This is a genomic window from Cellulomonas sp. JZ18 (genome assembly GCF_009720485.1).
In the GTDB taxonomy this organism is placed as follows: domain Bacteria; phylum Actinomycetota; class Actinomycetes; order Actinomycetales; family Cellulomonadaceae; genus Cellulomonas.
In genome coordinates this window covers 973,996-1,029,994 of record NZ_CP045245.1, presented here as the reverse complement: position 1 = coordinate 1,029,994, position 55,999 = coordinate 973,996, and the positions used below count along the sequence as shown (strand labels likewise).

The window sequence follows — 55,999 nt, the reverse complement described above, 5'->3', positions numbered from 1 at the left end:
ATCACGTACTTCGCCGAGGCGGCGTACGACCGCTCGGGCATCGAGCTGTTCGCGAGCGAGGTCGTCCCGCACCTGCGCTGAGCGCGCCCGCGACGCCCCGGCCCCGTCACGGCGACGGGCCGGGGCGTCCGTGCGCGACTACGCGTCGCGCTCGGCCACGACGACGGCGGACGCGATGCCCGCGTCGTGCGAGATCGACAGGTGGAACCGGTCGACGCCCAGCTCGTCGGCGCGGGCCCGCACCGTCCCCGTGATCTCCACGACGGGCTGCGCACCGGCGACGCGGCGCACGGTCGCGTCCTGCCAGCTCATCCCCGGCGGCGCACCGAGCGCCTTGGCGATCGCCTCCTTGGCGGCGAACCGCGCGGCGAGCGACGCGGGCGGCAGGTCGCGCTCGTCCGGCGTGAACAGCCGCGTGCGCAGCCCCGGCACGCGCTCGATCGTGGCGAGGAAGCGCGCGACGTCGACGACGTCGATGCCGACGCCGACGATCACGCGCGGCCGCCCGCGGGCCCGCCCCGGCTCACTCGACCGTGACGGACTTCGCCAGGTTGCGCGGCTGGTCGACGTCCAGGCCCTTGGCCGACGCGAGCTCGCACGCGAAGATCTGCAGCGGCACGACCGCGAGCAGCGGCGCGAGCAGCGTCGACGTCTGCGGGACCGAGAACACCTCGTCGGCGAACGGCCGCACCGCCTCGTCGCCCTCCTCGGCGATCACGAGCGTGCGCGCGCCCCGGGCGCGGATCTCCTGGATGTTCGAGACGACCTTCGAGTGCAGGGAGTCCCGGCCGCGCGGCGACGGCACGACGACGAACACCGGCTGCCCCGGCTCGATGAGCGCGATGGGCCCGTGCTTGAGCTCGCCCGCCGCGAACCCCTCCGCGTGGATGTACGCGAGCTCCTTGAGCTTGAGCGCGCCCTCCATCGCGACCGGGTAGCCGACGTGACGACCGAGGAACAGCACGGACTGCGTGTCCGCCATCCACCGGGCGATCTCCCGCACGCGTCCCGCACGGTCCAGCACCTGCTGGATCTTCTCCGGGATGGCGCGCAGCTCGTCGAGCACCTGCGCGATCTCGTCCGCGAACTTGTTGCCCCGCAGCTGGGCCAGGTACAGCCCGAGCAGGTACGCCGCGGTGATCTGCGACAGGAACGCCTTGGTCGACGCCACGGCGATCTCCGGGCCCGCGTGGGTGTACAGCGCGGCGTCGGCCTCGCGCGGGATCGTCGACCCGTGGGTGTTGACGATGGCGAGCGTCGTCGCTCCCTGCTCCTTGGCGTGGCGCACCGCCATGAGCGTGTCCATCGTCTCGCCGGACTGCGAGACCGCGACGACGAGGGTCCGCTCGTCGACGACCGGGTCCCGGTAGCGGAACTCGTGCGCCAGCTCGACCTCGACGGGGATGCGGCACCAGTGCTCGATCGCGTACTTCGCCACCTGGCCCGCGTACGCCGCCGTGCCGCAGGCGACGACGACGATCTTGTCGACCGCGCGCAGCACCGCCTCGTCGATGCGCAGCTCGTCGAGCACGAGCCGGCCGGAGGCGTCCGTGCGCCCGAGCAGCGTGTCCGCGACCGCGTGCGGCTGGTCGTGGATCTCCTTGTCCATGAAGGAGCGGAAACCGCCCTTCTCGGCGGCCTTCGCGTCCCAGGTGACGGTGAAGCGGCGGGCCTCGGCCGGCTTCCCGTCGAAGTCGGTGACGTCGACGCTCGTCGGCGTGATCGTCACGACCTGGTCCTGGCCGAGCTCGAGCGCCTCACGGGTGGAGGCGATGAAGGCGCTCACGTCGGAGCCGAGGAAGTTCTCCCCCTCCCCCAAACCGACGACGAGGGGCGAGTCGTGCCGCGCGCCGACGACCGTGGTCGGGTCGTCCGCGTGCACGGCCAGCAGCGTGAACGTGCCGTGCAGGCGCCGCGCGACCGCCGTCAGCGCGGCCGTGAGGTCCTGCGCGCCCTCGTACTCGCGGGCGACGAGGTGCGCCACGACCTCGGTGTCCGTCTCGGACTCGAAGGCGACGCCCGCCGCCTGCAGCTCCGCCTTCAGCGGCGCGAAGTTCTCGACGATGCCGTTGTGGATGACGGCGACCCGCCCCGACACGTGCGGGTGCGCGTTGACGTCGGTGGGCCCGCCGTGGGTCGCCCAGCGCGTGTGGCCGATCGCGGCGGTCGCGTCCGGCAGCGGGTGGGCGTCGATCTCCTCGACGAGGTTGGCGAGCTTGCCCGCCTTCTTCGCGGTCGCCAGCGGCGCCCCCGGCGACACCAGCGCGACACCGGCGGAGTCGTACCCCCGGTACTCCAGCCGGCGCAGCCCTTCGAGGACGACCTCCAGAGGTCGACCGTTCGGCTGCTGGCTCCCGACGTACCCGACGATCCCGCACATGGGCACGATCCTAACGACAGCCGCCGACGCCCCGGGGCCGCTGCCCGGGCGCCGGGGCGGCGGGCGGCGCGGCGTGCGCCACAATCGTCGGGTGCCGACGTCCTCCGCCGTGGTGCCCGCCACCCCGTACGTCGACCTGGACCGCGAGGCGTGGACCCGCCTGTCCGCGTCGACCCCCATGCCGCTCACCGACGCCGACGTCGCGCGCCTGCGCGGGCTGGGCGACCCGATCGACCTCGCCGAGGTGGACGCGATCTACCGGCCGCTGTCCCGGCTGCTCGACCTGTACATCCAGGCGACGCGCGGACTGCACCGGGCGACCAGCACCTTCCTGCGCGAGGACGTCGGCCGCACGCCGTTCGTCATCGGGGTGGCCGGGTCGGTCGCCGTGGGCAAGTCGACGACCGCGCGCCTGCTGCGCGAGCTGATCGCACGGTGGCCCGCGACGCCGCGCGTCGAGCTCGTCACGACCGACGGGTTCCTGCACCCGAACGCCGAGCTCGAGCGGCGCGGGCTGCTGCAGCGCAAGGGGTTCCCGGAGTCCTACGACCGGCGCGCGCTGCTGCGGTTCGTCTCCAAGGTCAAGGCGGGGCGGCCCGAGGTCCCGGTGCCGGTGTACGACCACCTGACGTACGACATCGTCCCCGGCGCCGAGGTCGTGGTCCGCCGCCCGGACGTGCTCATCGTCGAGGGCCTGAACGTCCTGCAGCCGGCGCGCCCGACGCTGGAGGGCACGTCGAACCTCGCGCTCAGCGACTTCTTCGACTTCTCCATCTACGTCGACGCGCGCACGGCCGACGTGAAGCAGTGGTACGTGGACCGGTTCCTGTCGCTGCGGGCCACCGCGTTCGCGCGGCCCGAGTCGTACTTCCACCGGTACGCCTCGCTCACCGACGAGGAGGCGGTCGCGCGGGCGGAGAGCATCTGGGACACGATCAACGCGCCCAACCTCGAGCAGAACATCGTGCCGACCCGCTCGCGCGCGACGCTGGTGCTCACGAAGGGCTCGGACCACGCCGTGCAGCGGGTGCGCCTGCGCAAGCTCTGACGCGCGGTCAGGGCCCCGCGGTGCGCGCCCCGGGCGCGCCCGGCCCCGGCGAGCCGTCGGTCGCGGGCACGACGAGGTCGACCGGCTCCTCGGTGGCGCGCACGACGTCGAGCTCGGCGAGCGCGGCGGTCAGACCGTCTCCCGCGCCGCCGCACGCGACGTCCGCGGGCAGCAGGACGCCGCCGTCCAGCGCGTCGAGCAGCCACACCTGGGGCGCCGGGCCGTCCTCGCACGCCGCAGCGGTGCGCACCGGCCCGACGGCCGCGAGCACGTCGGTGAGGTCGCCCTCCAGGCGCGTGGACGTGACGGAGTGCCACGTGCCGGCGCTGTCGCGCAGCGGCTGGCCGCGCCCGCACACCAGGACCGTGTCCGCCACGAAGCCGTCGGGCGGGGTGCCGCGCTCGACGGCGGCGGCGGAGGCGGGGACGGAGGCGGCCACGGCGGACGCCGGGTCCAGCGCGAGCGCGCGCAGCACGTCCGGCAGGAGGCAGCTGGCCTCCGCGTGCACGGCGGCCACCGCGGGGGCCGCCGACACGTCACCCCGGGACTGCGGGGCGGCGGTGCACGCGGCCACGGGCAGCACGACGGCGACGACGAGCGCCGCCGTCCCTGCCCCACGCCCCCTGCGCATCCGCCCACCTCTGCCGACCCGTCCCCGCGGACGACGACGGGCCCCCGGTCACCCGGGTGCCTCGCGCGGGCGGGGAAGGACGACTCCGCCGTCGTCCCGCGGACGAGCGTACGGCCGCCCCGCGCGTCACCCGGTCGGCCGATACCGGATCGTTGTCACGGGCGCCGGATCGTCATGTCATCGTGACCTCGACCGGCCCGGACCGGCCACGACGCGCTGCGCGGGAACCGCCGCGGCGCGCTCAGGCCGCCGTGTCCGCGACGCCGGGCGCCACCGGGACACCCTCCTCGTCGTCGCCCGCGGCGCTCGCCGGCGACTCCTCGGCGCGGGCGCCACCACGGGCGGCGTGGTGGGCGGACAGCCCCGTCACGCGGCGCAGCACCCAGTCCACGGCGAGGCCGATGACCAGGCCCCCGACGACCCCGACGACGACCCCGAGGACCGGGTTGTCGTGCCCCAGCACATGTCCGGCCCCGACGCCGATCGCCGTCGAGTACAGCGCCCAGGTGACGGCGGCGATGCCCGTGAGCAGGACGAACCGGCGCCGCCGGAAGCCCACCGCACCCGCGGTCATGTTCACCGCCACCCGGCCGACGGGGATGTACCGGGCCGCGATGATGAAGGCCGCGCCGCGCGTCGCCAGCGCCCGCTCCGCCCAGTCGAGCACCGCCTGCCCGCGACGGCCGCGGAACCAGCGCAGCTCCCGGACCCGCACGGACCGGCCGATCTGGTAGGCGATCTGGTCGCCGGTGAAGGCGCCCAGGGCCGCGACGAGCACGACGGGCCACAGCGCCGGGCTGCCCGTCGACGCCGACAGCGACGTCAGGGCGATGACGACGGACTCGCTCGGGACCGGCGGGAAGAAGCCGTCGATCGTCGCGAACGCGTACAGGACGGGGAATATCCACGACGAGCCGGCCAGCTCCAGCGTCCACTGCTCCACGTCGGTGCTCCCCTCGTCCCCCGCCCCCCGGCGAGGTCGGCACATCCCACGCTAGGGCCCGCGTCCCGCCGAGCACATGGGGTTTCCCCCCGATTCAGCCCTGAGCCGACCCGATCTCCGACCACGGGTGCGCGTCCCGCTCCGGCGCATCGGCCCCCGGGTGGAGGCCGGGCCCGGCGTACCGCCGGACGAACGCCGCGAGCACCCCGGACACGCGCACCGCGCTCGCCCGGGCCGCCGCCAGCACCGCGTCCGCCTCCTCCGGCGGGAAGTAGCCGTCGAACCGGTAGGCCTCGACCCGCGTCGTCAGGCCGGCGACGTCGAGCTCGGGGTGGAACTGCGTCGCGTAGACGTTGCGGCCCACGCGGAACGCCTGCACCGGCGCACCGTCCGAGGACGCCAGCACCTCGGCGTGGGGCGGCGGCACCGTGAGCCCCTCCTTGTGCCCGACGAACGCCTCGAACGCCGGCGGCGCGGCGCCGAGGACGGGGTCGGCGCGCCCCGCCTCCGTCAGCCGTACCGTCACCGCGCCGACCGGCTCCGGGTACGTCCGGTCCACGAGCCCGCCCTGGTGCCGGCCCAGCGTGCCGATGCCATAGCAGGCACCGAAGAACGGCGTGTCCGCCGGGACGACCGCGTCGAGGAGGCGTGCCAGGTCGGCCTCGACGCGGCGCTGCACGGCGGACTTGCCGTGCTCGGGGTCGCTCACGCAGAAGGGACCGCCACCCAGGACGATGCCCGACCACGCGGTGAGGTCGACCGGGGGCAGGGGCGCCGCCTCGAGCCGGACCCGCCGCAGCGTCGACTCGGTCAGGCCGGTGCTCCGCAGCATCGCGGCGTACTCGTCGTCGGCGGGGGCGTCCTCCGGGCGCACCCCCAGGAACAGGAACGGTCGCACACGCCTCACCTCCGGCGCCCGGGCGGGCGCCCGGACGTCAGCCGGCGGACGCGGGCAGGTCGAACCCGAGCGTGCGGGCCGCCTCGCGGGGCGCCGGCTCCGACGCCCAGTGTGCGCCCAGCGCGTCGGTCGCCGCCAACGAGCGGGTCTCCGCGCGGTCCAGGTACAGGGTGCCGCGCAGGTGGTCCGTCTCGTGCTGGACGATCCGTGCCGGCCAGCCGGACAGGACCTCGTCGACCGCGCGGCCGTGCTCGTCCTCGCACGTCAGGCGCACGCGCCGGGGACGGGCGACGACGGCGACGTACCCGACGACGGACAGGCAGCCCTCGTAGAACGCGACCCGCTCGTCGTCGACGGCGGTGTACGACGGGTTGACCAGCACCCGGAACGGCACCGGCTCGCGCTCGCGCACGCGCGCGACCTCCGCGTCCTCGACCCCGGGGTCCTCGACCACCGCGAGCGCGACGGGCAGCCCGATCTGCGGGGCCGCGAGCCCCACGCCGGGGGCGGCGCGCATCGTGCGGTGCATGAGGGCGAGCAGCTCGCCGAGGTCGTCCGCGGCCAGCTGGCCCTCGTAGGGCACCGCCGCCGTGCGCAGCGCGGGGTGCCCCGCCTGCACGATGGGGGCCACCGCGTCCGGACCGGCGGCGCGGGCGCGCTCGAGCACCTGCGCGACCAGCGCGCGCAGGGCGTCGTCACGTGCCGCCCGGGCCGCCGCGGCGTCCTGCGTCGTCACCGTGCCCTCACAGGGCCAGCCGCTCGCGCACGACGTCGGCGAGCTCGTGCGCCACCCGGTCGGCCTCGTCCTGCGTGCCGGCCTCGACCATGACACGGACGAGCGGCTCCGTCCCGGACGGGCGCAGCAGCACGCGCCCCGTCTCGCCGAGCGACTTCTCCGCCGCGGCGACGGCCTCCTGCAGCACACCGTCGTCGGTGCGCGCACGGTCGACGCCGGCCACGTTGACGAGCGTCTGCGGCAGGCGACGGACCACCGAGGCGAGCTCGTGCAGCGACCGGCCCGTGGCCGCGACCTGCGCGGCCAGGTGCAGCGCCGTGAGCACGCCGTCACCCGTCGTCGCGTGGTCCGCGAGGATGATGTGGCCGGACTGCTCGCCGCCGAGCCCGTACCCGCCGGCGCGCATCGCCTCGAGCACGTACCGGTCGCCCACCGCCGTCTCGACGGTCGCGATGCCGGCCGCCTGCATCGCGAGCCGCAGCCCGAGGTTGCTCATCACCGTGGTCACGAGGGTGTCGTGGGGCAGTGCACCGCGGTCGCGCAGCGCGATCGCGAGGACGCCCATGATCTGGTCGCCGTCGACGAGCCGGCCCTCGGCGTCCACGGCGAGGCAGCGGTCCGCGTCGCCGTCGAACGCGACACCGAGGTCGGCGTGCGCGGCGACGACCGCGGCCTGCAGCGGCTCGGGGTGCGTCGAGCCGGCGTCCTCGTTGATGTTGCGCCCGTCGGGCGAGGCGTTGATGACGACGACGTCGGCGCCGGCCTCGCGCAGCGCGGCCGGCCCCACCTCGCTCGCGGCGCCGTTGGCGCAGTCCACGACGATGCGCAGGCCGTCGAGCCGCGTGCCGATCGTGGACACCAGGTGCTCGACGTACTGCTGGCCGGCGAGGCCGATGTCGACCCGGATGCGCCCGACGTCGGCACCGACGGGACGCTCCCAGTCCTCGCCGATCCGGGCCTCGATGGCCCGCTCGACGTCGTCCTCGAGCTTGTGACCCCCACGCGCCAGGAACTTGATGCCGTTGTCCGGCATGGGGTTGTGCGACGCGGACAGCACGACCCCGAGGTCGACACCGCGGGCTCCGGTCAGGTACGCGACGGCCGGCGTCGGCAGCACGCCGACCATGTCGACGTCGACCCCGGCGGACGCGAGCCCGGCCGCCACCGCGGCGGACAGGAACTCGCCGGACGCGCGGGGGTCGCGACCCACCACGGCGCGCGGCCGGTGCCCCTCGAAGGCGCCGCGGCTCGCGAGCACGTGCGCCGCCGCCACGGAGACGTCGAGCGCGAGCTCCGCCGTCACGTCCCGGTTCGCCAGCCCTCGGACCCCGTCCGTGCCGAACAGTCGCCCCATCACACCACTCCCTCGTCCCGGCGGGCAGCCGCACCCACGGTACGGCGGCCGTCGTCGTCCCTGTCCGTCCCGCCGCGGCGCGCCGCCCACCAGGCGGGCACGCCCCCGGCTCCCCCGAGCACGCCGATGGCCCCGCGGGTCGGGTGACCCCCGGGGCCATCGGCAGCGAGCGCTGCGTCAGCGCTTCGAGTACTGCGGCGCCTTGCGGGCCTTCTTGAGACCGGCCTTCTTGCGCTCCACGACGCGCGCGTCGCGGGTGAGGAAGCCGGCCTTCTTCAGGGCCGGGCGGTTGTGCTCGGCGTCGATCGCGTTGAGCGCGCGGGCGATGCCCAGGCGCAGCGCACCGGCCTGGCCGGAGACGCCGCCGCCGCTGATGCGCGCGACGACGTCGAAGCGACCCTCGACGTCGACCGCCTTCAGCGGGGAGTTGACGAGCTGCTGGTGGACCTTGTTCGGGAAGTAGTCCTCCAGCGCGCGGCCGTTGATCGTCCACTGGCCGGTGCCGGGCACCAGGCGGACGCGGGCGACGGCCTCCTTGCGGCGGCCGAGCGCCTGGCCCGGTGCCGTCAGGGACTGGCCACGGCCGACGGGGGCCGCGGACTCGGAGGTGTAGCTGGTGGGCGTCTCGTCGCCCTCGTAGTCGTTCTCGACGGTGGTCTGAGCCACGGTGTCCTCGCGTTCTGTGTTCGTCACTGCCGCAGCAGCCGGGGGCTTACTGCGCCACCTGGGTCAGCTCGAACGGCTTCGGCTGCTGGGCTGCGTGCGGGTGCTCCGGGCCTGCGTAGACCTTCAGCTTGCTCAGCTGCTGACGACCGAGGGTCGTCCGCGGGAGCATGCCGCGGACGGCCTTCTCGATCGCACGCTCGGGGTGCTTCTCGAGCAGGTCCGCGTACCGGGTGGCACGCAGGCCGCCCGGGTAGCCGGAGTGGCGGTAGGCGAGCTTCGTCTCGCGCTTGTTGCCGGTCAGGGCGACCTTCTCGGCGTTGACGACGATGACGAAGTCACCGCCGTCGACGTGGGGCGCGAACGTCGGCTTGTGCTTGCCGCGCAGCAGCGTGGCCACGTGGCTGGCCAGGCGGCCGAGGACGACGTCGGACGCGTCGATGACGTACCAGTTCCGCTCGACGTCGCCGGGCTTCGGGGTGTACGTGCGCACGGGTGTGGGCCTCTGTCTCGTGTTGCGTGTCATGGCCGGGCGCGCAGGGGCGACCGGCCGAGGATGGCTGTCGGAGCATCCCGCCCCGGCGAGTGGGATCGCACCAGGACGGCCATCGGCACCCGGTGGTGAGAAGTCACCGGTGCGCGACAGGGGACGCACAACGAAGCACAAGAGTACCGGCACGCGGCAGCCAGGGCAAAAGACACCCGTCACAGCCGGCACCGCGCAGGTCGCGCGCCCCTGCCGGACGCGCCCGCGCGGGACCTCAGCGGGCCCGTGCCACCCGTCCGACCTCCCACACCGGCTCGGGCGTCTCCACGACGCCGCCGTCCGCCCCGAAGACGAGGAAGCGGTCGAACGTCCGGGTGAACCACCGGTCGTGCGTGACGGCGAGGACCGTCCCGTCGAACGCGGCGAGACCGGCCTCGAGCGCCTCCGCCGACGGCAGGTCGAGGTTGTCGGTCGGCTCGTCGAGGAGCAGCAGGGTCGCCCCGGCCAGCTCCAGCAGCAGGATCTGCAGGCGCGCCTGCTGCCCGCCGGAGAGGGTCTCGTAGCGCTGCTCCGCCGCCGCCACGAGGCCGTAGCGGTCCAGCGCACGGCTCGCCGCCTCCCGCCCCAGCCCCGGGCGGTGGCCGTCACCCCGGTGCAGCACGTCGAGCAGGGTCCGACCCACCAGCTCGGGGTGCGTGTGGTTCTGCGCGAACCACCCCGGCCGCACCCGCGAGCCCAGCACGACCGAGCCCGTGTGCGCGACCGGCGCGGGACGCAGGTCGCCCGCCGGCGCGTGCTCGGGCGCCGGGTCGGTGCCACCACCGGCCAGCAGGCGCAGGAAGTGCGACTTGCCCGAGCCGTTCGAGCCCAGCACCGCCACCCGCTCGCCGTACCAGACCTCCAGGTCGAACGGTCGCATGAGACCCGTCAGGCCGAGCCCCTGCGCGACGACCGCCCGCTTGGCCGTCCTGCCGCCCGTCAGCCGCACCCGCACGCGCTCGTCGCGGGCCACGACGACCGGCGGCCCCGCCTCCTCGAACTTGCGCAGCCGCGTCTGCGCCGCCTGGTACCGGGACGCGAGGCCGTCGTTGAAGGCCGCCTTCTGCTTCAACGTGACGACCAGCTCGCGCAGCTTCGCGTGCTCCTCGTCCCACCGGCGGGCGAGCTCCTCGAGCCGCGCGCGGCGGTCGGCGCGGGCCCGTGCGTACGTCGCGAAGCCCCCACCGTGGGTCCACGCCCGCGCACCGACGGCGGTCGGCTCGAGCGTCACCACGTGGGTGGCCACGCGCGCGAGCGTCTCGCGGTCGTGGCTGACCAGCAGCACCGTCTTCGGCGACTCGACCAGCCGGTCCTCGAGCCAGCGCTTGGTGGGCACGTCGAGCGCGTTGTCCGGCTCGTCGAGGACGAGCACCTCGTCGGGCCCGCGCAGCAGCGCCTCCAGCACCAGACGCTTCTGCTCCCCGCCCGACAGCGTGCGCACGTCCCGGTGCTGCGCGCGCTCGAACGGCAGCGACAGCACGGCGTCCGTGACGACGTCCCACCCGGTCTCGGCGTCGTAGCCGCCCACGTCGGCCCAGTCCGCGAGCGCCTGCGCGTACCGCATCTGGGTCGGTTCGTCGTCGCGCTCCATCATCAGCAGCTCGGCCGCCGCGAGCTCGGCCGCGGCGGCCCGCACGGCGGGCGGCGCGAGGGACGCGAGCAGGTCGCGCACGCTGCGGTCGTCCTCGATGCGCCCGACCTCCTGGCGCATCACGCCGGTCCCGCCGCTGCGCACCACGGCACCGGCGTGCGGCGTGACGTCCCCGGTGACGACGCGCAGCAGCGTCGACTTGCCGACGCCGTTCGGGCCGACCAGGGCCGCGCGCTGCCCCTCGCCGACGCGGAAGGACACGTCGTCGAGCAGGGGACGCCCGTCCGGCAGCGTCCACCCGACACCGGCGACCTCGAGATGACCCATGGGCGCAGTCTCGCGCCCCGCGCGCCCGGCTCCCCAGCCGATTTCGCCCGTGGCGCACGCGCCGCCGGTGGGCGCCCGCTGCTGTGGCGGGGCGGCAGCCGCGGTGCTTGGGTCGTGCCATGAGCGAGGACACGCCTGCCACCAGGACCGACCCCGCCCTCGGGGCAGAGGGGGACAGCAACCAGATCACCGGCGAGGACTCGATGTCCGACCGCCGGACGGGTGACCCGCTGGACGAGGCGATCGTCCCGCCCGAGCGGGACCGTCCGGCGTCGACGCGCTTCGGCGAGACCCACTGGGAGGAGGCGCGCGGCGAGACGCTCGACCAGCGCGTCGCCCAGGAGGAGCCCGAGGTGTGGGACCAGCAGGACGCCGCCCCGCCGGCGGACCGCGACGAGCTGCGCGCCGGCCGCCTGGTCGAGGACGGCGACGCCGTCGACTCCGGCGGCACGAGCGAGTTCGCCGTCGACGCCGGGATCGCCGGCGGTGCGGCCACGTCCGAGGAGGCCGCGGTGCACGTCATCGAGGAGGAGTACGAGGACGCCTACCCCGACGCCCCGGGCCTCGCGGACGACGACGAGGTCACGGGCGACGACGAGCGCTCGCCCGACGACTTCGCCTGACGACCTCGGCCGACGGGGCGGGGGTCCCCCCGCCGTCCCGCGTCAGCCGCAGCAGCCGCCGCCCGGCGCCGGCACGCCCTCGACCTCGTGGGCCCCGCGCCGGGCGCGCGTGCGCTCGGCGCGCTCCGCGAGCTCGCGGTCGGGCGGGTACGCGACCTCCTCGAGCGTGAGGCCGTGCGCCGCGACGACCGTGGCGCCGCCCTCGCGCCGACGCCCCACGAGCAGTGCGTGCGGCCAGTCGACGGGCCGGCGCCCCTCCCCCACGGCGAGGCTCGCGCCGACGAGCGCGCGGACCATCGAGTGGCAGAACGCGTCGGCCTGCACGTGCGCCACCACCAGCCCGGCGTCCGGGCCCTGCGCCGGGCGTGACCACGTGAACTCCTCGAGGGTGCGGATGGTCGTCGCGTCCGGCCGCGGCTTGCAGTAGGCCGCGAAGTCGTGCCGGCCGACCAGCCGGCGGGCCGCCGCGTCCATCGCCCCGACGTCGAGCCGGTGCCGGTGCCACAGGACCCACGCACGGCGGAGGGGGTCGCGCGCCGCCGGGTCGTCGACCACCCGGTACGCGTAGCGCCGGCGCAGGGCGCCGAAGCGGGCGTCGAAGCCGTCGGGGGCACGCGTGACCCGGTGCACGACGAGGTCCGGCGGCAGGACGCCGGCCAGCCGGGTCGCCAGGACGTCGAGCGCGTCCCGGTCCGACCGGCCGCGGGCGGCCGCGAGCGCGGCGGGGAGGACGTCGACGTGGGCCACCTGACCGCGCGCGTGCACACCCGCGTCCGTGCGGCCCGCCACCGTGACGCGCGGTGCCGGCTCGCCGCGGGGCGCGGTCCGCAGGACCGTCGCGAGCGCGTCCTCCAGCGTCCCCTGCACCGTGCGCAGCGCCGGCTGGCGGGCCCAGCCGCTGAAGTCCGTGCCGTCGTAGGCGAGGTCGAGGCGCAGGCGGACGGCCGTGGACGGCGCGTCCGCGGCCGTCGCGTCGTGGGTCCGGGCCTCGTCCGCGCTGTGCACGGGCCCACGCTAGCCGCGGCGCTACCGTGGTCGGCGTGCCGCCCGCGACCGACCCCTGGACCCTCGCCGTCGACTGCGGCGGCGGCGGGATCAAGGCGTCGGTGCTCGACTCCGCCGGCACGCTGCACGTGCCCGCCGTGCGCGTGCCCACGCCCTACCCCCTGCCGCCGGAGCGCCTCGCGGACACGATCGCCGCGATCGCGGCCGACCTGCCGCCCGCCGGTCGCGCCACGGTCGGCGTGCCCGGGATGGTGCGGCACGGGGTCGTCGTCGCGACCCCCCACTACGTGACCCGGTCGGGCCCCCGCACGGCCGTGCTGCCCGAGCTGGTCGCGGCGTGGCAGGGCTGCGACGTGCGCGCGCTGCTGGAGGCGCGCCTCGGCGTGCCGACGCTCGTCCTCAACGACGCGGAGGTGCACGGCGCGGGCGTCGTGTCCGGCACGGGGCTCGAGCTGGTCCTCACGCTCGGCACCGGGCTGGGGTCGGCGCTGTTCGACGGCGGACGGCTCGCACCGCACCTCGAGCTGTCGCACGCCCCGGTGCGCTGGGGCACCACGTACGACGCCTACGTCGGCCAGCCCGAGCGCGCGCGGCTGGGCGACGGGCTGTGGTCCCGGCGCGTGCGGCGGGTCGTGGACGGGTTCCGCCCGGTGTTCCACTGGGACCGGCTGTACCTGGGCGGGGGCAACGCGCGCGCGATCACGCCGACCGTGCTGGAGCGGCTCGGGGACGACGTCGTCGTCGTGCCGAACCAGGCGGGCATCGTCGGCGGCGTGCGGGCCTGGGCGCTCGTGCACTGACGGTGCGCCGGGCGCCGCGCTCAGGACCGTCCGGTCCGGGCGAGCGCCTCCCGGGCGTCCACGTCCGCGAGGACCTCGAGCAGCACCCGCGTGAACCGGACCGGCTGCACCAGGCTCACCAGGTGCGTCGCCCGCGGCACGACCACCAGGCGCCCGTCCCGGCAGGCGGCGAGGAAGCGCCGCTCCTCGCCGCGGAAGTGGTCCCAGCGCCCGTTGACGATCCACACGGGCGCCGGCACGCGCCCGAGGTCCTCGAGCGGGCGGGCCACGGTCATCTCCCGCAGCGCGTCCTCGACGACGTCGAGCGCGAAGCCGCCGGCGCCGGCGTCCGCGGCCCCCTCCGCCGGCAGCGTCCGGTCCACGAGCCACTGGTTCACGGCCGCGCCCCGGTCCGGCAGACGTGCGAAGCCCCACGCCGCCGCACCCCAGGCGCGCAGGACGGCACGGTGAGGCCGCGTCGAGCACGAGGCGGCGACGAGCCCGGCGACCTGCTCGGGGTGCCGGGCGGCGTGGGCGATGGCGACGTACCCGCCGAGCGACAGCCCGACGACCACCGCCCGACCGCCGACGTCCTGCACGGCGGCGGCCACCGCGTCGACGGCACCGGCGTGCGTGTACCGCTCCCCCAGACGCGCACCGTGACCGGGCAGGTCGGGTGCGACCACCGTCCGCCCCGCCGCCTCCAGCGCCGTCACCTGCGCCCGCCACATCGTGCGGGACGCGCGCAGCCCGTGGACGAGCACCACGGGAGTCCTGCCCTCGCTCATGCCGCCGACGGTACCCAGCGCGGGCGTGGCGTCCGAGCCGTGGACGCAGACCGGGGCGATCCGGACGGGACGCGCGCCGGCCCTGTCCGCCACCCGGGCCGCGCCCCTACCGTGCCCCCGTCCCCCGCTCCCCGCCGGTGCCGCGGCCGCCGCCGCTGCGCCCGGGGCGCGGCGACCGCCCCGACCTGAGGACGCCCGTGCCCATCTCCCGCCCCGGCCGCCTGACCGCGGCCCTCCTGACCGCCGTCCTCGCGCTCAGCGGCGCCGCGGTCGCGCTGCCCGCGACCGCGGCCGAGCCGGCCGGGTTCACCGTCGACGACTTCGCGGGGCGCAGCATGGGCACCCGCACACCGGCCGCGGGCGACATGTGGACGTGCGAGCCGTCGCAGGGCTCGAGCGTCACCGTGACGCCCGGGCGCATGCGGGTCGAGGCAGGCGTCGACGGCTGCGTGACCGCGAACACGTGGGTCGACTGGGACGCCCCGGCCCCGGTCGACCTCACGGCGGGCGGCACCCTCGACCGGATCCTGCTCAAGTACGAGGACGTGCACCCCCAGGTCGAGGGCAACCCGATCGCGTTCTCGGTCACGGTCTGGGACGCCGACGGGCGGCAGAGCGCGGGCAGCGGCCTCAGCCGGCCCGCGCAGCCCGACTTCCTCACCGTCCGCTACCGGCCGGCGTACGAGGGGGACGCCGCGTGGCTGCGCCCGGTCGGCGCCGGCGCCGACCTGACCCGCGTGACCCGCCTGCGGCTGGGCGTCGCCGGGACGCTGCACCGGACCCCCGTGTCGGTGACCTTCACGAGCCTCGGGTTCGAGTCCGGTGAGCCCGCCTACGAGGCCCCGACGGTGCCGGCGGACCCGCTCGTCTTCCGGCCGGCGGCCGGTCCGCAGACGCAGGCCCTGACGGTGACCGGCTTCCCCGAGCCCGACGTGAGCGTGAGCGGTGGCCCGGCGTGGCTGACGTCGGCAGCCGTCAAGGGCGACCGCAGCACCCGCGTGACGTTCACGGGCGACCCCGGCACCGCGTACGCGGACACCACGGTGCGGGTGCGCGCCACCGTCGCGAACAGCCTCGTCGCCGAGCGGGACGTGCGCGTCGTCGTCCCGTCGCCCGTGACGTTCGCACCGGCCGCAGGTCCGGTGACCGTACCGGTCGGGGTCGCGGCGGACACGACGCTCGGCACGGTGAGCTCCGTGCCGGTGGCGGCCGTCGCCGGTGCCACCGGCACGCCCGCCGGGACCCGCGTCGTGCTCACCGACGGGCGCGTCGCGCTGACGGGCACGCCGACGGCGCCGGGCGAGCACACCGTGCGGGTCACGCTCGACACCGGCTTCGAGAGCCGCACCGTCGAGGTGCCGGTCCTCGTGACCGCTCCCCCGGCGGTGGCCGAGGTGCCCGCGCAGGCGTGGCCGCGCGGCGAGCCCGTCGCGCTCGACGTGCAGGTCACCGGCGTCCCCGCGCCCACGGTGGCGGTCGCGGGCCTGCCGGCCGGCGTCACGGCGGCGCCCACGTCCGACGGCGTGCGGATCGCCGGCACGCCGACCGTCGACGGCGCGTCGACCGTGCGGGTCACCGCGACCAGCACCGCCGGCACCGCCGAGCGGACGCTCGACGTCGTCGTCGGCTCCGCCCCGGTCCTCACCCTCCCCACGGACGTCACCGGCGAGGCGGGCGCGCCCCTGGACGTGCCGCTCGGGGTCTCCGCGTCCCCCGACGCCGTCGTCACGGCCACCGGCCTGCCCGAGGGCTGGTCGGTCACGGGCACGGGCGCGACCCGGACGCTGTCCGGCACGGCGCCGCGCACCGCCGCCGGCACCGGCCTCGCCACGGTGACGGCACGGAACGCGTTCGGCGAGACGACCGGCGAGCTGCCCTGGACCCTCACCGCCGCCCCGGCGCTGACCGGGGCGGCGGACCTCACCTGGCACGTCGGCACGTACGCCCAGCACGTGCTGGAGGCGGACGGCTTCCCGGCGCCGCGTGTCACGGTCGCCGGCGCCGACGGCGGCCCGCTCGCCCTGCCCGCGGGGCTGCGGGTCGAGGTGCGCGGGCAGCAGGTGGTCCTGTCCGGCACCCCGACGGCCGCCGGCTCGGCCGTCGTCCGGGTGACGGCCGCCGGTACGCGGACCGTCACCCACGACGTCACCGTGCGTGCGCTGCTCTCGCCGGTCTTCCCCGACGCGGCGCCCGTGCTCGTCGCGCCGACCGGGACGCGCACCGCCTGGGTCCTCGACGTCGAGGGCCACGAGGCCCCTGCGCTGACGGTGGACCCCGCCCTGCCGGGCTGGCTCACGTTCGACGCCGCGACGCGCACGTTCACCGCCACGCCCGCCGCGACCGACGCCGGCGAGCACGGTCCCTTCACCGTCACCGCGCGCAACGCAGCCGGTGAGGCGACGGCCACGCTCACCGTGCGGGCCACCCGCCCCGCCGCCGTCACCGGTCCCGGCTCGTCCGTCCCGGTGGTCCGCGACGCCCCCGCGGACGGCACCGTCCTGGGCCGGGTCGCGGGCTTCCCGCTGCCCGCGGTCACCGCCGACAACCTCCCGACCGGGCTGTCGGTCGTGCTCGACGCCGACGGCACCGTGCGGCTGACCGGCACCCCGGTGGCCGGCGAGGGGCCGCGCACGGTGACCCTGCGCGCGGACAACGGGCTCGGGGCGCCCGCCACCGCGGCCGTGACGCTCGTGCTGCGTGCGCACGCACGTGTCGACGCACCGGCGTCCGTGCAGGTCGCGGCCGGGGAGCAGGCGCACGTCCCGCTCACCCTCGGCGGCTACCCCGCGCCGGTCGTGACGGCGACCGGGCTGCCGGCGGGCCTGCGCGTGGCCGAGGACGGCACCGCGCTCGTCGGCACACCGGGCACGCCCGGCGTCGCCGAGGTGGAGCTCCGCGCGGACAACGGCGTCGGCGCGGTGGCGACCGCACGCCTGCGCGTCGAGGTCGCCACCGCGCCGCAGCTCGTCGGCACGCCGGCCCGGCTCGTCCTGCACGCCGGTCTCGGGGAGACGATCGCGCTCGGCACGGTGGCGGGCTCGCCGTCGCCGGCCGTGACCGCCGACGGCCTGCCCGCCGGCCTCACCCTCGTGCAGGACGGGGCGGACCTGCGCCTCGTCGGTGCCACGGGCGCCACCGGCGAGGCCGAGGTGACCCTCACCGCCGCGAACGGCCCCGCGCACCCCGCCGCCACGCGCACCCTGCAGCTGACCGTCGTCGCACCCGCGGCCGTCTCCGCCCCCACCGAGGTGGTGGCGAGGCTGGGCGAGCCGCTCACGCCCGTGCCCGTGACCGTCAGCGGGTACCCCCGCCCCAGCTGCTCCTCACGGGGCAGCCCGCGGGCGTCCGGCTCGCGGTCGACGGCACGACCGTCGCGCTCGTCGGCACACCCGAGGTGGCGGGCCGGCACACCCTCCTGGTCTCCGCCATGAACGGGATCGGCGTGGGGTCGTCCGCGATCGTCGTCCTTCACGTGCGCTCCGCGCCGTCCGCCGACGTCGCGCACGGGAGCACCACCCTGCGCGCGGGCGGCACCGCCGACGTCGCGCTCACGACGCTCGGGGGCCACCCGGTGCCCACGGTCACCGCCGACGGCCTGCCCGCCGGTCTCGACGTCGCGGTGGACGGGCGCACGGTGCGCCTGACCGGCACCACCGCGGCCGCGGGACGCCACGCCGTGACCCTCACGCTCGACAACGGCACCGGCCCCGCCGTGACCGTCCCGTGGACGGTCGAGGTCCAGGAGCCCCCGGGCCTGACGCCGGCCACCGGCGGACGCGTGCTGCTCGGCGGCACGGTGGACGTCCCGGTGACCGTGTCCGGCTACCCCGAGCCCGAGGTCTCCGCCGACGGCCTCCCAGCCGGGCTCGCGCTCGAGCGCACGGCCACGGGCGTCGCGCTGCGCGGCACCCCGACCGGTCCCGGCACGTCGCACGTGCGCCTCACGGCGGCCAACGGCGTCGGCCCCGCCGCCGTCGCGACGTACGCGCTCGTGGTCGAGGCCCCCGCGACCGTCGCCGGCACCGGTGGGCCCCTCGCGGCCGGCACGCGGACGACGCGGGCGCTGACCGTCGGCGGCCACCCGGCACCGACCCTGACGACGTCCCCGCTGCCCCGCTGGCTCACGTTCGACGCGGCCGCGGCGACGTTCACGGCGGAGCCCACCGCGGCCGACGCCGGGCCCGTGCCGCCCGTCACCGTGACGGCGGACAACGGCGTGGGCACGCAGACGCTCGTGCTCGCGTTCGAGGTCACGAGCCGCCCCACGCTCACCGCCACGGGCGGCACGACCCGGGTCCGTGCCGGCGCACCGGCGGACGTCGCCCTCGCCGACGTCGTGGGGCACCCGCGCCCCGCGGTGACCGCCGCAGGGCTGCCCGAGGGGCTGCGCGTCGAGGTCGTGGACGCCGCCGTGCACCTGCGCGGCACGACGTCCGCCCCGGGACCGCACGCCGTGCTCCTGCGGCTCGACAACGGCACCGGGCCGCTCGTCGAGGTGCCGTGGACGGTCGAGGTCGAGACCCCGGCCGCCCTGACGGCGGACCGCAGCGTGCCGGCGGTGCGCGGCGAGCCGGTGCGCGTCGACGTGACCGCCGACGGCTGGCCCGCACCGGTCGTGACGGCCGACGGGCTGCCCGAGGGCGTCACGTGGGAGCCCACGCCCACGGGCGGCCGACTCGTCGGGACGCCCGTGCGGGCCGGTACCGCCACGGTGACGCTCCGCGCGGCGAACGGCGTGGGCGCCGGCGCGACCGCGCAGGTCGCGCTCGTCGTCGCCGGCGGGCTCGACGTCGCCGCGTCGACAGCGCGTCCGGCCGCGGGCGGCGCCGTGGACGTGCGCGCGGTCGGCCTGCACCCGCACGAGGAGGCCGAGATCTGGCTGCACTCCGCACCACGGCTGCTGCTGCGGACGCGGGCCGACGCGGCCGGCGCGCTGGCCGTGCGCGTCCACCTCCCCGCCGACGTCCCGGCGGGCGCGCACACGCTCGTGGTGCGCTCCGCGAGCGGCGTGGTCGGCGGCGTGCCCATCGAGGTGGCGGCTGTCCCGGGCACCGCGACGACCGGGCCCTCCGGGACGTCGTCCGGTACGGCGTCCGGCGGCCGGACGGACGCCCGGCTCGCCGCCACCGGCACGACGACAGGGGCGCTCGCCCTCACGGCGCTCCTGGCACTGGCCGTCGGCACGGCCTCCCTGCGGGTCCGTCGCCGAGCCTGACGAGCACGACGGCCGACGTGCGCCCCCCGGACGCGCACGTCGGCCTCCCGCGCACGCCGCACCGGACCGGCACCGGACGCGGCACGGACCGACCCGCCCGCGGCTGCACCGCCCCGGCGCACGGCCGGCCGCCGGGGCCACGGCTCCTGGTCCGACGCCCGGCCCCGGCAGACGCACGAGGGCCCGGACACCGTGCGGTGTCCGGGCCCTCGTGGCGCTGCTGGCGAGGCTCAGGCCTTGTCGGCCTGCGTCTCCTCGGCCGGGGCGTCGGCGGACGCCTCGTCCGTGGTCTCGGCCGTCGGCTCCTCGACCGGCTCGTCGGCCGGCGCGGCGGGGGCCGGGGCGGCCTTCTCGGCGGCGCGCGTGGCCTCCTTGACGACGGCCTGCTTCGGCGAGAGCGGCTCGAGGACGAGCTCGATCACGGCCATCGGCGCGTTGTCGCCCTTGCGGGGGCCGATCTTCGTGATGCGCGTGTAGCCGCCCTGGCGGTCGGCCACGGTCGGCGCGATCTCCGTGAACAGCGTGTGCACGACGCCCTTGTCACGGACGACCGTCAGCACGCGACGACGCGCGTGCAGGTCGCCGCGCTTGGCGAACGTGATGAGGCGCTCCGCGAGCGGGCGCAGGCGCTTGGCCTTGGCCTCGGTCGTCGTGATGCGCTTGTGCTCGAACAGCGCCGTCGCGAGGTTCGCGAGGATCAGCCGCTCGTGCGCCGGGCTGCCACCGAGCCGGGGACCCTTGGTGGGCGTGGGCATGGTCTCTACTCCTTGGGATCAGAAAGGGGCGACGCCGGACCGCCGCGCGCGGCGGCCCGGGCGAACGGTCGTCAGTACTGCTCGTCCTCGACGAAGTCGGTCTCGTCGTCCCCGTAGTAGGCGCCCGACGCGGTGGGGTCGAAGTCCAGCGGGCTGTCCTTGAGCGTGAGGCCCAGCTCGGCCAGCTTCTCCTTGACCTCGGTGATGGACTTCGCACCGAAGTTGCGGATGTCGAGCAGGTCGGCCTCCGACCGCGCCACGAGCTCACCCACCGTGTGGATGCCCTCGCGCTTGAGGCAGTTGTACGAGCGGATCGTCAGCTGCAGGTCCTCGATCGGCAGCGCCAGGTCCGCGGCGAGGGCCGCGTCCGTCGGCGACGGGCCGATCTCGATGCCCTCGGCCTCGACGTTCAGCTCGCGGGCGAGACCGAACAGCTCGACGAGCGTCTTGCCGGCCGAGGCCAGCGCGTCGCGCGGGCTGATCGCCGGCTTCGTCTCGACGTCGACGATGAGCTTGTCGAAGTCGGTCCGCTGCTCGACACGCGTCGCCTCGACCTTGTAGGTCACCTTGAGCACGGGCGAGTAGATCGAGTCGACCGGGATCCGGCCGATCTCCGCGTCGAGCGACTTGTTCTGGTTCGCCGACACGTAGCCGCGGCCGCGCTCGACCGTGAGCTCGATCTCGAGCTTGCCCTTGTCGTTCAGGGTGGCCAGGTGCAGCTCGGGGTTGTGCACCTCGACGCCGGCCGGCGGCACGATGTCCGCGGCCGTGACCTCACCCGCGCCCTGCTTGCGCAGGTACATCACGACGGGCTCGTCGTTCTCCGAGGAGACGACGAGGTTCTTGATGTTGAGGATGATCTCGGTGACGTCCTCCTTGACGCCCGGCACCGTCGAGAACTCGTGCAGCACACCGTCGATCCGGATGGACGTGACGGCGGCGCCCGGGATGGACGACAGGAGCGTGCGGCGCAGGGAGTTGCCGAGGGTGTAGCCGAAGCCGGGCTCGAGCGGCTCGATGGAGAACCGCGAGCGGTGCTCCGAGATGACCTCTTCGGTCAGGGTGGGACGCTGTGCGATGAGCACGGTGGGGTTCCTCTCCGCGGGCGTCCGCCATATGACGCTCCGCAGGTACTGCTGGCCGGGACGTGGCTCGGTCCGCACGTCCTGGCGACGGTCGTGGTCCGGTCGTGCCGTGCGTCCTCACGCCGCCGTCGTCACGCGCGGGGCGGGACGACGGCGGGGACGCGCGAGGGCCGGGACCGGTGCGCAGGGCACGGTCCCGGCCGTCGACGGGTCAGACGCGGCGACGCTTCGGCGGACGGCAGCCGTTGTGCGCCTGCGGCGTCACGTCCTGGATCGAGCCGACCTCGAGGCCCGTCGCCTGCAGCGAGCGGATCGCGGTCTCACGGCCCGAGCCCGGGCCCTTGACGAACACGTCGACCTTGCGCATGCCGTGCTCCTGGGCACGGCGGGCGGCGGCCTCGGCGGCGAGCTGCGCGGCGAACGGCGTCGACTTGCGCGAGCCCTTGAAGCCGACCTGGCCGGACGACGCCCACGCGATCACGGCGCCCGACGGGTCCGTGATGGAGACGATCGTGTTGTTGAACGTGCTCTTGATGTGCGCCTGGCCGTGGGAGACGTTCTTCTTCTCCTTGCGGCGCGGCTTGCGCACGGCGGTGCGGGACTTGGGAGGCATCTCTTCTTCTCTCGGGGTCTGCGGGTCGGTGGGCCGACGGCGTGGCGGTCAGCGACGGTGCGCGACCAGCCGGCGCCTTACTTGCGCCCGGCCTTCTTCTTGCCGGCGACGGTGCGCTTCGGGCCCTTGCGGGTGCGCGCGTTGGTCTTGGTGCGCTGCCCGCGCACCGGGAGGCCGCGGCGGTGACGCAGGCCCTCGTAGCTGCCGATCTCGACCTTGCGGCGGATGTCGGCGGCGATCTCGCGACGGAGGTCACCCTCGAGCTTGAAGCTGCCCTCGAGGTAGTCGCGCAGCGCGACCAGCTCGGCGTCGCCCAGGTCCTTGACCCGGACGTCCGGGCTGATGCCCGTGGCGGCGAGGGTCTGCTGCGCGCGCGTGCGCCCGACCCCGAAGATGTAGGTGAGCGCGATCTCGACCCGCTTCTCGCGGGGGAGGTCGACACCGATGAGACGTGCCATGTGCCTGCTGGCTCCTGTACTGCGTCGGAGGTCTGCCGCACCGTCCTCCCGCGGGCCGCGGGCCCCGGCCTCCGAGCCGGGGGTTCGCCGTGCGCCGGGCCGGGGCCCTGAGCACGGAGTGGCGATGCGCTTGCTGGCCCTAGCGGGCCGTGTGGTGCGGTGTGCTGCTCAGCCCTGGCGCTGCTTGTGGCGCAGGTTCTCGCAGATCACCTGGACGCGACCGTGCCGGCGGATCACCTTGCACTTGTCGCAGATCTTCTTGACGCTCGGCTTGACCTTCATCGCGTGTTCCTCCGCCGCCGTGCACCGGCCCGGACGAGCCCGGCCGACGGCGTGTCGATGGGGTGGGTTACTTGTAGCGGTAGACGATGCGCCCGCGGGACAGGTCGTACGGGCTGAGCTCGACCACGACCCGGTCCTCGGGGAGGATCCGGATGTAGTGCTGGCGCATCTTGCCCGAGATGTGGGCGAGCACCTTGTGGCCGTTCGCGAGCTCCACGCGGAACATCGCGTTGGGGAGCGCCTCGATCACGCTGCCCTCGATCTCGATGACGCCGTCCTTCTTGGCCATGTCCTCCGCTAACTGTCGTTCGTGTCGTGCTGTTCCCACGCGCCGCCGGAGCCCCGGGGGTTCCGGGTCTCTCGCCGAGAGTGTGGAGCGGCGCGGGCGACCCGTCGTCCGGACGGCGCACACAACCAACCCGCAACTATACGGCATCGAGAGCGTGCTGGTGGTGTGTCCTGCACCATCGTCGCCGCGGTGCCCGCGGGGACACTGCACCGGCGCCCGGCACACCGCTCCCCTGCGCCCCGGCCGAGCCGCCTCTCCCACCTCGGGAGCGGCGCGTGCCTCTACGGCCCGGGCCGGCAGGGCGGCCCGGCGAGCGGGCAGCCGGGCGGCGGACGAGACGCGCCCGCGGGCCTCAGGGCAGCGCGGCGACCTGCACGCCGAGCGCGCCCAGCCGCTCGGCGCCCCCGTCCCGGGCGGTGAGCACGACGACGCCGTCCTCGAGCACCGCCACGGTGTGCTCCCAGTGCGCGGAACGCGAGCCGTCCTCCGTCACGACCGTCCAGTCGTCGGCGAGCGTGCGGTTCGCCTCGGCGCCGCGCACGAGCATCGGCTCGACGGCCACGCACAGGCCCGGCCGGACCTTCGCCCCACGGTCCCGGGTGCGGTAGTTCGGCACGTCCGGGGGCTGGTGCATCGCCGTGCCGATGCCGTGGCCGACGTAGTCCTCCACGATCCCGTACGGCGCGCCGCCGTTGCGCCCCGCGGCGTGCGCGGCCTCGACGACCTCCTCGACGGCCTCCCCCACGCCACCGAGGCGGTCGCTGCGCGCGAGCGCCGCGATGCCGGCCCAGAGGGCCTCCTCGGTCGTCGTGACCAGCTCGTGGTCGAGGGGGTCGCCGTCGCCGACGACGACCGAGAACGCCGAGTCCCCGTGCCACCCGTCGACGACCGCGCCGCAGTCGACGGAGACGACGTCCCGGGCTGCAGCACGCGGCTGCCGGGGATCCCGTGGACGATCTCCTCGTTCACGGAGACGCACAGCGTCGCGGGGTACCCGTGGTACCCGAGGAAGGACGGTGTCGCCCCGGCGCCGAGGATGACCTCCTCGGCGACCGCGTCGAGGTCGGCCGTCGTGGCCCCCGCTGCGATCCGCGCGCGGACCGCGTCGAGGGCGTCGGCGACGACCAGCCCGGCCCGACGCATCACGGCGACCTGCTCGGGCGTCTTGTACTCGATGCGCTCCCGGCCGAACATCGCGGGGTCAGGCGGGGCGGACGACCCGCAGCGCGTCGAGCAGGCGCTGCGTGACCTCGTCGACGTCACCGAGACCGTCGACCTGCACGAGCAGGCCGCGCGCGGCGTACACCTGCGAGATCGGGGCGGTCTGCTCCGCGTACACGTCGAGACGGTGCCGGATGACGTCCTCGGTGTCGTCCGCCCGGCCCTCGATGGCGGCGCGGCGGGTCAGTCGGTCGACGACCACCTGCGGGTCCACGGTCAGCTCGACCGCCGCGTCGACCCCCGCGCCCGCGGCCGCGAGGATCTCGTCGAGCGCGCCGACCTGGGCCACGTTGCGCGGGTACCCGTCGAGCAGGAAGCCCTCGGCGGCGTCCGCCTGCGCCAGGCGGTCGCGCACGAGCTCGTTCGTGAGCTCGTCCGGGACCAGCGCACCCGAGGCGGTGATGTCCTGGACCTGACGGCCCAGCTCGGTGCCGTTCCGGATGTTCTCGCGGAAGATGTCGCCGGTCGAGATCGCCGGGACACCGAGGCTCTCGGCCAGGCGGATGGCCTGCGTGCCCTTGCCCGCTCCGGGCGGGCCCAGCAGGACGAGACGTGCGGTCAACGGAGGAACCCTTCGTAGTGACGCTGCTGCAGCTGGGACTCGATCTGCTTCACCGTCTCGAGGCCGACGCCGACCACGATGAGGATCGAGGCGCCGCCGAACGGGATGTTGTTGCCGACGTCGAGGACGATGAACGCGATCGTCGGGATGAGCGCGACGAGCGCCAGGTAGATCGAGCCCGGTGCGGTGATGCGCGTGATGACGTAGTCGAGGTACTCGGCCGTCGGACGCCCGGCGCGGATGCCGGGGATGAAGCCGCCGTACTTCTTCATGTTGTCCGCGACCTCGTCCGGGTTGAACGTGATCGCCGTGTAGAAGTAGCAGAAGAAGATGATCAGCAGGATGTAGATCCCGATGTGCAGCGGCGCCTCGGGGTCCGCCACGTACAGGCTGATCCACTGCACCCAGCCGGCCGTGGGGTCACCGAACTGCGCGATGAGCGCCGGGATGGCGAGCAGCGACGACGCGAAGATCACCGGGATGATGCCGGCCATGTTGATCTTGATCGGGATGTAGGTGCTCGACCCGCCGTACATGCGGCGGCCGACCATGCGCTTGGCGTACTGCACCGGGATGCGACGCTGCGACTGCTCGACGAAGACGACCAGGCCGATGACGAGCACGATGATCGCCATCACCACGATGAACTTGCCGATGCCGCCGGCGCCGCCCGCGATGGACCACATGGCGCTCGGGAAGCTCGCGGCGATCGAGACGAAGATGAGCAGCGACATGCCGTTGCCGACGCCGCGCTCGGTGATCAGCTCGCCCAGCCACATGACGAGGCCGGTACCGGCCGTCATGGCGATGACCATGATGAGCAGCGTCACCCAGGAGTCGTCGGGGATGACGTCGACGGTGCAGCCGGTGAACAGGTTGCCGCTGCGCGCGAAGGTGATGATCGTCGTCGACTGCAGGACGGCGAGGCCGATGGTCAGGTACCGCGTGTACTGCGTGAGCTTCGCGGTGCCCGACTGCCCCTCCTTGTGCAGCTCCTCGAACTTCGGGATCACGACCCGCAGCAGCTGGATGATGATGCTCGCGGTGATGTACGGCATGATCCCGAGCGAGAACACCGACAGCTGCAGGAGCGCCCCGCCGCTGAGCAGGTTCACCAGCCCCAGCAGGTCGTTGGCGTCCGCGGTCTGGTCGATGCACGCCTGGACGTTCGGGTAGCTGACGCCGGGCGTCGGCAGGAACGAACCGATGCGGAACACCACGACGATGCCGATGGTGAAGAGCAGCTTGCGCCGCAGGTCGGGCGTCCGGAACGCCCGTGCGAATGCGCTGAGCACCTGTCCTCCTGCTGGGATGAGGTCGGCACGACCGACCCGTTGCCGCCGCGCTGCGGCGAAGACCGCGCGCCAGACTACCCCGTACGTCCAGCGAGCCCGGCATGCGGCCGGGTCGGGACGTGCGGTGGCGGCACCCATGACGGCCCCGTACCCGGCCGGCGCCGCCACGTCACCGTCGCGGAGCGCCCCCGACGATACCCGGCGCGGGCCGTCCTGACGGCTCCCGTCCGCCGTGGGAGACCCACCCGCTGACCGCACGAGCCTGCCGCCGGCGTCCGGCCGCGTCCGTACCGCGGCGCCGCCCACACCTCCGCTGCTCTGTCGGGCGGCGGTCCGACGGGGGACGGCCGTACGGGACGCGCGCAGGACAGCCGCACGTACGGCTCGACGGGACGACCCGGCGGGACGGTCCCAGGACAGCGCGGGACGACGGGGCGGGACACCGCCGGACGCCCCGGGCAGCACGAGAGCGGGCGGCCCCGGGATCTCTCCCGGGACCGCCCGCTCTCGTGGACGGGTCCGTGCGGACCGCGCGTGGCGTCAGCCCTGCGCGACGCTCCCGCCGGCCGCCTCGATCTTCTCCTTGGCGGACGCGGAGTACGCGTCGACCGCCACGGCGACCTTGACGGTCAGCTCGCCGGTGCCGAGCACCTTGACGGGGCGGCCCTTGCGGACCGCACCCTTGGCGACCAGGTCCGCGACGGTGACGTCGCCGCCCTGCGGGTACAGCGCCGAGATGCGGTCCAGGTTGACGACCTGGTACTCGACGCGGAACGGGTTCTTGAAGCCGCGGAGCTTCGGCAGACGCATGTGCATCGGCATCTGCCCGCCCTCGAACGCCTCGGGCACCTGGTAGCGGGCCTTGGTGCCCTTGGTGCCACGACCCGCCGTCTTGCCCTTCGACGCCTCACCACGACCCACACGGGTCTTGGCGGTCTTGGCACCGGGAGCCGGACGCAGGTGGTGCACCTTGAGCGTGCCGCCGGCGCCCTCGGTCGTGCTGCTGCCCTTGGCGGCGGCCTTCGGGGCCTCCGCCGCGGCGGCGTCCGCCTTCGCGGCGGCCGGCTTGCGGGTCGCCTTCGGCTTCTCCTCGGCCGCAGCGGCCTCGGTCGCCGCGGCCTTCGCCGGGGCCTTCTTCGCCGGGGTCTTCCTGGCGGCGGCCTTGGGGGCCTCCTCCGTCGACTCCACGGCCGTGTCGTCGGCCTTCTTCTTGTCGTCGGCCATGGTCACTCGACCTCCTCGACCGCGACGAGGTGCGTCACCGTCTTGACCATGCCGCGGATCTCGGGGCGGTCCTCCTTGACGACGACGTCGCCGATCCGCTTCAGGCCCAGGGTGCGCAGCGTGTCGCGCTGGTTCTGCTTGCCGCCGATGGCGGACCGGGTCTGGGTCACCTTGAGACGAGCCATCACGCACCCACCTTCGCGGCAGCCGCCGCGCGACCCTCGGCCTGCGCCCGCAGGAGCTGCGCCGGGGCCACGTGGTCGAGCGCCAGCCCACGACGGGCGGCGACGGCCTCGGGCTCCTCGAGGGAGCGCAGGGCCTCGACCGTGGCGTGCACGATGTTGATCGCGTTGGACGACCCGAGCGACTTGCTGAGCACGTCGTGGATGCCGGCGCACTCGAGCACCGCACGCACCGGACCGCCGGCGATCACACCGGTACCCGGCGACGCGGGGCGCAGGAACACGACACCCGCGGCCTTCTCGCCCTGGACGGGGTGCGGGATGGTGCCCTGGATGCGCGGGACGCGGAAGAAGTTCTTCTTCGCCTCCTCGACACCCTTGGCGATCGCCGCGGGCACCTCCTTGGCCTTGCCGTAGCCGACGCCGACCGTGCCGTCACCGTCGCCCACCACGACGAGCGCGGTGAAGCTGAAGCGGCGGCCGCCCTTGACGACCTTGGCGACACGGTTGATCGTCACGACGCGCTCGACGAACGCGCTCTTCTCGGCGGCGTCTCCGCGCCGCCCGCCGTCACGACGGCCGCCGTCCCGGCGGTCGCCGCCGGTGCCGCCGGCACCGGTGTTGCTGCGCTGAGGAGCAGCCATCAGAAAGTCCTCTTCTTCGATGCGGAGTTCGTCGTCACAGGGCCAGACCGCCCTCACGGGCGCCGTCGGCGACCGCGGCCACACGGCCGTGGTACTTGTTGCCGCCGCGGTCGAACACGACCGACTCGACGCCGGCCGCCTTCGCACGGGCGGCGACGAGCTCGCCGACCTTGCGCGCCTTCGCGGTCTTGTCGCCCTCGGCCCCGCGCAGGTCCGCCTCGAGCGTCGAGGCCGACGCCACCGTCTGGCCGATGCCGTCGTCGACGACCTGGGCGGTGATGTGCCGCGCGGAGCGCGTCACGACCAGGCGCGGACGGGCGGCGGTGCCGACGACCTTCTTGCGCAGGCGCAGGTGCCGACGGCGACGGGCGATGGACTTGCCCTTGCCCTTGATGCTGATCGCCATGGCTTACTTCCCAGCCTTTCCGACCTTGCGGCGCACGTTCTCGCCCGCGTAGCGCACGCCCTTGCCCTTGTACGGCTCGGGCTTGCGGATCTTGCGGATGTTCGCGGCGACCTCGCCCACCTGCTGCTTGTCGATGCCCTGGACCGAGAACTTCGTCGGGGTCTCGACGGCGAACGTGATGCCCGCGGGGGGCTCCACGACGACGGGGTGGCTGAAGCCGAGCGCGAACTCGAGGGTGTCGCCCTTCGCCGTGACGCGGTAACCCGTGCCGACGATCTCGAGCTTCTTCGTGTAGCCCTCCGTCACGCCCGTGACCAGGTTGGCCAGCAGCGTGCGGGTCAGGCCGTGCAGCGAGCGCGAGAGGCGCTCGTCGTCGGGACGCGTCACCACGAGTGCGCCGGCCTCGTCACGGTCCACCGCCAGCGGGGCGGGGACGGTGTGGGTGAGGGTGCCCTTGGCGCCCTTCACCGTCACGAGCTGGCCGTCGATCGTCACGTCGACACCGGTCGGCACCGGGACGGGGATCCTGCCGATTCGGGACATGGCTGTTCTCCTCTCGTCTCGGGCTTACCAGACGTAGGCGAGGACTTCCCCGCCCACACCCTTCTTCTGGGCCTGCTTGTCGGTCAGCAGGCCGGAGGACGTGGACAGGATCGCCACGCCCAGGCCGCCGAGCACCTTCGGCAGGTTGGTCGACTTGGCGTACACGCGCATGCCCGGCTTGGACACGCGCTTGACGCCGGCGAGCGCACGCTCGCGGTTGGGGCCGTACTTCAGGGTGATCGTCAGGTTCTTGCCCACGGGGGCGTCCTCGACGGTCCAGCCCGAGATGTAGCCCTCGGCCTGCAGGATCTCGGCGATGTGGCTCTTGAGCTTCGAGAACGGGATCGTCACCGTGTCGTGGTGCGCCGAGTTCGCGTTGCGCAGACGCGTCAGGAAGTCTGCGATCGGGTCGGTCATGGTCATCGGGCGTCAGCCCTTTCTCGCCGGGGTATCCGCGCCCCCTCGCGGGGGCGCGGACCTACCGACGTCCGGTGGTACTTACCAGCTGCTCTTGGTCACGCCGGGGAGCTCGCCGCGGTGGGCCATCTCCCGCACGCAGATCCGGCACAGGCCGAACTTGCGGTACACCGAGTGCGGGCGACCGCACCGCTGGCAGCGCGTGTAGGCACGGACCGCGAACTTCGGCTTCGCGGCCGCCTTGTTGATGAGGGCGGTCTTCGCCATGTCAGTTCTCCTTGAACGGGAAGCCGAGGAGCTTGAGGAACGCGCGCCCCTCGTCGTCCGTGGTGGCGGTCGTGACGATGGTGATGTCCATGCCGCGGACCCGGTCGATCTTGTCCTGGTCGATCTCGTGGAACACGGACTGCTCCACGAGGCCGAAGGTGTAGTTGCCGTGCCCGTCGAACTGGTCGGCCGACAGGCCGCGGAAGTCGCGGATGCGCGGCAGCGCGATCGACAGCAGGCGGTCCAGGAACTCCCAGGCACGGTCGCCGCGCAGCGTGACGTGCGCGCCGATCGGCATGCCCTCGCGCAGCTTGAACTGCGCGATGGACTTGCGGGCCTTGGTGACCTGGGGCTTCTGGCCCGTGATCTGGGTCAGGTCGCGGATCGCGCCCTCGATGAGCTTGGAGTCCTTCGCGGCCTCGCCGACGCCCATGTTGACGACGACCTTGACCAGCCGCGCGACCTGGTTGATGTTCTCGTGCGAGAACTGCTCGAACAGCGCCGGCTTGATCTCGTCGTTGTAGCGCGTCTTGAGGCGCGGCTGGGCCGGGGCCTCGATCGTGGTCTCGGTCATCAGATGTCCTTACCGGAGCGCTTGGCGACGCGGACGCGCACGGTGCGCGTGCGCCCGTCGCGCTCGACCTGCTCGGTGCGGTAGCCGACCCGGGTGCCCTTCTTGGTCTCCGGGTCCACCAGCATCACGTTGCTGATGTGGATGGGGGCCTCGACGGTCTCGATGCCGCCCGTGCGGGTGCCGCGCGAGGTCTGGCCGGCCTTCGTGTGCTTCTGCACGCGCTGGACGCCCTCGACGACGACGCGCTGCGTCTCCGGCAGCACCTCGAGGACGCGCCCCTGCTGGCCCTTGTCGCGGCCCGAGATGACGACGACGAGGTCGCCCTTCTTGATCTTCGCCATGGTCAGAGCACCTCCGGCGCCAGCGAGATGATCTTCATGAACTTCTTGTCGCGCAGCTCGCGACCCACAGGGCCGAAGATGCGGGTGCCGCGCGGCTCGCCGTCGTTCTTGAGGATCACCGCGGCGTTCTCGTCGAACTTGATGTACGAGCCGTCGGGGCGCCGGCGCTCCTTGCGGGTGCGCACGACGACCGCCTTGACGACGTCGCCCTTCTTGACGTTGCCGCCGGGGATCGCGTCCTTGACGGTGGCGACGATGACGTCGCCGATACCGGCGTAGCGACGGCCGGAGCCGCCGAGCACACGGATGCAGAGGATCTCCTTGGCACCCGTGTTGTCGGCGACACGCAGTCGCGACTCCTGCTGGATCATCTAGCTCTCTCCTGTCGTCTGGCGGGTTCTCGGCCGGGCAGCCCGCGAGGGCGGCCGCCGAGCCTGGCCGAACGGATGGTTGCCGTGGTGCACACGACGCGGGCGGCCCCGAGGGGCACGCCCGCGTCGCGGGCAACTGTCGTGCGTGCCGGACCCGCAGGTCCGGGAACGGGTCCTACTTGGCCTTCTCGAGGATCTCGACGATCCGCCAGCGCTTCGTGGCGGACAGCGGCCGGGTCTCCATGATCTCGACCAGGTCGCCGATGCCGGCGCTGTTCTGCTCGTCGTGCGCCTTGACCTTGCTCGTACGGCGGATGACCTTGCCGTACAGCGGGTGCTTGACGCGGTCCTCGACCTCGACGACGACCGTCTTGTCCATCTTGTCGCTCACCACGTAACCACGCCGGGTCTTGCGGTATGCCCGGTGCTCGGTCGTCGCGGTCGTGTGCTCGTGCTTAGTCATCAGGGCCTCACTCCGCGCTCGGGGCGGTACGGATGCCGAGCTCGCGCTCGCGCAGGATCGTGTAGATGCGCGCGATGTCACGACGGACGGCCTTGAGGCGGCCGTGGCTCTCGAGCTGACCCGTCGCCGACTGGAAGCGGAGGTTGAACAGCTCCTCCTTCGCCTTCTTCAGCTCGGCGACCAGCTTCTCGTCGTCGAAGGTGTCGAGCTCGTCGGGAGCCAGACCCTTGGTACCGATGGCCATCAGTTACCCCCCTCGCGCACGATGAAACGCGTCTTCATCGGGAGCTTGTGCATCGCACGGCGCATGGCCTCGCGGGCCAGCGGCTCCGGGACACCGGCGAGCTCGAACATCACTCGGCCGGGCTTGACGTTGGCGATCCACCACTCGGGCGAGCCCTTGCCGGAGCCCATGCGGGTCTCGGCGGGCTTCTTCGTGAGGGGACGGTCCGGGTAGATGTTGATCCAGACCTTCCCACCACGCTTGATGTGGCGGGTCATGGCGATACGCGCAGCCTCGATCTGCCGGTTCGTGACGTACGCAGGCTCGAGGGCCTGGATGCCGTACTCGCCGAACGAGATCTGGGTGCCACCCGTCGAGGCGCCGGAGCGCTTCGGGTGGTGCTGCTTGCGGTGCTTCAGCCGGCGCGGGATCAGCACGGCTCAGGCCTCCGTTCCGGACTCGGTGGACGCGGGCTGCGCCGCGGGCGCCGACTGCTCGGCGGCCGGGGCGGGCGCGTCCTGGCGCTCGGTGCGACGACCGCCACCACGCGGACCGCGGTCGCCGCGGTCGCCACGCGGACCACGCGACGGACGCGGGGCCTGGGTGGCCTGCTGCTGCGCCCACTCGCGCTCGGTGACGTCACCCTTGTAGACCCAGACCTTCACGCCGATGCGGCCGAAGGTCGTCCGGGCCTCGAAGAAGCCGTAGTCGATGTTCGCGCGCAGCGTGTGCAGCGGCACACGACCCTCGCGGTAGAACTCCGTGCGGCTCATCTCGGCGCCGCCGAGGCGGCCCGAGACCTGCACGCGGATGCCCTTGGCACCGGCCCGCTGCGCGGACTGGATGCCCTTGCGCATCGCACGGCGGAACGAGACGCGGCTCGCGAGCTGCTCGGCGATGCCCTGGGCGACCAGCTGGGCCTCGATCTCGGCGTTCTTGACCTCGAGGATGTTCAGCTGGACCTGCTTGCCCGTGAGCTTCTCGAGCTCGCCGCGGATGCGGTCGGCCTCCGCGCCACGACGCCCGATGACGATGCCCGGGCGGGCGGTGTGGATGTCGACGCGGACGCGGTCACGCGTGCGCTCGATCTCGACCTTCGCGATGCCGGCGCGCTCGAGGCCCGTCGACATGAGCTTCCGGATCTGCACGTCCTCGCGGACGTAGTCGCGGTAGCGCTGACCCGGCTTCGTCGAGTCGGCGAACCAGCGCGAGCGGTGGTCCGTCGTGATGCCCAGGCGGTACCCGAGCGGGTTGACCTTCTGTCCCACTAGCGGGCCCGTCCCTTCGTGCTCGTCGTCTCGCGCTCGGCCACCACGACCGTGATGTGGCTCGTGCGCTTGAGGATGCGGCCCGCGCGACCCTGCGCGCGGGGCCGGAACCGCTTGAGCGTCGGACCCTCGTCGACGAAGACCTCGGAGATGTAGAGGTTCGTCTCGTCGAGCCGCTCGCTGTTGCGCTTGGCCCCCTCGACCGCGTTCGCGACCGCGGACTGCACCGTCTTGAGGACGGGCTCCGCCGCGGCCTGCGGCGCGAACTTCAGCACCGCCACGGCCTCGGCCGCCTGCTTGCCACGGATGAGGTCCACGACGCGGCGGGCCTTCTGGGGCGTGACGCGGACGAACCGCGCCTTCGCCTTGGCTTCCATCGCTGTCCTGCCTTCTTGTTCTCTGCCGTCAGGGCGTCACCAGGCTGACCGGGGTCAGCGGCGACGGCCCTTCCGGTCGTCCTTCTCGTGGCCGCGGAACGTCCGCGTGGGGGCGAACTCGCCGAGCTTGTGCCCGACCATCGACTCCGTCACGAACACGGGCGTGTGCTTGCGGCCGTCGTGGACCGCGAAGGTGTGGCCGAGGAAGTCCGGCGTGATCATCGAGCGACGCGACCACGTCTTGATGACGTTCTTCGTGCCGGCCTCGTTCTGCGCGTCGACCTTCTTCTGCAGGTGGTCGTCGACGAACGGGCCCTTCTTGAGGCTGCGAGGCATCTCGGGCTCCTATCAGCGCTTCTTGCCGGTGCGCCGACGGCGCACGATGAGCTTGTCGCTCGGCTTGTTCGGACGACGGGTACGACCCTCGGGCTGACCCCACGGGCTCACCGGGTGGCGACCGCCGGAGGTCTTGCCCTCACCACCACCGTGCGGGTGGTCGATCGGGTTCATGGCGACACCGCGGACGGTCGGGCGCTTGCCCTTCCAGCGCATGCGGCCGGCCTTGCCCCAGTTGATGTTCGACTGCTCGGCGTTGCCGACCTCGCCGACCGTCGCGCGGCAGCGCAGGTCGACGTTGCGGATCTCGCCGGACGGCATGCGCAGCTGCGCGTACGGGCCGTCCTTCGCGACGAGCTGCACCGAGGCGCCGGCCGAGCGCGCGATCTTCGCGCCGCCACCGGGGCGGAGCTCGATGGCGTGGATGACCGTACCCGTGGGGATGTTGCGCAGCGGCAGGTTGTTGCCGGGCTTGATGTCGGCGCCGGGACCGGCCTCGACGACGTCGCCCTGCGACAGCTTGTTCGGCGCGATGATGTAGCGCTTCTCGCCGTCCGCGTAGTGCAGCAGCGCGATGCGCGCGGTGCGGTTCGGGTCGTACTCGATGTGCGCGACCTTGGCCGGCACGCCGTCCTTGTCGTGACGACGGAAGTCGATGACGCGGTACGCACGCTTGTGGCCGCCACCCTGGTGGCGGGTCGTGACGCGACCGGTGGAGTTGCGGCCACCCGTCTTGTGCAGCGGGCGGACCAGCGACTTCTCCGGCGTGGAGCGCGTGATCTCGACGAAGTCGGCGACCGACGAGCCACGACGGCCCGGCGTCGTCGGCTTGTACTTACGGATTCCCATGAGTCCTCAGATCCTTCCGGGCCTCAGCCGACCGGTCCGCCGAAGATGTCGATCGACCCCTCGCGGAGGGTGACGATCGCACGCTTCGTGGCCTTGCGGCGGCCGATGCCGAAACGGGTCCGGCGGGCCTTGCCCTGGCGGTTCGCGGTGTTGACCGAGTCGACCTTGACGCCGAAGACCTGCTCGACGGCGATCTTGATCTCGGTCTTGTTGGCGCGCGGGTCGACGAGGAACGTGTACTTGCCCTCGTCGAGCAGGCCGTAGCTCTTCTCGGAGACGACCGGCGCGATCAGGATGTCGCGCGGGTCCTTGCCGACGGCGGTCACTTCGTCTCCTCCTGGGCCGCCTCGGACTCGGTGGCCACAGCCTTGGCACCCTTGGCGGGGCCGGCGAGGAACGCGTCGAGCGCGCCCTGCGTGAAGACCACGTCGTCCGAGATGAGGACGTCGTAGGTGTTGAGCTGGTCGGCGACGAGCAGGTGGACCCGCTCGACGTTGCGCAGCGACTTCCAGGTGATCTCGTCCTGGCGCTCGACGACCACGAGGACGTTCTTGCGGCCGGACAGGTTGCCGAGCACCGCGAGAGCGGCCTTGGTCGACGGGACCTGACCGGGCGCGAAGCCCGTCACGACGTGGACGCGCCCGGCGCGCGCGCGGTCCGAGAGAGCACCGCGGAGCGCCGCGGCCTTCATCTTCTTCGGGGTCCGCTGGCTGTAGTCGCGCGGGGTCGGCCCGTGGACCGTGCCACCACCCGCGAACTGCGGGGCGCGGGTCGAGCCCTGACGGGCGCGGCCGGTGCCCTTCTGCTTGTACGGCTTCTTGCCGCCGCCACGGACCTCACCACGGTTCTTCGTGTCGTGGGTGCCCTGCCGCGCGGCGGCGAGCTGGGCCACGACGACCTGGTGGATCAGCGGGACGTTCGTCGGGGCGTCGAAGACGTCACCGGGCAGCTCGGCCGAGCCGGCCTTCTTGCCCTTCTCGTCGAGGACGTCGACGGTCAGCGTGTCGCTCATCGAGGTCACGCACCCTTCACAGCGGAACGCACGAGAACGACGCCGCCCTTGGGGCCCGGGACGGCGCCCTTGACGAGCAGCAGACCCTTCTCGGCGTCGACCGCGTGCACGGTCAGGTTCTGGGTGGTCTGACGGGCGACGCCCATCCGACCGGCCATCCGCAGGCCCTTGAACACGCGCGACGGCGTCGAGGCGCCACCGATCGAGCCCGGCTTGCGGTGGTTGCGGTGCGCACCGTGGGAGGCGCCGACGCCGGCGAAGCCGTGACGCTTCATGACACCGGCGGTGCCCTTGCCCTTGGTGGTGCCGACGACGTCGACGACCTGGCCGGCCTCGAACACCGCGGCGGTGATCTCCTGGCCGAGCGTGTACTCGGCCGCGTTCGACGTGCGCACCTCGGTCACGTGCCGACGAGGGGTGACCCCCGCCTTCTCGAAGTGACCCTTGAGCGGCTTGGTCACCTTGCGCGGGTCGATCTGGCCGTGGGCCAGCTGCACCGCGGAGTAGCCGTCGGTCTCAGCGGAGCGCACCTGCGTCACGACGTTCGGCCCGACGGCGACGACGGTCACCGGCACGAGGCGACCCGCCTCGTCCCAGACCTGGGTCATGCCGAGCTTCGTGCCGAGCACCGCCGTGACGGGGCGCGCGTTCTGCTGGGTAGCCATGAAAGATCAGTCCCTTCCCAGCGTCAGAGCTTGATCTCGATGTTCACGTCCGCGGGCAGGTCGAGACGCATGAGCGAGTCGACCGCCTTCGGCGTGGGATCGATGATGTCGATGAGCCGCTTGTGCGTGCGCATCTCGAAGTGCTCGCGGCTGTCCTTGTACTTGTGGGGCGACCGGATCACGACGAAGACGTTCTTCTCCGTCGGGAGCGGCACCGGGCCCACGACCGACGCACCAGCGCGAGTCACCGTGTCGACGATCTTGCGCGCCGAGCTGTCGATGACCTCGTGGTCGTAGGACTTGAGCCGGATGCGGATCTTCTGTCCCGCCATGGCGTCGTCTACTTCTCTCTCTCGATACCGGTCCGTCCGACCCCCGCACTCGGGCGTGTCGCTCTCCGCGACACGCCTCCGCGCTGCGTACCGTTCCCGGGACGGGGGTCGTGGCTGCGGGCCCGCACCGCCGGGGTCGAACCCCGGGGCCGGCGGAACCGCCACGTCTGGTCGCCCTGGCCGAGGCGCGCGCGAACGCACACCCCTAGCGGGCAACCCCGACAGTCTGCCAGACATGGGGCCGGAAGGCCAACCACCGTGACGGACGCCTCTCCTGCACCCGGCTCTGGCCCGGCCGGAGGATTGCTCGCTCGCCCATCTAGGTTGACGTTCGAGGTATATCGGACGACGATCGAGACATGGCGGCGACCGACACCACCGAGGGCCTGCGCCGGGCACTGACCCCGTGCTCGCGCTCGCGCTCCTGGCGCGCGCACCGAGCCACGGGTACGCGTTGATCGCGGACCTGCGCGCGGCGGGCGTCGTCGGCGCCAACGGGGGCACCGTCTACCCGCTCCTGCGGTCGCTCGAGAAGGACGGGCTCGTCGAGTCCGCCTGGGACGTGAGCGGCCCCGGTCCCGCCCGCAAGGTCTTCCGCCTCACCGACCTCGGCGCGGAGCGCCTCGCCCACGACCGCCGCACCGCGTCGGACCTGCTGGAGCAGGTCTCCCGCCTCGGACTCCCGGAGTGACGACCATGAGCTACACCCAGGACCTGGCCTTCCACCTGCGGCTGCGGGACGTGCCCGAGCAGGAGGTGGCGGACATCGTCGCGGAGGTCGACGAGTACCTCGCGACCGGTGGCGACCCCGTCGCCTACTTCGGCACCGCGGAGCAGTACGCCGCGCGCTTCCCCGCCGGGACGTCGCGCCGCCGCCGCGGGCTGCCGGCCGCGCTCGCCGCGGGCGCCGCGCTGCTGTGGGTCGTCGTCGCCCTCGCCCTCTACGCCACCGGGACGTGGGAGCGGACGGACGGCATGGACCAGGTGGTGCTGCTCCCCGCGCTCGGGATCCTGCTGCTGGGGCTGCTCGTGGCCTTCGTGCTGCACCTGGTGCGCGCGTCGCGCCCGGTGCGCCGCCGCACGCCCGCCCCCGACGCCTGAGCGTCGGCGGCCCGCGCGACACGGCGGCGGCCGCCGCCGGCCCGAGGGACCGGCGACGGCCGCCGCGGCGTTCCGGACGCGGCTCAGAGGCCGAGGATCCACTTGATGGCGTCGTAGATCGCGTTGCCGCTGATCCCGCCGAGAAGCCCCTTCACCCAGGTCGGGACGCTCGTGTTCCACCACGACACGAAGGCCGTCCGGCCACGCTCCACGTAGGCGATGATCTGGCGGTACGTCGTGATCGACCGCGACTTGATGACCTGGAGCGCGGCCTGCACCGCCACGCGGATCCAGATCGGGACGTTCGGCGTCGCGGCGGTGCCACCGGGGGCGGCGATGCCGGAACCGGGCGTCAGACCGACCGCGGACCGGGCCGGCAGCGGCACCGGCGCGGTCGTGCCCGAGGTGCTGACCGACGAGACGGCGACCGACGCGGTCGGCGCCGACGCGGCCGTCGCCGGCAGGGCGGAGCTGATGCCGATGCCGGAGCCGAGGCTGGCGGCGAGGACTCCTGCGGCGATCTTGCGACGAACGGACATGCGTTCCTCCTGGGCTGGTCCGACGGCCGGTGGTCACCGACCCGACGACAGCCGACCAGGCGCCGCACGCGGGGCGGAAGGGGTGCCCGGGACGACCCGGACGGGCTGCGGCCAACGGGGGTCCCGCCGCCCGCGCCCCGCAAACCGTGTGCCGCGGTTGCGGGGCGGAGGTTGTGACCGACGGTTCTGCGGGCCGCGGCCCCACGGCACGTCCGGGGCGTCGGAGTGCTCGGGCGGCAGCACGTCACAACTGTGCGTTGCGGGGCGCGACAGCCTGGCGGACCGGCCGCCGCCGCGTCGAGCGAGCAGGCGCCGCGACTGTGAGCCACGTCACACGCTCGCCGTCTCCGTCTCGCCTGCCGCGTCTCGCATGGCGGGACGCGCCCGGGCCCGCCCTCGTCCCTGGCCAACGCCCGTCCCACGGACGAGGGGCTCACACCGAGTGCGCGCGCGATCGCCGTGTGGCTCTGCCCGGCCGCCCTCAGCGCGCGCGCCGCGACGAGCCGCTCGGGCGACATGACCGTCGGTCGGCCGGGCCGGCGGCCCTCACGCCGTGCGGCCTCCTGCCCGGCGCGTGAGCGCGCCCGCACCCGTGCCACGTGCAGGGCCGACAGCGAGGCGGCGAAAGCGACCAGCGACGGCCCGTGCGACGCGGCCGTGTCGATCTCCGGCTCGCACAGCGACCTCAGGTGCACGCCCCGGTCGTGCAGGTCCGTCACGACCCGCAGCGCACCGGCCACCGAGCTGACCGCACGGTCGAGGCGCCACACGAGGAAGGTGTCGCCGGCGCGGAGGCGCTCGAGGCACACGTCCCACTGCGACGGCCCCGGCCCGGTGCCGACGTGGTCGACGAAGACCAGCTCCGCGCCGGCCCGCCGGAGCTCCGCGAGCTCGCTCGCCGCCTCCTGCTCCGACGTCTCGACACGCACGTACCCCACGACAACCACGTCGCCCCCTCGAGCACCAGCCCCCTGTCGCCGGCACGCGGGCGAGCCCACGTCGGCCGGCGCGCGCCCCGGTCCCCGGGCCGCGTGTGCACGTGGACCGAGCCTACGGAGGTCCGCCGCAGTCCGACAGGCCCGCCGCACGCACGCCGCTGACGCCGCCGTGCGGGGCGGGTGCCGCCGCCCCGCGACCGCGGCAGGGCACGGCGACGCGGCAGCGCCCGGGTTCCGGCGGCCCGGGAAGACGCAGCAGGGCCCGGGAGCCGAAGCTCCCGGGCCCTGCGTCGCGATCAGCCCCGAGGGGCGGTGATCACTTGATGATCTTCGTGACCCGGCCCGAGCCGACGGTGCGGCCACCCTCGCGGATGGCGAAGCCGAGGCCCTCCTCCATGGCGATGGGCTGGATGAGGTTCACGTGGATCTCGGTGTTGTCACCGGGCATGACCATCTCGGTGCCCTCGGGCAGCGTGATGACGCCGGTGACGTCCGTCGTCCGGAAGTAGAACTGCGGACGGTAGTTGCCGTAGAACGGGTTGTGACGGCCGCCCTCGTCCTTGGCCAGGATGTAGACCTGGCCCTCGAACTCGGTGTGCGGCGTGATCGAACCCGGCTTCACGACGACCTGGCCACGCTCGACCTCCTCGCGCTTGGTGCCGCGCAGGAGCAGACCGACGTTCTCGCCGGCCTCGGCGTAGTCGAGGAGCTTGCGGAACATCTCGACACCGGTGACGGTGGTCTTGATCGCCTTCTCCTTGATGCCGACGATCTCCACCTCCTCGTTCACCTTGAGCTGACCGCGCTCGACACGGCCGGTGACGACGGTGCCACGACCGGTGATCGTGAAGACGTCCTCGATCGGCATGAGGAACGGCTTGTCGATGTCACGCACCGGGTCCGGCACGTTCTCGTCGACCGCGTCCAGCAGGTCCTCGACGGACTTGACCCACTGCGGGTCGCCCTCGAGGGCCTTCAGGCCGGAGACGCGCACGACCGGCGCGTTGTCGCCGTCGAAGCCCTGCGACGACAGCAGCTCGCGGACCTCCATCTCGACGAGCTCGAGGATCTCCTCGTCGTCGACCATGTCGGCCTTGTTGAGCGCCACGAGCAGGTAGGGCACGCCGACCTGACGGGCGAGCAGGACGTGCTCACGCGTCTGGGCCATCGGGCCGTCCGTCGCGGCGACCACGAGGATGGCGCCGTCCATCTGCGCCGCACCCGTGATCATGTTCTTGATGTAGTCGGCGTGACCCGGCGCGTCGACGTGCGCGTAGTGGCGCTTCTCCGTCTGGTACTCGACGTGCGCGATGTTGATCGTGATACCGCGCTGCTTCTCCTCCGGCGCCTTGTCGATCTCGTCGAACGGCGTGAAGGGGTTCAGGTCCGGGTACTTGTCGTGCAGCACCTTCGAGATCGCGGCGGTCAGCGTCGTCTTGCCGTGGTCGACGTGACCGATGGTCCCGATGTTGACGTGCGGCTTGGTCCGCTCGAACTTCGCCTTGCCCACTGGGTGTCCTCCTCAGGACTTGGTAGAGATTGCCCGACGGCAGCCACCTGACGGTACCTGCTCGGCGTGCGGTCCTACGGGTCGGATGTGTTGCTGGTACTGCGGGGTTCGACCTGTGGGACTACTCGCCCCGGGTCTTCTTGATGATCTCGTCGGCAACGTTCCGAGGAACCTCGGCGTAGCTGTCGAACTGCATCGAGTACACGGCACGGCCCTGCGTCTTCGACCGGAGGTCGCCGACGTAGCCGAACATCTCGGAGAGCGGCACCTGGGCGCGGATGACCTTCACGCCCGTCGCGTCCTCCATCGACTGGATCATGCCGCGACGCGAGTTGAGGTCACCGATGACGTCGCCCATGTAGTCCTCGGGCGTGCGCACCTCGACGGCCATGATCGGCTCGAGCAGGGCCGGGTCGGCCTTGCGGACGGCCTCCTTGAGGACCATCGAGCCGGCGATCTTGAACGCCATCTCGGACGAGTCGACCTCGTGGTAGGCGCCGTCGATGAGCGTCGCCTTGATGCCCACGAGCGGGAAGCCCGCGAGCACGCCGAGCTGCATCGCGCTCTGGATGCCGGCGTCCACCGACGGGATGTACTCGCGCGGGATGCGCCCACCGGTGACGGCGTTCTCGAACTCGTAGAGCTCGCCCTCGCCGGCCTCCAGCGGCTCGAAGGTCACCTGGACCTTCGCGTACTGGCCCGAGCCACCCGTCTGCTTCTTGTGCACGTACTCGACCTTGTCCACCTTGCGGCGGATGGTCTCGCGGTACGCCACCTGCGGCTTGCCGACGTTCGCCTCGACCTTGAACTCGCGGCGCATGCGGTCCACGAGGATGTCGAGGTGGAGCTCGCCCATGCCGCCGATGACGGTCTGGCCGGTCTCCTCGTCCAGGCGGACGCGGAAGGTCGGGTCCTCCTCGGCGAGCTTCTGGATGGCCGTGGAGAGCTTCTCCTGGTCACCCTTCGTCTTCGGCTCGATGGCCACGTCGATGACGGGCTCCGGGAAGGTCATCGACTCGAGCACGACCGGCGCGGCCTGGTCGCACAGGGTGTCACCGGTGGTGACGTCCTTGAGCCCGATGAACGCGTAGATGTGCCCGGCCTGCGCCTCGGGGACGGGGTTCTCCTTGTTGGAGTGCATCTGGAAGAGCTTCCCGATGCGCTCCTTCTTCCCCTTGGTCGAGTTGAGCACCTGGGCGCCCTGCTCGACCTTGCCCGAGTAGACGCGGACGTAGGTCAGCTTGCCGAAGAACGGGTGCGCGGCGACCTTGAACGCCAGGGCCGAGAACGGCTCCGACGCGTCGGAGTGGCGCTCGACGGCGATCGACTCGTCCTTGACGTCGTGGCCCTGGACGGCCGGGACGTCGAGCGGCGACGGGAGGTACTCGATGACGGCGTCGAGCATGGGCTGCACGCCCTTGTTCTTGAACGCCGAGCCGCACAGGACCGGGTAGGCCTCCGAGGCGATCGTGAGCTTGCGGATGCCGGCCTTGATCTCGGCCGTCGTCAGCTCCTCGCCCCCGAGGTACTTCTCGAGCAGCTCCTCGTCCGTCTCGGCGACGGCCTCGATGAGCTGGTTGCGGTACTCCTCGGCACGCTCGGCCAGGTCGGCCGGGATGTCCTCGACCTCGTACTTCTCGCCCAGCGCGGTCTCGCCGCGCCACACGAGGGCGCGCATCTCGACCAGGTCGACGACGCCGATGAAGTCGTTCTCGGAACCGATCGGCAGCTGGATGACCAGCGGCTTGGCCTTGAGGCGGTTCACGATCGTGTCGACCGTGAAGTAGAAGTCCGCACCGAGCTTGTCCATCTTGTTGACGAAGCAGATGCGCGGCACGTCGTACTTGTCGGCCTGGCGCCACACCGTCTCGGACTGGGGCTCGACGCCCTCCTTGCCGTCGAAGACGGCGACGGCACCGTCGAGCACACGCAGCGAGCGCTCCACCTCGACCGTGAAGTCGACGTGCCCGGGGGTGTCGATGATGTTGATCTGGTTGTTCTTCCAGTAGCAGGTCGTCGCGGCGGACGTGATCGTGATGCCGCGCTCCTGCTCCTGCTCCATCCAGTCCATCGTCGACGCACCGTCGTGCGTCTCACCGATCTTGTAGTTGACCCCGGTGTAGAACAGGATCCGCTCGGTGGTGGTGGTCTTGCCGGCATCGATGTGCGCCATGATGCCGATGTTGCGGACCTTCGTGAGGTCGGTCAGCACGTCCAGTGCCACGTGATAGCCCCTTGTCGGTTGGCTGTTGATCGGTGCCGGCCCCGACGCCGCGGGCACCCGAGCGGGCGGCCCGCGGCGTCGGGCCGAAGGTCACCAGCGGTAGTGCGCGAAGGCCCGGTTGGACTCGGCCATCTTGTGCATGTCCTCACGGCGCTTGACCGCGGCACCGAGGCCGTTGGAGGCGTCGAGGATCTCGTTCATGAGGCGCTCGGTCATCGTCTTCTCGCGACGGGCGCGCGAGAAGTCGGTGAGCCAGCGCAGCGCCAGCGTGGTCGCCCGGACGGGACGGACCTCGACCGGGACCTGGTAGGTCGCACCGCCGACGCGGCGGGACTTGACCTCGATCGCGGGACGCACGTTGTCCAGCGCGCGCTTGAGCACGACGACCGGGTCGGACTGCGTCTTCTCGCGGACGCCCTCGAGGGCGCCGTACACGATCGACTCCGCGACGGTCTTCTTGCCGTCGAGGAGGACCTTGTTGATGAGCTGCGTGACGACCGGCGAGCCGTAGACCGGGTCGACGACGAGCGGCCGACGGGGGGCGGGACCCTTGCGAGGCATTCGACTCAGCCCTTCTTCGCGCCGTAGCGGCTGCGCGCCTGCTTGCGGTTCTTCACGCCCTGCGTGTCGAGCGCGCCGCGCACGATCTTGTAGCGGACACCCGGGAGGTCCTTCACACGACCGCCGCGGACGAGCACGATGGAGTGCTCCTGCAGGTTGTGGCCGACGCCCGGGATGTAGGCCGTGACCTCGATGCCCGACGAGAGGCGGACACGCGCGACCTTGCGCAGCGCGGAGTTCGGCTTCTTCGGGGTGGTCGTGTACACGCGGGTGCAGACACCGCGACGCTGGGGGGAGCCCTTGAGGGCAGGCGTCTTCGACTTGTTCGTCTTCGCCTGCCGGCCCTTGCGGACCAGCTGCTGGATCGTAGGCACTACGTCTCCGAACTGTTCGGTGTTCTCTGGTCTGACCGGCACCCGTCACCCAGGACGGCCGGCTTGGCCCGGATCGTCGCCCGTCGCACGACTACCCCGGTCGGTCTTACGTCCCGCACCGACCCCCGCGCCCGGGCGTGTCGACCCTCTCCCCCGTGCGGTGAACGGCCTGCGAGGCCGGACCGAACGGGAGGGGGACCACCACCCGGTGCCGCTGCGACCGGGTCCTGAGGACGGTCGGTCGAGTGCACGCACAAGGGCCCGACGGCGCGGGCACGGTGTCCAACGTTACCTGGCGCACCGGGGGGCGTCAAAGAGACCCGGGCCACGTCCCGGCGGGGAGCGGCGGGGCGTCGGGGCAGCCGTCGCGCCCCCGGGACGGCCCGAGGGGCCCGCCGGCGAACCGACGGGCCCCTCGGGGGTCGAGCACGTGAGGACGGACGTCAGCGGTAGTCGCCGAAGTCGATGTCCTCGAGCGGGATCGCCTCGCCCGAGCCGAGGCCCAGGGCGGGGAAGTCGATCTCGTCGTAGCCGAAGGCCGGGTACAGCTCGGCCTTCGCCTCCTCGGTCGCCTCCACCTCGACGTTGCGGTAGCGGGCCAGGCCCGTACCCGCCGGGATGAGCTTGCCGAGGATGACGTTCTCCTTCAGGCCCAGCAGCGGGTCCGACCGGCTCGACATCGCGGCCTCGGTGAGCACCTTCGTCGTCTCCTGGAAGGAGGCGGCGGAGAGCCACGAGTCGGTCGCGAGCGACGCCTTCGTGATGCCCATGAGCTCCGGACGACCCGAGGCCGGCTGGCCACCCTCGGACACGGCCTTGCGGTTCGCGTCCTCGAAGCGGCCGCGCTCGGCGAGCTCGCCGGGCAGCAGGTCCGTCTCGCCCGAGTCGAGGACCGTCACGCGGCGCAGCATCTGCCGCACGATGACCTCGATGTGCTTGTCGTGGATGTCCACGCCCTGCGAGCGGTAGACCTCCTGGACCTCGTCCACCAGGTGCTTCTGCGTCGCACGCGGGCCGAGGATGCGCAGGACCTTCTTCGGGTCCACCGCACCCTGGACGAGCTGCGTGCCGACCGCGACGTGGTCGCCGTCCTGCACGAGCAGGCGCGAGCGCTTCGTGATCGGGTACGCGATCTCCTCCGAGCCGTCGTCCGGCGTCAGGACGATGCGCCGCGAGCGGTCACCCTCCTCGATCGACACCCGGCCCGAGAACTCCGCGATCGGCGCCTCACCCTTGGGGGTACGGGCCTCGAAGAGCTCCTGGACACGCGGCAGACCCTGCGTGATGTCGTCCGCCGAGGCCACACCACCGGTGTGGAACGTGCGCATCGTCAGCTGGGTGCCGGGCTCACCGATCGACTGGGCCGCGATGATGCCGACGGCCTCACCGATGTCGACGAGCTTGCCGGTCGCGAGCGAGCGGCCGTAGCACTTGGCGCACGTGCCGACGCGCGACTCGCAGGTGAGCACGGAGCGGATCTTGAGCTCCGTGACGCCCGCCTCGAGCAGCCGGTCGAGCAGGACGTCGCCGACGTCGTCACCGGCGCGGCCGATGACCTCGTCGCCGATCGACACGTCCGTGGCGAGCGTCCGCGAGTACACGGACGTCTCCACCTTGTCGTGCCGGCGCAGCGTGCCGTCCGCGGTCGCCACGCCGATCGGCATGGTCAGGCCGCGCTCGGTGCCGCAGTCCTCCTCGCGGACGATGACGTCCTGCGAGACGTCCACCAGACGACGCGTGAGGTAGCCCGAGTCGGCGGTCCGCAGAGCGGTGTCCGCCAGACCCTTGCGGGCGCCGTGCGTCGCGATGAAGTACTCGAGGACGGACAGGCCCTCGCGGTAGTTCGCCTTGATCGGCCGCGGGATGATCTCGCCCTTCGGGTTGGCGACGAGACCACGCATGCCCGCGATCTGGCGGACCTGCATCCAGTTGCCTCGCGCACCCGAGCCGACCATGCGGAAGACGGTGTTGCGGGCCGGGAAGTTGGCCTGCATCGCCTTCGCGACCTTGTCGGTGGCGTTCGTCCAGATCTCGATGAGCTCCTGGCGACGCTCGTCGTCGGTGATGAGGCCCTTGTCGTACTGGCCCTGCACCTTGGCGGCCTTCGCCTCGTGCTCCTCGAGGATCTCCTTCTTGGCCGCCGGCGTGGCGACGTCCGAGATGGCGATCGTGACGCCCGAGCGGGTGGCCCAGCGGAAGCCGGCCTCCTTCAGGGCGTCGAGCGACGCGGCGACCTCGACCTTCGGGTACCGCTCGGCCAGGTCGTTGACGATGACCGACAGGCGCTTCTTGTCGACGACGCCGTTCTCGTACGGGTAGTCCACCGGCAGGAGCTCGTTGAAGAGCGCACGGCCGAGGGTCGTCTCGAACAGCAGCGTCTGACCCGGCTCCCAGCCCTCGGGCGCCTCGTCCTCACCGAGCACGAGGTCGTCGAAGCGGATCTTCACCACGGCGTTCAGGTCCAGGGTGCCCTGGTCGAACGCCATGATCGCCTCGGAGACCGAGCTGAACGCGCGGCCCGCGCCGAGCGCGTCCTCCTTGTCGCTCGTCAGGTGGTACAGGCCGATGATCATGTCCTGCGAGGGCATGGTCACCGGACGGCCGTCCGACGGCTTGAGGATGTTGTTGCTCGACAGCATGAGGATGCGGGCCTCGGCCTGCGCCTCCGCCGACAGCGGCAGGTGCACGGCCATCTGGTCACCGTCGAAGTCCGCGTTGAACGCGGCGCAGACGAGCGGGTGCAGGTGGATGGCCTTGCCCTCGACCAGCTGCGGCTCGAACGCCTGGATGCCCAGACGGTGCAGCGTGGGCGCACGGTTCAGCAGCACCGGGTGCTCGGTGATGACCTCCTCGAGCACGTCCCACACGACCGGGCGGGCGCGCTCGACCATGCGCTTGGCGGACTTGATGTTCTGCGCGTGGTTGAGGTCGACCAGCCGCTTCATGACGAACGGCTTGAACAGCTCGAGCGCCATCTGCTTGGGCAGGCCGCACTGGTGCAGCTTGAGCTGCGGGCCGACGACGATGACCGAACGGCCCGAGTAGTCGACGCGCTTGCCGAGCAGGTTCTGGCGGAACCGGCCCTGCTTGCCCTTGAGCATGTCGGAGATCGACTTCAGCGGACGGTTGCCGGGGCCCGTGACCGGGCGGCCGCGGCGGCCGTTGTCGAACAGCGAGTCCACGGCCTCCTGGAGCATCCGCTTCTCGTTGTTGACGATGATCTCCGGCGCGCCCAGGTCCAGGAGCCGCTTGAGGCGGTTGTTCCGGTTGATGACGCGGCGGTACAGGTCGTTGAGGTCCGACGTGGCGAAGCGGCCACCGTCGAGCTGGACCATCGGGCGCAGGTCCGGCGGGATGACCGGGACCGCGTCGAGGACCATGCCGGTCGGCGAGTTGTTCGTCGTGAGGAACGCGTTGACGACCTTCAGGCGCTTGAGGGCACGCGTCTTGCGCTGGCCCTTGCCCGAGCGGATCGTCTCGCGCAGCGCCTCGGCCTCGGCCTCCAGGTCGAACGCCTCGAGGCGCTTCTGGATCGCCGCGGCGCCCATCGAGCCCTCGAAGTAGTTGCCGTACCGGTCCTGCAGCTGGCGGTACAGCATCTCGTCGCCCTCGAGGTCCGCGACCTTGAGGTTCTTGAAGCGGTCCCACACCTGCTCGAGGCGGTCGAGCTCCGCGTCGGCACGCTTGCGCAGCTGCGCCATCTCGCGCTCGGCGGAGTCGCGCACCTTGCGGCGGGCGTCGGCCTTCGCGCCCTCGGCCTCGAGCTCGGCCAGGTCGGCCTCGAGCTTCTGGGCGCGGGCGTTGATGTCGTTGTCGCGGCGGTCCGCGATCTCCTTCTTCTCCAGGTCGATCTCGTTCTGGAGGTTGGGGAGGTCCTCGGCCCGGCCGTCCTCGTCGACCCACGTGATCATGTAGGCCGCGAAGTAGATGACCTTCTCCAGGTCCTTCGGCGCCAGGTCGAGCAGGTAGCCGAGCCGGCTGGGCACACCCTTGAAGAACCAGATGTGCGTGACCGGGGCGGCCAGCTCGATGTGCCCCATGCGCTCACGGCGCACCTTCGAGCGCGTCACCTCGACGCCGCAGCGCTCGCAGATGATGCCCTTGAAGCGGACACGCTTGTACTTGCCGCAGTAGCACTCCCAGTCCCGGGTGGGACCGAAGATCTTCTCGCAGAAGAGACCGTCCTTCTCCGGCTTCAGGGTCCGGTAGTTGATGGTCTCGGGCTTCTTCACCTCGCCGTGCGACCAGGCACGGATGTCGTCGGCCGTGGCCAGGCCGATGCGCAGCTCGTCGAAGACGTTGACGTCGAGCAAGGTTCCTACTTCCTTCGCGTTCCGGGGCCGTTCGGCTCGCCGGTACATCTGCTACAGGGGTGTCGGCGCCCGGCCCGGACCGCGCCGCCCGCGTGGGGGGCGCGTACCGGGCCGGGGCTCGGCCTCAGATCTCCTCGATGCTGCTGGCGTTCGGGCGCCGCGACAGGTCGATGCCGAGCTCCTCCGCCGCGCGGTAGACCTCGTCGTCGTTCTCCTTCATGTCGATGGACACGCCGTCGGACGACAGCACCTCGACGTTCAGGCAGAGCGACTGCATCTCCTTGAGCAGGACCTTGAACGACTCCGGGATGCCGGAGTCCGGGATGTTCTCGCCCTTGACGATCGCCTCGTAGACCTTCACGCGGCCCGGGACGTCGTCCGACTTGATGGTGAGCAGCTCCTGCAGCGTGTAGGCGGCGCCGTACGCCTCCAGGGCCCACACCTCCATCTCGCCGAACCGCTGGCCACCGAACTGCGCCTTACCACCCAGCGGCTGCTGCGTGATCATCGAGTAGGGGCCGGTCGACCGGGCGTGGATCTTGTCGTCCACGAGGTGGTGCAGCTTCAGGATGTACATGTACCCGACGGAGACCGGGTCCGGGAACGGCTCCCCGGAGCGGCCGTCGAACAGGCGCGCCTTGCCGTCGGGGCCGACGGTGCGGACCCCGTCGCGGTTCGGCAGCGTCGTCGCGAGCAGGCCCGAGAGGGTCTCCTCCGGGACGCCGTCGAACACCGGCGTCGCGACCGGCGTGCCGGGCTCCGAGCGGTGCGCGACCTCCGGCACGTCCTCGCGCCACTGCACGTCGCCCTCGGCGAGCTGGACGTCCCAGCCCTGCTTGGCGACCCAGCCGAGGTGCGTCTCGAGCACCTGGCCGACGTTCATGCGGCCCGGGACACCCAGCGGGTTGAGGACCACGTCGACCGGCGTGCCGTCCGCGAGGAACGGCATGTCCTCGACGGGCAGGATCTTCGAGATGACGCCCTTGTTGCCGTGCCGGCCGGCGAGCTTGTCGCCGTCCGTGATCTTGCGGCGCTGCGCGATGTACACGCGGACCAGCTCGTTCACGCCGGCGGGCAGCTCGTCGCCGTCCTCACGGCTGAACGTGCGCACCTCGATGACCGTGCCGGACTCGCCGTGCGGCACCTTGAGCGACGTGTCGCGGACCTCGCGCGCCTTCTCGCCGAAGATCGCGCGCAGCAGGCGCTCCTCCGGGGTCAGCTCGGTCTCGCCCTTGGGCGTGACCTTGCCGACGAGGATGTCACCGGCCGCGACCTCGGCACCGATGCGGATGATGCCGCGCTCGTCCAGGTCGGCCAGGACCTCCTCGGAGACGTTCGGGATGTCCCGCGTGATCTCCTCGGGGCCGAGCTTCGTGTCGCGGGCGTCGACCTCGTGCTCCTCGATGTGGATCGAGGACAGGACGTCGTCCTGCACGAGGCGCTGCGACAGGATGATCGCGTCCTCGTAGTTGTGGCCCTCCCACGACATGAACGCGACGAGCAGGTTGCGGCCGAGCGCGAGCTCGCCCTCGTCCGTCGCCGGGCCGTCGGCGAGCACCGAGCCGACCTCGACGCGCGCGCCCTGGTCCACCAGCACGCGCTGGTTGTAGGACGTGCCCTGGTTCGAGCGGCGGAACTTCGCCACGCGGTACGTCGACGTCGTCGCGTCGTCGTTGGCGACCGTGATCAGGTCGGCCGAGACCTCGGTGACGACACCCGGCTTCGACGCGACGATGACGTCGCCCGCGTCGACGGCCGCACGACGCTCCATGCCGGTGCCGACCAGCGGCGCCTCGGAGCGGACCAGCGGCACGGCCTGGCGCTGCATGTTCGCGCCCATGAGGGCACGGTTCGCGTCGTCGTGCTCGAGGAACGGGATGAGCGCGGTCGCGACCGACACCATCTGCCGCGGCGAGACGTCCATGTAGTCGACGGAGCCGGCGGGCACGAACTCGACCTCGCCGCCCTTGGTGCGCACGAGGACGCGGTCCTCGGCGAACGTGCCGTCGGCCTGCAGCGGGGCGTTGGCCTGGGCGATGACGTAGCGGTCCTCGTCGTCGGCCGTCAGGTAGTCGACGTCGTCGGAGACGCGGCCGTCGACGACCTTGCGGTACGGCGTCTCGACGAAGCCGAACGGGTTGATGCGCCCGTACGTCGCGAGCGAGCCGATGAGGCCGATGTTCGGGCCCTCGGGGGTCTCGATCGGGCACATGCGGCCGTAGTGCGACGGGTGGACGTCACGGACCTCCATGCCGGCGCGGTCGCGCGACAGACCACCCGGGCCGAGGGCCGACAGACGCCGCTTGTGCGTCAGGCCCGCGAGCGGGTTGTTCTGGTCCATGAACTGCGACAGCTGGCTCGTCCCGAAGAACTCCTTGATGGAGGCCACGACGGGGCGGATGTTGATGAGGGTCTGCGGCGTGATCGCCTCGACGTCCTGCGTCGTCATGCGCTCGCGCACGACGCGCTCCATCCGGGACAGCCCCGTGCGGACCTGGTTCTGGATGAGCTCGCCGACCGCGCGGATGCGGCGGTTGCCGAAGTGGTCGATGTCGTCCGTCTCGACGCGGATCTCGACCGACTCGCCGCCGCGCGTCCCCGGCAGCGTGGTGCGGTCGATGTGCAGCGCCGCGAGGTACTTGATCGTCGCCACGACGTCGGACAGCGACAGGACCGAGTCGCTGAGCGGCGCGTCCTGGCCGACCTTCTTGTTCAGCTTGTAGCGGCCGACCTTGGCGAGGTCGTAGCGCTTGGGGTTGAAGTAGAAGTTCTCGATCAGCGCGCGGCCGGCCTCGACGGTCGGCGGCTCGCCCGGGCGGATCTTGCGGTAGAGGTCGAGCAGCGCCTCGTCCTGGGTCTGGACGTGGTCCTTCTCGAGCGTGTCGAGCACGGCCGGGTAGTCGGCGAACTCCTCGCGGATCTCGCCCTCGGTCATGCCGAGCGCCTTGAGCAGGACGGTGGCGTTCTGCTTGCGCTTGCGGTCGACGCGGACGCCGACGTTGTCGCGCTTGTCGATCTCGAACTCGAGCCACGCGCCGCGGCTCGGGATGATCTTGGCGGTGAGCACGTCCTTGTCCGACGTCTTGTCGGCGACGCGCTCGAAGTAGACGCCCGGGGAGCGGACGAGCTGCGAGACGACGACGCGCTCCGTGCCGTTGATGATGAACGTGCCGCGCTCGGTCATGAGCGGGAAGTCGCCCATGAAGACCGTCTGCGACTTGATCTCGCCGGTCGTGTAGTTGACGAACTCCGCGGTGACGAACAGCGGCGCCGCGTAGGTGAAGTCCTTCTCCTTGCACTCCTCGGCCGTGTACTTCGGCGGCTCGAAGCGGTGCTCGCGGAAGGAGAGGGACATCGTCCCGCCGAAGTCCTCGATCGGGGAGATCTCCTCGAAGATCTCCTCCAGGCCGGCGGTCTCCGGGATGTCGTTGCGCCCGGCCTCCAGGGCGGCGGCGACACGTGCCTGCCAGCGCTCGTTGCCCAGCAGCCAGTCGAAGCTCTCGGTCTGCAGGCCGAGCAGGTCCGGGACCTCGAGCGGCTCGTGGATCCTGGCGAAGGAGATGCGGCGGGATGCGGTGCGGTTCGCGATGGCGTCGGCGGTCGGAGCAGAAGGGGTGCGCGAGGCAGCCAAGGGGGGTCCTTCCCTGCGGATGGAGTGCACGCTGCGCATGACCCGGCTGGTCGCGACCCCCCGGCCGTGCGAGCCGCACGCTCGTCGCGCACGAACGACGAGAGCAGGCTCGGGTTATACGGGGTCGCGGACACAGGCCAGCGCAAAGCGCTAGCATACCCGCCCGGGCGTGCCAAGTAAACCCCCCGGAACCGACCCCGTGCGCGGCCCCCTCGCCGCCGGGTCGACCCCGTGGTCCTCGTCCACGACGGCCCGGGGGAACTCCCCCGCTCCGACGTCGGGCGACAGCGTCGTCGCCGGCAGACATGGTGGCACACCCCGCGCCCGGCCGGGAAGCCGAGCGCCGCGACGGGTCACCCGCACGGTGCGCCCGCGCACGTCCCGGCCGGGCTCGCCGTGCGGGGAGGCGGGAGGACTCCTACGGTCGTCACGCAGGCCGGACGCACCAGCAGAGGGGCGCCGGGCCGGTCCAGCCCACCGTCAGGGGCGCACGCCCCGGGAAGAGGGTCACCATGTCGAAGTCCCCGAACCGTCTCGTCGCCGCGATCTTCGGCGCCGTCTACACGCTCGTCGGCCTCGCCGGCTTCCTCGTCACGGGGGGCGTGCCCTTCGCCTCCCAGGAGGGCGAGCTCCTGCTCGGGTTCGAGGTCAACCCGCTGCACAACATCGTGCACCTCGTGATCGGCATCGCGCTGCTGCTCGCGTCGCGGACCGTCGGCGGTGCCCGCTCCGCGAACCTGACCGTCGGTGCCGTCTACCTCCTGGTCGGCATCCTCGGCCTGTTCATCATCGACACCGAGGCGAACATCCTCGCCCTCAACGGCGCGGACAACGTGCTGCACTTCGCGACCGCGATCATCCTGCTCGGCGTGGCGCTCGGCGCCGACCGCGACCGCGCGCGGACGACGCGCACCGCGTGAGCACGGCAGGGGCGGACCGGCTCCCCGGTGCGGCGCCGACCGGCGCCGCACGGGGGCCCCACCGCGCGCGGGGACCGCGGGGCCCTGGCCCCACGAGACGACGGCAGGCTTCGTGACGCGCACGTGGGGCGGCTACGGCGCCCTCGGCACGGGGCTCGTGCTCGTGGCGCTCGGGGCCGAGCACCTGCGGCACCACCCGGCACTCTCCGTGCTGCTGCTGCCGCTGGGCGCCGCGACGCTGCTGGTCGCCGTGCTCTCCCTGCGAGGCGCCGGCCGCCACCTGCGGCCCGGCGGGGTCCTCACGGCCGTCGCCGGAGCAGCCGCGGTGCTCGCCGGTCTCGGCACGGGACGCACCGGCACCGCGGAGCTCGTCGCCCTCGTCCTCGGGGTCCTGTCGGGCGCCCTGCTCGCGGCGTCGGCCGGCCCCCGCGCCGCCGGCGTCGTCGCTCGCCGCGACGGGCGCGGGGAGCAGGACACCCCGGGCGACGACGGCGGGAACGCGTGGTCGCGGCTCGCGCTGCTGGCGCTCGGCGCACTCCTCGCCTCGGCGGCCACCGTGCAGGGTCTCGCGGCCACCGAGGCCGGCGAGCACGCGGTGCCGCACGGCCTGCACGGCATCGGCGGCCACCACGGCTGAGCCGTCCCCGGACACGACGGAGCCCGCACCCCTCGGGGTGCGGGCTCCGTCGTGCGTGGGCTGGTCCGGGCGTGCCGCCTGCGTCAGGCGGCCCGCCCGGCCCGGATCACTTGAGGGTGACCGTGGCGCCGGCGCCCTCGAGGGCAGCCTTGGCCTTGTCGGCCGTCTCCTTGTTCGCGCCCTCCAGGACCGGCTTCGGCGCGCCGTCGACGAGGTCCTTGGCCTCCTTCAGGCCGAGGCTCGTGAGGGCACGCACCTCCTTGATGACCTGGATCTTCTTGTCACCGGCGGCCTCGAGGATGACGTCGAAGGAGTCCTTCTCCTCCTCGGCCGGGGCGTCGGCGGCGCCGCCGCCCGCGGGGGCGGCCACGGCCACGGCGGCCGGCGCGGCAGCGGTGACCTCGAAGACCTCCTCGAAGGCCTTCACGAACTCGGAGAGCTCGATGAGCGTGAGCTCCTTGAACGCGTCGATGAGCTCGTCGGTGGTGAGCTTCGCCATGGTGGCGGTTCCTTCCGTTCTGACCCGTCGTCCGGTGGTCGGCGACAGGGGGTGCTGGGGCTTGCTGGAGCTGCGGGCTGAGCGTCGGGCTCAGGCAGCGGTGTCGGACGACTCCTCGCGCTTGGCGCGCAGGGCCTCGACGGTGCGCACGGCCTGCGAGGCAGGAGCCGTGAACAGGTACGCGGCCTGGTAGAGCTTGGCCTTCATCGCGCCGGCCGCCTTGGCCAGCAGCACCTCGCGGGACTCGAGGTCCGCGAGCTTGGTGATCTCCTCCGCGGTCAGCGGGCGGCCGTCGAGGACGCCCCCCTTGATGACCAGCGCAGGGTTCGCACGGGCGAAGTCACGCAGACCCTTGGCCGCCTCGACCGGGTCACCGGTGACGAAGGCGATCGCCGACGGGCCCGCGAGCCCGTCGTCGAGGCCCTCGAGGCCGGCTTCCTTGGCCGCGATCGCGGTCAGCGTGTTCTTCACCACGGCGTACTGAGCGTTCCCGCCGAGCGCCTTGCGCAGCGTCTTGAGCTGCGCGACGGTGAGCCCGCGGTACTCGGTCAGCACGGCCGCGTTGGAGGCACGGAAGCGCTCCGTGATCTCCGCGACGGCGGCTGCCTTGTCCGGCCTCGCCATGGCATTCCTTCCGATCAGGGTGCCGCCGGCGTCTCCTGCCCCGACAAGCAGAAGAGCCCCGCGCAGGCGCGGGGCTCGGCAGGACGCGCGCGTCCGACGGGCACGCGCCGAGGGCACGTACGGTCGGACGGACGTCCGGTGAGTCTCGCCTGCGCAGGCCCCCGCTGTCGCGGAGCTTCGGCCGGTCCGACGAGCGGACCGACGACCGGCGGTCTTGGGCCGTACAAGCGTACGGCACGCCCGCAGCCCGACCAAATCGCGCCCGGGCCGTGCCCGGGCCCGTCCCGCCGCCTGCGCCCGCCGTGCGCCCGTGGACGGCGTGCAGGCCCCGCGCTCAGGCCGCGCCGTGCGCCCCGAACGTGCACCAGTTCACGAACCCGGCGGGCGCGTCGCGGTCCACCTCGGCACGTGCACCGTGCAGCGCCCGCGCCATCGTCTCCCCCGCCGCGAGCCGCGCGTGCAGGCCGCGCATGAGGTCGACGACCTCCACGTCCGGCACGGCGGCGATGCTCGCGACGACGCCCGCGGTACCGCGCGCGAGCACCGCGGACACGAGCCCGAGCACCTCGTCCCCGGCGTAGGCGACGTCGGCGCCCGAGTGGCAGGACGCCAGCACGAGGCGGCGCGGCGCCACGCCCGCGCGGTGCAGCTCCTGGACCGTGACGGGGCCGTCCGCCAGCACCACCGCCGAGAACATCGGGTTGTCCGCCCGTAGCGAGCCGTGGCAGGCGAGGTGCGCCAGGTCCGCACGGGCGATGGCGCGCACGACGCCGTCCGCGGTGCTCTCGCCCGCGCCGAGCACCACGGCGTCCGGGTGCATGCCGCGCAGCACGTCCACCTCCTCCTGCGCGCCCCGCAGCCCCGGACCGGCCACGAGGACGGCGCCGCCGCGGCCGTCGGGCGTGCGGGCGCGGGTGCGCGCCCACGCCGTGGCGGACGGCGCGAGCCCCACCGGCCCGTCGTGCAGCGCGGACCACGGCACCCCGTGCAGCAGGCCTACCGGGACGACGACCAGCTCGTCGCCCGGGTCGACGCCGAGCGGCGCGACCAGCAGCCGGCGCAGCACCGCCAGGCGCAGGTCGGCGCTGGTCCTCGCGGCCGCGGCGGCCGCCGCGCCGCGCGGGTCGACGAGCCGGCGCAGCGCGAACACGAGCGCGCGCAGCTGCTGCGCGACCTCGGCCTCGCACGGGCCGACGTCCACCAGGCGCGCGCCCCGCGCCCCCACCACGACGGCGACGAGGCGGCCGTCGTGGCGCCCGTACTCGACGAGGACCCGCCCGTCCAGAGCCGCGCGCAGGTCGCCGAGCCCGGGCACGCGGTGCGCCACGGGGCCGTCCGCGCCCACGTCCCGCAACCAGGCGGACCGTCGCGCCTCGGCGGCACGCTGCTCGTCCGCGACGATGACCGACCGTGCGGCCCGCGGACCGTCCGGGCCGCGCTCGTGGGACGGGTCGTCCACCGTACGCCCGGCCGGCCCGTCGCCCTCCGGGTCCGGCGCCACCGCCCGGTCCCCGTCGTCCACCGGCAGCCGGGCGAGCAGCGCGGCGGCGCGCGTCTGCTCCATCCA

Annotated in this window: 60 protein-coding genes and 3 pseudogenes (2 of these 63 running past the window's edge); 10 read left to right on the top strand and 53 right to left on the bottom strand. The window is 73.0% G+C overall.

The genetic code is table 11. From position 1 onward, the window contains the following. A pseudogene (locus tag GC089_RS04820) lies at positions 1-81 on the top strand (LLM class F420-dependent oxidoreductase) (it extends 905 nt beyond the left edge of the window). A gap of 57 nt (positions 82-138) precedes the next feature. Here GC089_RS04820 and GC089_RS04815 read toward each other — a convergent pair. Next, positions 139-495: a holo-ACP synthase gene (locus GC089_RS04815; protein ID WP_155376686.1), complete on the bottom strand. Its 357-nt coding sequence runs from the start codon at positions 493-495 to the stop codon at positions 139-141. Positions 496-523: 28 nt separating this feature from the next. Next, positions 524-2,380: a glutamine--fructose-6-phosphate transaminase (isomerizing) gene (gene glmS, locus GC089_RS04810; protein WP_155376685.1), complete on the bottom strand. Its 1,857-nt coding sequence runs from the start codon at positions 2,378-2,380 to the stop codon at positions 524-526. Between the two features lie 91 nt (positions 2,381-2,471). On the opposite strand from glmS, the gene coaA reads away from it, so the two are divergent. Continuing rightward, a complete protein-coding gene (coaA, locus tag GC089_RS04805) occupies positions 2,472-3,428 on the top strand; it encodes a type I pantothenate kinase (RefSeq protein ID WP_155376684.1) in 957 nt (318 codons plus the stop codon). Between the two features lie 7 nt (positions 3,429-3,435). On the opposite strand, the gene GC089_RS04800 is transcribed toward coaA, so the two are convergent. From GC089_RS04800 to GC089_RS04765, 8 genes are all read right to left on the bottom strand, one after another. Next, on the bottom strand, positions 3,436-4,059 hold the full coding sequence (locus GC089_RS04800) for a hypothetical protein (RefSeq protein WP_155376683.1): 624 nt from the start codon (positions 4,057-4,059) through the stop codon (positions 3,436-3,438). 241 nt (positions 4,060-4,300) lie between these two features. Continuing rightward, on the bottom strand, positions 4,301-5,002 hold the full coding sequence (locus tag GC089_RS04795) for a DedA family protein (RefSeq protein ID WP_230685061.1): 702 nt from the start codon (positions 5,000-5,002) through the stop codon (positions 4,301-4,303). A gap of 94 nt (positions 5,003-5,096) precedes the next feature. Continuing rightward, positions 5,097-5,900 carry a glutamine amidotransferase gene (locus GC089_RS04790; RefSeq protein ID WP_155376681.1) on the bottom strand — a complete coding sequence of 268 codons (804 nt, stop codon included), beginning with the start codon at positions 5,898-5,900 and terminating at the stop codon, positions 5,097-5,099. Between the two features lie 37 nt (positions 5,901-5,937). Further along, a complete protein-coding gene (locus tag GC089_RS04785) occupies positions 5,938-6,636 on the bottom strand; it encodes a peptide deformylase (protein ID WP_230685060.1) in 699 nt (232 codons plus the stop codon). Between the two features lie 7 nt (positions 6,637-6,643). Beyond that, entirely contained in the window at positions 6,644-7,990 is a 1,347-nt protein-coding gene (gene glmM / locus GC089_RS04780) for a phosphoglucosamine mutase (protein WP_155376680.1), read from the bottom strand. Positions 7,991-8,167: 177 nt separating this feature from the next. Continuing rightward, positions 8,168-8,656 carry a 30S ribosomal protein S9 gene (rpsI, locus tag GC089_RS04775; RefSeq protein WP_155376679.1) on the bottom strand — a complete coding sequence of 163 codons (489 nt, stop codon included), beginning with the start codon at positions 8,654-8,656 and terminating at the stop codon, positions 8,168-8,170. Positions 8,657-8,702: 46 nt separating this feature from the next. Then, positions 8,703-9,146: a 50S ribosomal protein L13 gene (rplM, locus tag GC089_RS04770; protein WP_136519195.1), complete on the bottom strand. Its 444-nt coding sequence runs from the start codon at positions 9,144-9,146 to the stop codon at positions 8,703-8,705. 268 nt (positions 9,147-9,414) lie between these two features. After that, a complete protein-coding gene (locus GC089_RS04765; protein WP_155376678.1) occupies positions 9,415-11,097 on the bottom strand; it encodes an ATP-binding cassette domain-containing protein in 1,683 nt (560 codons plus the stop codon). Between the two features lie 119 nt (positions 11,098-11,216). Between GC089_RS04765 and GC089_RS04760 the strand changes: the two genes are divergently transcribed. After that, a complete protein-coding gene (locus GC089_RS04760) occupies positions 11,217-11,720 on the top strand; it encodes a DUF5709 domain-containing protein (protein ID WP_230685059.1) in 504 nt (167 codons plus the stop codon). 42 nt (positions 11,721-11,762) lie between these two features. Here GC089_RS04760 and truA read toward each other — a convergent pair whose 3' ends face one another. Beyond that, positions 11,763-12,656, bottom strand: a complete 894-nt coding sequence (gene truA, locus GC089_RS04755; RefSeq protein WP_230685194.1) for a tRNA pseudouridine(38-40) synthase TruA — start codon at positions 12,654-12,656, stop codon at positions 11,763-11,765. A 104-nt stretch (positions 12,657-12,760) separates the two neighbouring features. On the opposite strand from truA, the gene GC089_RS04750 reads away from it, so the two are divergent. Then, on the top strand, positions 12,761-13,525 hold the full coding sequence (locus tag GC089_RS04750) for an ROK family protein (RefSeq protein WP_155376676.1): 765 nt from the start codon (positions 12,761-12,763) through the stop codon (positions 13,523-13,525). Between the two features lie 20 nt (positions 13,526-13,545). On the opposite strand, the gene GC089_RS04745 is transcribed toward GC089_RS04750, so the two are convergent. After that, entirely contained in the window at positions 13,546-14,292 is a 747-nt protein-coding gene (locus GC089_RS04745; RefSeq protein WP_155376675.1) for an alpha/beta fold hydrolase, read from the bottom strand. 197 nt (positions 14,293-14,489) lie between these two features. Between GC089_RS04745 and GC089_RS04740 the strand changes: the two genes are divergently transcribed. Then, positions 14,490-17,723 (top strand): putative Ig domain-containing protein, encoded by a 3,234-nt coding sequence (locus GC089_RS04740; protein WP_155376674.1) that lies wholly within the window; start codon positions 14,490-14,492, stop codon positions 17,721-17,723. Next, the gene (locus tag GC089_RS04735; RefSeq protein ID WP_155376673.1) at positions 17,720-19,507 is read left to right on the top strand and encodes a putative Ig domain-containing protein; all 1,788 of its coding nucleotides are present in this window, start codon (positions 17,720-17,722) and stop codon (positions 19,505-19,507) included. The genes GC089_RS04740 and GC089_RS04735 overlap by 4 nt, the downstream gene beginning before the upstream one ends. Positions 19,508-19,737: 230 nt before the next feature. Here GC089_RS04735 and rplQ read toward each other — a convergent pair whose 3' ends face one another. The 30 genes and pseudogenes from rplQ to rpsJ all read right to left on the bottom strand — a co-directional run bounded on the left by rplQ (position 19,738) and on the right by rpsJ (position 36,561). Continuing rightward, on the bottom strand, positions 19,738-20,262 hold the full coding sequence (rplQ, locus tag GC089_RS04730) for a 50S ribosomal protein L17 (protein WP_155376672.1): 525 nt from the start codon (positions 20,260-20,262) through the stop codon (positions 19,738-19,740). 71 nt (positions 20,263-20,333) lie between these two features. Then, positions 20,334-21,347 (bottom strand): DNA-directed RNA polymerase subunit alpha, encoded by a 1,014-nt coding sequence (locus GC089_RS04725; protein ID WP_155376671.1) that lies wholly within the window; start codon positions 21,345-21,347, stop codon positions 20,334-20,336. A gap of 211 nt (positions 21,348-21,558) precedes the next feature. Next, positions 21,559-21,960, bottom strand: coding sequence for a 30S ribosomal protein S11 (gene rpsK / locus GC089_RS04720; RefSeq protein ID WP_013117847.1), 402 nt, complete (start codon positions 21,958-21,960; stop codon positions 21,559-21,561). A gap of 77 nt (positions 21,961-22,037) precedes the next feature. Beyond that, positions 22,038-22,418: a 30S ribosomal protein S13 gene (gene rpsM / locus GC089_RS04715; protein ID WP_155376670.1), complete on the bottom strand. Its 381-nt coding sequence runs from the start codon at positions 22,416-22,418 to the stop codon at positions 22,038-22,040. Positions 22,419-22,586: 168 nt separating this feature from the next. After that, complete coding sequence (gene rpmJ, locus GC089_RS04710) at positions 22,587-22,700, bottom strand: 50S ribosomal protein L36 (RefSeq protein ID WP_013117849.1); 114 nt, start codon at positions 22,698-22,700, stop codon at positions 22,587-22,589. Between the two features lie 67 nt (positions 22,701-22,767). After that, complete coding sequence (gene infA / locus GC089_RS04705; RefSeq protein ID WP_012877432.1) at positions 22,768-22,989, bottom strand: translation initiation factor IF-1; 222 nt, start codon at positions 22,987-22,989, stop codon at positions 22,768-22,770. 352 nt (positions 22,990-23,341) lie between these two features. Beyond that, a pseudogene (map, locus tag GC089_RS04700) lies at positions 23,342-24,183 on the bottom strand (type I methionyl aminopeptidase). 7 nt (positions 24,184-24,190) lie between these two features. Beyond that, the gene (locus tag GC089_RS04695) at positions 24,191-24,772 is read right to left on the bottom strand and encodes an adenylate kinase (protein ID WP_155376669.1); all 582 of its coding nucleotides are present in this window, start codon (positions 24,770-24,772) and stop codon (positions 24,191-24,193) included. Further along, positions 24,769-26,067, bottom strand: a complete 1,299-nt coding sequence (gene secY, locus GC089_RS04690; RefSeq protein WP_155376668.1) for a preprotein translocase subunit SecY — start codon at positions 26,065-26,067, stop codon at positions 24,769-24,771. The genes GC089_RS04695 and secY overlap by 4 nt, the downstream gene beginning before the upstream one ends. Before the next feature lie 540 nt (positions 26,068-26,607). After that, on the bottom strand, positions 26,608-27,291 hold the full coding sequence (gene rplO / locus GC089_RS04685; RefSeq protein WP_155378935.1) for a 50S ribosomal protein L15: 684 nt from the start codon (positions 27,289-27,291) through the stop codon (positions 26,608-26,610). Positions 27,292-27,293: 2 nt separating this feature from the next. Beyond that, a complete protein-coding gene (rpmD, locus tag GC089_RS04680; RefSeq protein WP_013117860.1) occupies positions 27,294-27,476 on the bottom strand; it encodes a 50S ribosomal protein L30 in 183 nt (60 codons plus the stop codon). Then, complete coding sequence (gene rpsE, locus GC089_RS04675) at positions 27,476-28,117, bottom strand: 30S ribosomal protein S5 (RefSeq protein ID WP_155376667.1); 642 nt, start codon at positions 28,115-28,117, stop codon at positions 27,476-27,478. Before rpsE ends, rpmD begins: the two co-directional genes overlap by 1 nt. 34 nt (positions 28,118-28,151) lie before the next feature. Further along, complete coding sequence (gene rplR / locus GC089_RS04670) at positions 28,152-28,523, bottom strand: 50S ribosomal protein L18 (protein ID WP_155376666.1); 372 nt, start codon at positions 28,521-28,523, stop codon at positions 28,152-28,154. Positions 28,524-28,526: 3 nt separating this feature from the next. After that, complete coding sequence (gene rplF, locus GC089_RS04665; protein ID WP_155376665.1) at positions 28,527-29,066, bottom strand: 50S ribosomal protein L6; 540 nt, start codon at positions 29,064-29,066, stop codon at positions 28,527-28,529. Positions 29,067-29,090: 24 nt separating this feature from the next. Next, the gene (rpsH, locus tag GC089_RS04660) at positions 29,091-29,489 is read right to left on the bottom strand and encodes a 30S ribosomal protein S8 (protein WP_155376664.1); all 399 of its coding nucleotides are present in this window, start codon (positions 29,487-29,489) and stop codon (positions 29,091-29,093) included. Positions 29,490-29,564: 75 nt separating this feature from the next. Further along, positions 29,565-29,750, bottom strand: a complete 186-nt coding sequence (locus GC089_RS04655) for a type Z 30S ribosomal protein S14 (RefSeq protein ID WP_013770178.1) — start codon at positions 29,748-29,750, stop codon at positions 29,565-29,567. Position 29,751: 1 nt separating this feature from the next. Beyond that, positions 29,752-30,324 (bottom strand): 50S ribosomal protein L5, encoded by a 573-nt coding sequence (gene rplE / locus GC089_RS04650; protein ID WP_155376663.1) that lies wholly within the window; start codon positions 30,322-30,324, stop codon positions 29,752-29,754. Beyond that, the gene (gene rplX, locus GC089_RS04645) at positions 30,324-30,665 is read right to left on the bottom strand and encodes a 50S ribosomal protein L24 (RefSeq protein WP_155376662.1); all 342 of its coding nucleotides are present in this window, start codon (positions 30,663-30,665) and stop codon (positions 30,324-30,326) included. Before rplX ends, rplE begins: the two co-directional genes overlap by 1 nt. 2 nt (positions 30,666-30,667) lie before the next feature. Further along, positions 30,668-31,036, bottom strand: a complete 369-nt coding sequence (gene rplN, locus GC089_RS04640) for a 50S ribosomal protein L14 (RefSeq protein ID WP_013770175.1) — start codon at positions 31,034-31,036, stop codon at positions 30,668-30,670. A 175-nt stretch (positions 31,037-31,211) separates the two neighbouring features. After that, complete coding sequence (gene rpsQ / locus GC089_RS04635) at positions 31,212-31,499, bottom strand: 30S ribosomal protein S17 (RefSeq protein ID WP_155376661.1); 288 nt, start codon at positions 31,497-31,499, stop codon at positions 31,212-31,214. Positions 31,500-31,506: 7 nt separating this feature from the next. Then, entirely contained in the window at positions 31,507-31,743 is a 237-nt protein-coding gene (gene rpmC, locus GC089_RS04630; RefSeq protein WP_155376660.1) for a 50S ribosomal protein L29, read from the bottom strand. Then, entirely contained in the window at positions 31,743-32,159 is a 417-nt protein-coding gene (gene rplP / locus GC089_RS04625; RefSeq protein ID WP_136519178.1) for a 50S ribosomal protein L16, read from the bottom strand. Before rplP ends, rpmC begins: the two co-directional genes overlap by 1 nt. 3 nt (positions 32,160-32,162) lie before the next feature. After that, positions 32,163-32,990 carry a 30S ribosomal protein S3 gene (rpsC, locus tag GC089_RS04620; RefSeq protein WP_155376659.1) on the bottom strand — a complete coding sequence of 276 codons (828 nt, stop codon included), beginning with the start codon at positions 32,988-32,990 and terminating at the stop codon, positions 32,163-32,165. After that, entirely contained in the window at positions 32,990-33,367 is a 378-nt protein-coding gene (rplV, locus tag GC089_RS04615; RefSeq protein ID WP_135973041.1) for a 50S ribosomal protein L22, read from the bottom strand. Before rplV ends, rpsC begins: the two co-directional genes overlap by 1 nt. Positions 33,368-33,421: 54 nt before the next feature. Continuing rightward, positions 33,422-33,703: a 30S ribosomal protein S19 gene (rpsS, locus tag GC089_RS04610; protein WP_136519176.1), complete on the bottom strand. Its 282-nt coding sequence runs from the start codon at positions 33,701-33,703 to the stop codon at positions 33,422-33,424. A 12-nt stretch (positions 33,704-33,715) separates the two neighbouring features. Continuing rightward, a complete protein-coding gene (rplB, locus tag GC089_RS04605) occupies positions 33,716-34,552 on the bottom strand; it encodes a 50S ribosomal protein L2 (RefSeq protein ID WP_136519175.1) in 837 nt (278 codons plus the stop codon). Positions 34,553-34,575: 23 nt separating this feature from the next. Beyond that, a complete protein-coding gene (rplW, locus tag GC089_RS04600) occupies positions 34,576-34,878 on the bottom strand; it encodes a 50S ribosomal protein L23 (RefSeq protein WP_136519174.1) in 303 nt (100 codons plus the stop codon). Beyond that, the gene (gene rplD, locus GC089_RS04595) at positions 34,875-35,564 is read right to left on the bottom strand and encodes a 50S ribosomal protein L4 (RefSeq protein ID WP_155376658.1); all 690 of its coding nucleotides are present in this window, start codon (positions 35,562-35,564) and stop codon (positions 34,875-34,877) included. The genes rplW and rplD overlap by 4 nt, the downstream gene beginning before the upstream one ends. Positions 35,565-35,569: 5 nt before the next feature. Further along, a complete protein-coding gene (rplC, locus tag GC089_RS04590; RefSeq protein WP_155376657.1) occupies positions 35,570-36,229 on the bottom strand; it encodes a 50S ribosomal protein L3 in 660 nt (219 codons plus the stop codon). A 23-nt stretch (positions 36,230-36,252) separates the two neighbouring features. Beyond that, complete coding sequence (gene rpsJ / locus GC089_RS04585; protein ID WP_129336914.1) at positions 36,253-36,561, bottom strand: 30S ribosomal protein S10; 309 nt, start codon at positions 36,559-36,561, stop codon at positions 36,253-36,255. Between the two features lie 406 nt (positions 36,562-36,967). On the opposite strand from rpsJ, the gene GC089_RS04580 reads away from it, so the two are divergent. Together GC089_RS04580 and GC089_RS04575 are read left to right on the top strand one after the other, a co-directional pair. Continuing rightward, positions 36,968-37,252, top strand: a complete 285-nt coding sequence (locus tag GC089_RS04580; RefSeq protein ID WP_196250825.1) for a PadR family transcriptional regulator — start codon at positions 36,968-36,970, stop codon at positions 37,250-37,252. A 5-nt stretch (positions 37,253-37,257) separates the two neighbouring features. Then, positions 37,258-37,662: a hypothetical protein gene (locus GC089_RS04575; protein ID WP_155376655.1), complete on the top strand. Its 405-nt coding sequence runs from the start codon at positions 37,258-37,260 to the stop codon at positions 37,660-37,662. 83 nt (positions 37,663-37,745) lie between these two features. On the opposite strand, the gene GC089_RS18360 is transcribed toward GC089_RS04575, so the two are convergent. From GC089_RS18360 to rpoB, 8 genes and pseudogenes are all read right to left on the bottom strand, one after another. Continuing rightward, complete coding sequence (locus GC089_RS18360; RefSeq protein WP_230685058.1) at positions 37,746-38,201, bottom strand: hypothetical protein; 456 nt, start codon at positions 38,199-38,201, stop codon at positions 37,746-37,748. Between the two features lie 398 nt (positions 38,202-38,599). After that, positions 38,600-39,130, bottom strand: a pseudogene (locus GC089_RS19910) (recombinase family protein); the annotation flags it as partial. Positions 39,131-39,455: 325 nt separating this feature from the next. Then, positions 39,456-40,649, bottom strand: coding sequence for an elongation factor Tu (gene tuf, locus GC089_RS04560; protein WP_155376654.1), 1,194 nt, complete (start codon positions 40,647-40,649; stop codon positions 39,456-39,458). Between the two features lie 121 nt (positions 40,650-40,770). Beyond that, positions 40,771-42,873 (bottom strand): elongation factor G, encoded by a 2,103-nt coding sequence (gene fusA / locus GC089_RS04555; protein ID WP_155376653.1) that lies wholly within the window; start codon positions 42,871-42,873, stop codon positions 40,771-40,773. A gap of 90 nt (positions 42,874-42,963) precedes the next feature. Then, positions 42,964-43,434, bottom strand: a complete 471-nt coding sequence (gene rpsG / locus GC089_RS04550; RefSeq protein ID WP_155376652.1) for a 30S ribosomal protein S7 — start codon at positions 43,432-43,434, stop codon at positions 42,964-42,966. Between the two features lie 5 nt (positions 43,435-43,439). Then, positions 43,440-43,808 carry a 30S ribosomal protein S12 gene (rpsL, locus tag GC089_RS04545; RefSeq protein WP_013117883.1) on the bottom strand — a complete coding sequence of 123 codons (369 nt, stop codon included), beginning with the start codon at positions 43,806-43,808 and terminating at the stop codon, positions 43,440-43,442. 443 nt (positions 43,809-44,251) lie between these two features. Then, on the bottom strand, positions 44,252-48,121 hold the full coding sequence (locus tag GC089_RS04540) for a DNA-directed RNA polymerase subunit beta' (RefSeq protein ID WP_155376651.1): 3,870 nt from the start codon (positions 48,119-48,121) through the stop codon (positions 44,252-44,254). A 124-nt stretch (positions 48,122-48,245) separates the two neighbouring features. Further along, a complete protein-coding gene (gene rpoB, locus GC089_RS04535) occupies positions 48,246-51,752 on the bottom strand; it encodes a DNA-directed RNA polymerase subunit beta (RefSeq protein WP_155376650.1) in 3,507 nt (1,168 codons plus the stop codon). Between the two features lie 512 nt (positions 51,753-52,264). Here rpoB and GC089_RS04530 point away from each other — a divergent pair. Next, positions 52,265-52,672 (top strand): DUF4383 domain-containing protein, encoded by a 408-nt coding sequence (locus tag GC089_RS04530; RefSeq protein ID WP_155376649.1) that lies wholly within the window; start codon positions 52,265-52,267, stop codon positions 52,670-52,672. A gap of 112 nt (positions 52,673-52,784) precedes the next feature. Next, positions 52,785-53,309: a hypothetical protein gene (locus GC089_RS04525; RefSeq protein WP_155376648.1), complete on the top strand. Its 525-nt coding sequence runs from the start codon at positions 52,785-52,787 to the stop codon at positions 53,307-53,309. Between the two features lie 106 nt (positions 53,310-53,415). Here the strand turns inward: GC089_RS04525 and rplL are convergent, their stop codons facing one another. The 3 genes from rplL to GC089_RS04510 form a co-directional block, all read right to left on the bottom strand. Next, a complete protein-coding gene (rplL, locus tag GC089_RS04520) occupies positions 53,416-53,808 on the bottom strand; it encodes a 50S ribosomal protein L7/L12 (RefSeq protein ID WP_155376647.1) in 393 nt (130 codons plus the stop codon). Positions 53,809-53,898: 90 nt separating this feature from the next. Then, on the bottom strand, positions 53,899-54,432 hold the full coding sequence (gene rplJ, locus GC089_RS04515; RefSeq protein WP_155376646.1) for a 50S ribosomal protein L10: 534 nt from the start codon (positions 54,430-54,432) through the stop codon (positions 53,899-53,901). A gap of 334 nt (positions 54,433-54,766) precedes the next feature. Further along, a protein-coding gene (locus tag GC089_RS04510) for a CHAT domain-containing protein (protein WP_155376645.1) crosses the window boundary here: on the bottom strand, positions 54,767-55,999 show its final stretch. Its footprint extends 1,479 nt past the window's final position; 1,233 of the gene's 2,712 nt are visible here — the last part of the coding sequence; its start codon lies off the right edge, out of view; its stop codon occupies positions 54,767-54,769.

Coding starts and splice junctions, on each gene's coding strand:
- glmS (WP_155376685.1), bottom strand. CDS start 2,380: ATGTGCGGGATCGTCGGGTACGTCGGGAGCCAGCAGCCGAACGGTCGA.
- GC089_RS04800 (WP_155376683.1), bottom strand. CDS start 4,059: ATGCGCAGGGGGCGTGGGGCAGGGACGGCGGCGCTCGTCGTCGCCGTC.
- glmM (WP_155376680.1), bottom strand. CDS start 7,990: ATGGGGCGACTGTTCGGCACGGACGGGGTCCGAGGGCTGGCGAACCGG.
- GC089_RS04765 (WP_155376678.1), bottom strand. CDS start 11,097: ATGGGTCATCTCGAGGTCGCCGGTGTCGGGTGGACGCTGCCGGACGGG.
- GC089_RS04760 (WP_230685059.1), top strand. CDS start 11,217: ATGAGCGAGGACACGCCTGCCACCAGGACCGACCCCGCCCTCGGGGCA.
- GC089_RS04745 (WP_155376675.1), bottom strand. CDS start 14,292: ATGAGCGAGGGCAGGACTCCCGTGGTGCTCGTCCACGGGCTGCGCGCG.
- GC089_RS04735 (WP_155376673.1), top strand. CDS start 17,720: ATGAACGGGATCGGCGTGGGGTCGTCCGCGATCGTCGTCCTTCACGTG.
- rplQ (WP_155376672.1), bottom strand. CDS start 20,262: ATGCCCACGCCCACCAAGGGTCCCCGGCTCGGTGGCAGCCCGGCGCAC.
- rpsK (WP_013117847.1), bottom strand. CDS start 21,960: ATGCCTCCCAAGTCCCGCACCGCCGTGCGCAAGCCGCGCCGCAAGGAG.
- rpsM (WP_155376670.1), bottom strand. CDS start 22,418: ATGGCACGTCTCATCGGTGTCGACCTCCCCCGCGAGAAGCGGGTCGAG.
- rpmJ (WP_013117849.1), bottom strand. CDS start 22,700: ATGAAGGTCAAGCCGAGCGTCAAGAAGATCTGCGACAAGTGCAAGGTG.
- infA (WP_012877432.1), bottom strand. CDS start 22,989: ATGGCCAAGAAGGACGGCGTCATCGAGATCGAGGGCAGCGTGATCGAG.
- rplO (WP_155378935.1), bottom strand. CDS start 27,291: ATGGCCGACGACAAGAAGAAGGCCGACGACACGGCCGTGGAGTCGACG.
- rpmD (WP_013117860.1), bottom strand. CDS start 27,476: ATGGCTCGTCTCAAGGTGACCCAGACCCGGTCCGCCATCGGCGGCAAG.
- rpsE (WP_155376667.1), bottom strand. CDS start 28,117: ATGGCTGCTCCTCAGCGCAGCAACACCGGTGCCGGCGGCACCGGCGGC.
- rplR (WP_155376666.1), bottom strand. CDS start 28,523: ATGGCGATCAGCATCAAGGGCAAGGGCAAGTCCATCGCCCGTCGCCGT.
- rplF (WP_155376665.1), bottom strand. CDS start 29,066: ATGTCCCGAATCGGCAGGATCCCCGTCCCGGTGCCGACCGGTGTCGAC.
- rpsH (WP_155376664.1), bottom strand. CDS start 29,489: ATGACCATGACCGACCCGATCGCAGACTTCCTGACGCGTCTGCGCAAC.
- GC089_RS04655 (WP_013770178.1), bottom strand. CDS start 29,750: ATGGCGAAGACCGCCCTCATCAACAAGGCGGCCGCGAAGCCGAAGTTC.
- rplE (WP_155376663.1), bottom strand. CDS start 30,324: ATGACCGAGACCACGATCGAGGCCCCGGCCCAGCCGCGCCTCAAGACG.
- rplX (WP_155376662.1), bottom strand. CDS start 30,665: ATGGCGAAGATCAAGAAGGGCGACCTCGTCGTCGTCATCTCGGGCCGC.
- rplN (WP_013770175.1), bottom strand. CDS start 31,036: ATGATCCAGCAGGAGTCGCGACTGCGTGTCGCCGACAACACGGGTGCC.
- rpsQ (WP_155376661.1), bottom strand. CDS start 31,499: ATGACTAAGCACGAGCACACGACCGCGACGACCGAGCACCGGGCATAC.
- rpmC (WP_155376660.1), bottom strand. CDS start 31,743: ATGGCCATCGGTACCAAGGGTCTGGCTCCCGACGAGCTCGACACCTTC.
- rplV (WP_135973041.1), bottom strand. CDS start 33,367: ATGGAAGCCAAGGCGAAGGCGCGGTTCGTCCGCGTCACGCCCCAGAAG.
- rpsS (WP_136519176.1), bottom strand. CDS start 33,703: ATGCCTCGCAGCCTCAAGAAGGGCCCGTTCGTCGACGACCACCTGCAG.
- rplB (WP_136519175.1), bottom strand. CDS start 34,552: ATGGGAATCCGTAAGTACAAGCCGACGACGCCGGGCCGTCGTGGCTCG.
- rplD (WP_155376658.1), bottom strand. CDS start 35,564: ATGAGCGACACGCTGACCGTCGACGTCCTCGACGAGAAGGGCAAGAAG.
- rplC (WP_155376657.1), bottom strand. CDS start 36,229: ATGGCTACCCAGCAGAACGCGCGCCCCGTCACGGCGGTGCTCGGCACG.
- rpsJ (WP_129336914.1), bottom strand. CDS start 36,561: ATGGCGGGACAGAAGATCCGCATCCGGCTCAAGTCCTACGACCACGAG.
- GC089_RS04575 (WP_155376655.1), top strand. CDS start 37,258: ATGAGCTACACCCAGGACCTGGCCTTCCACCTGCGGCTGCGGGACGTG.
- GC089_RS18360 (WP_230685058.1), bottom strand. CDS start 38,201: ATGTCCGTTCGTCGCAAGATCGCCGCAGGAGTCCTCGCCGCCAGCCTC.
- rpsG (WP_155376652.1), bottom strand. CDS start 43,434: ATGCCTCGCAAGGGTCCCGCCCCCCGTCGGCCGCTCGTCGTCGACCCG.
- GC089_RS04530 (WP_155376649.1), top strand. CDS start 52,265: ATGTCGAAGTCCCCGAACCGTCTCGTCGCCGCGATCTTCGGCGCCGTC.
- rplL (WP_155376647.1), bottom strand. CDS start 53,808: ATGGCGAAGCTCACCACCGACGAGCTCATCGACGCGTTCAAGGAGCTC.
- rplJ (WP_155376646.1), bottom strand. CDS start 54,432: ATGGCGAGGCCGGACAAGGCAGCCGCCGTCGCGGAGATCACGGAGCGC.